53 protein-coding genes and 1 pseudogene (1 of these 54 running past the window's edge) are annotated in these 57,671 nt (G+C 63.2%); 19 read left to right on the forward strand and 35 right to left on the reverse strand.

What is annotated here, in order from left to right; all coding sequences use genetic code 11:
- Positions 1 to 94: 94 nt before the first annotated feature.
- The 13 genes from LPA36_RS21430 to LPA36_RS21490 form a co-directional block, all read right to left on the reverse strand.
- On the reverse strand, positions 95 to 1,285 hold the full coding sequence (locus LPA36_RS21430; protein ID WP_228881173.1) for a hypothetical protein: 1,191 nt from the start codon (positions 1,283 to 1,285) through the stop codon (positions 95 to 97).
- Between the two features lie 93 nt (positions 1,286 to 1,378).
- The gene (locus tag LPA36_RS21435) at positions 1,379 to 2,785 is read right to left on the reverse strand and encodes an amino acid permease (protein ID WP_228881175.1); all 1,407 of its coding nucleotides are present in this window, start codon (positions 2,783 to 2,785) and stop codon (positions 1,379 to 1,381) included.
- 93 nt (positions 2,786 to 2,878) lie between these two features.
- The gene (gene kynU, locus LPA36_RS21440) at positions 2,879 to 4,108 is read right to left on the reverse strand and encodes a kynureninase (RefSeq protein ID WP_228881177.1); all 1,230 of its coding nucleotides are present in this window, start codon (positions 4,106 to 4,108) and stop codon (positions 2,879 to 2,881) included.
- Between the two features lie 91 nt (positions 4,109 to 4,199).
- On the reverse strand, positions 4,200 to 5,213 hold the full coding sequence (locus LPA36_RS21445) for an amidohydrolase family protein (RefSeq protein WP_228881179.1): 1,014 nt from the start codon (positions 5,211 to 5,213) through the stop codon (positions 4,200 to 4,202).
- Positions 5,214 to 5,271: 58 nt separating this feature from the next.
- Positions 5,272 to 5,799 (reverse strand): 3-hydroxyanthranilate 3,4-dioxygenase, encoded by a 528-nt coding sequence (locus LPA36_RS21450; protein ID WP_228881181.1) that lies wholly within the window; start codon positions 5,797 to 5,799, stop codon positions 5,272 to 5,274.
- A gap of 43 nt (positions 5,800 to 5,842) precedes the next feature.
- On the reverse strand, positions 5,843 to 6,271 hold the full coding sequence (locus LPA36_RS21455; RefSeq protein ID WP_228881184.1) for a RidA family protein: 429 nt from the start codon (positions 6,269 to 6,271) through the stop codon (positions 5,843 to 5,845).
- Positions 6,268 to 7,041 (reverse strand): 2-keto-4-pentenoate hydratase, encoded by a 774-nt coding sequence (locus LPA36_RS21460; RefSeq protein WP_228881185.1) that lies wholly within the window; start codon positions 7,039 to 7,041, stop codon positions 6,268 to 6,270. Before LPA36_RS21460 ends, LPA36_RS21455 begins: the two co-directional genes overlap by 4 nt.
- The gene (gene dmpG, locus LPA36_RS21465; protein WP_228881187.1) at positions 7,038 to 8,078 is read right to left on the reverse strand and encodes a 4-hydroxy-2-oxovalerate aldolase; all 1,041 of its coding nucleotides are present in this window, start codon (positions 8,076 to 8,078) and stop codon (positions 7,038 to 7,040) included. The genes LPA36_RS21460 and dmpG overlap by 4 nt, the downstream gene beginning before the upstream one ends.
- A gap of 12 nt (positions 8,079 to 8,090) precedes the next feature.
- Positions 8,091 to 9,062, reverse strand: coding sequence for an acetaldehyde dehydrogenase (acetylating) (locus LPA36_RS21470; RefSeq protein WP_267478903.1), 972 nt, complete (start codon positions 9,060 to 9,062; stop codon positions 8,091 to 8,093).
- Positions 9,059 to 9,880, reverse strand: coding sequence for a 2-keto-4-pentenoate hydratase (locus LPA36_RS21475; protein ID WP_228881188.1), 822 nt, complete (start codon positions 9,878 to 9,880; stop codon positions 9,059 to 9,061). The genes LPA36_RS21470 and LPA36_RS21475 overlap by 4 nt, the downstream gene beginning before the upstream one ends.
- Positions 9,877 to 11,367 (reverse strand): 2-hydroxymuconic semialdehyde dehydrogenase, encoded by a 1,491-nt coding sequence (locus LPA36_RS21480; RefSeq protein ID WP_228881190.1) that lies wholly within the window; start codon positions 11,365 to 11,367, stop codon positions 9,877 to 9,879. Before LPA36_RS21480 ends, LPA36_RS21475 begins: the two co-directional genes overlap by 4 nt.
- Positions 11,368 to 11,525: 158 nt before the next feature.
- Positions 11,526 to 12,503, reverse strand: coding sequence for a LysR substrate-binding domain-containing protein (locus LPA36_RS21485; RefSeq protein WP_228881192.1), 978 nt, complete (start codon positions 12,501 to 12,503; stop codon positions 11,526 to 11,528).
- A gap of 114 nt (positions 12,504 to 12,617) precedes the next feature.
- Positions 12,618 to 13,502, reverse strand: coding sequence for a LysR family transcriptional regulator (locus tag LPA36_RS21490; RefSeq protein ID WP_228881194.1), 885 nt, complete (start codon positions 13,500 to 13,502; stop codon positions 12,618 to 12,620).
- Between the two features lie 136 nt (positions 13,503 to 13,638).
- On the opposite strand from LPA36_RS21490, the gene LPA36_RS21495 reads away from it, so the two are divergent.
- A complete protein-coding gene (locus tag LPA36_RS21495) occupies positions 13,639 to 14,073 on the forward strand; it encodes a VOC family protein (protein ID WP_228881196.1) in 435 nt (144 codons plus the stop codon).
- 58 nt (positions 14,074 to 14,131) lie between these two features.
- Here LPA36_RS21495 and LPA36_RS21500 read toward each other — a convergent pair whose 3' ends face one another.
- Positions 14,132 to 14,773: a LysE family translocator gene (locus LPA36_RS21500; protein ID WP_228881199.1), complete on the reverse strand. Its 642-nt coding sequence runs from the start codon at positions 14,771 to 14,773 to the stop codon at positions 14,132 to 14,134.
- A gap of 118 nt (positions 14,774 to 14,891) precedes the next feature.
- Positions 14,892 to 16,427 carry a DHA2 family efflux MFS transporter permease subunit gene (locus tag LPA36_RS21505; protein WP_228881202.1) on the reverse strand — a complete coding sequence of 512 codons (1,536 nt, stop codon included), beginning with the start codon at positions 16,425 to 16,427 and terminating at the stop codon, positions 14,892 to 14,894.
- Positions 16,428 to 16,559: 132 nt separating this feature from the next.
- On the opposite strand from LPA36_RS21505, the gene LPA36_RS21510 reads away from it, so the two are divergent.
- Positions 16,560 to 17,003 (forward strand): MarR family winged helix-turn-helix transcriptional regulator, encoded by a 444-nt coding sequence (locus LPA36_RS21510; RefSeq protein ID WP_228881203.1) that lies wholly within the window; start codon positions 16,560 to 16,562, stop codon positions 17,001 to 17,003.
- Positions 17,004 to 17,034: 31 nt separating this feature from the next.
- Here LPA36_RS21510 and LPA36_RS21515 read toward each other — a convergent pair whose 3' ends face one another.
- Positions 17,035 to 18,510: a sensor domain-containing diguanylate cyclase gene (locus LPA36_RS21515; protein ID WP_407674325.1), complete on the reverse strand. Its 1,476-nt coding sequence runs from the start codon at positions 18,508 to 18,510 to the stop codon at positions 17,035 to 17,037.
- 443 nt (positions 18,511 to 18,953) lie between these two features.
- Between LPA36_RS21515 and thrS the strand changes: the two genes are divergently transcribed.
- The 5 genes from thrS (at position 18,954) to LPA36_RS21540 (ending at position 25,968) form a co-directional block, all read left to right on the forward strand.
- A complete protein-coding gene (thrS, locus tag LPA36_RS21520) occupies positions 18,954 to 20,171 on the forward strand; it encodes a threonine--tRNA ligase (RefSeq protein ID WP_228881209.1) in 1,218 nt (405 codons plus the stop codon).
- 43 nt (positions 20,172 to 20,214) lie between these two features.
- Positions 20,215 to 21,384: an FUSC family protein gene (locus LPA36_RS21525; RefSeq protein WP_228881211.1), complete on the forward strand. Its 1,170-nt coding sequence runs from the start codon at positions 20,215 to 20,217 to the stop codon at positions 21,382 to 21,384.
- A gap of 147 nt (positions 21,385 to 21,531) precedes the next feature.
- A complete protein-coding gene (locus LPA36_RS21530) occupies positions 21,532 to 22,941 on the forward strand; it encodes an HdeD family acid-resistance protein (protein WP_228881213.1) in 1,410 nt (469 codons plus the stop codon).
- Positions 22,942 to 23,243: 302 nt separating this feature from the next.
- Positions 23,244 to 25,190 (forward strand): AI-2E family transporter, encoded by a 1,947-nt coding sequence (locus LPA36_RS21535; protein WP_228881214.1) that lies wholly within the window; start codon positions 23,244 to 23,246, stop codon positions 25,188 to 25,190.
- 181 nt (positions 25,191 to 25,371) lie between these two features.
- Positions 25,372 to 25,968, forward strand: coding sequence for an IMPACT family protein (locus LPA36_RS21540; protein WP_228881216.1), 597 nt, complete (start codon positions 25,372 to 25,374; stop codon positions 25,966 to 25,968).
- A 36-nt stretch (positions 25,969 to 26,004) separates the two neighbouring features.
- On the opposite strand, the gene catC is transcribed toward LPA36_RS21540, so the two are convergent.
- The 3 genes from catC to LPA36_RS21555 all read right to left on the reverse strand — a co-directional run bounded on the left by catC (position 26,005) and on the right by LPA36_RS21555 (position 28,536).
- Positions 26,005 to 26,295: a muconolactone Delta-isomerase gene (gene catC / locus LPA36_RS21545; protein ID WP_228881218.1), complete on the reverse strand. Its 291-nt coding sequence runs from the start codon at positions 26,293 to 26,295 to the stop codon at positions 26,005 to 26,007.
- 81 nt (positions 26,296 to 26,376) lie between these two features.
- Positions 26,377 to 27,285: a catechol 1,2-dioxygenase gene (catA, locus tag LPA36_RS21550; RefSeq protein ID WP_228881219.1), complete on the reverse strand. Its 909-nt coding sequence runs from the start codon at positions 27,283 to 27,285 to the stop codon at positions 26,377 to 26,379.
- Positions 27,286 to 27,402: 117 nt separating this feature from the next.
- The gene (locus LPA36_RS21555) at positions 27,403 to 28,536 is read right to left on the reverse strand and encodes a muconate/chloromuconate family cycloisomerase (RefSeq protein WP_228881221.1); all 1,134 of its coding nucleotides are present in this window, start codon (positions 28,534 to 28,536) and stop codon (positions 27,403 to 27,405) included.
- A 90-nt stretch (positions 28,537 to 28,626) separates the two neighbouring features.
- On the opposite strand from LPA36_RS21555, the gene LPA36_RS21560 reads away from it, so the two are divergent.
- Together LPA36_RS21560 and LPA36_RS21565 are read left to right on the forward strand one after the other, a co-directional pair.
- Positions 28,627 to 29,514: a LysR family transcriptional regulator gene (locus LPA36_RS21560; RefSeq protein ID WP_228881223.1), complete on the forward strand. Its 888-nt coding sequence runs from the start codon at positions 28,627 to 28,629 to the stop codon at positions 29,512 to 29,514.
- A 181-nt stretch (positions 29,515 to 29,695) separates the two neighbouring features.
- Positions 29,696 to 31,282, forward strand: a complete 1,587-nt coding sequence (locus LPA36_RS21565; protein WP_228881229.1) for an inorganic phosphate transporter — start codon at positions 29,696 to 29,698, stop codon at positions 31,280 to 31,282.
- Between the two features lie 80 nt (positions 31,283 to 31,362).
- Here LPA36_RS21565 and ppk2 read toward each other — a convergent pair whose 3' ends face one another.
- Positions 31,363 to 32,289 carry a polyphosphate kinase 2 gene (ppk2, locus tag LPA36_RS21570; RefSeq protein ID WP_228881230.1) on the reverse strand — a complete coding sequence of 309 codons (927 nt, stop codon included), beginning with the start codon at positions 32,287 to 32,289 and terminating at the stop codon, positions 31,363 to 31,365.
- A 250-nt stretch (positions 32,290 to 32,539) separates the two neighbouring features.
- A complete protein-coding gene (locus LPA36_RS21575; RefSeq protein ID WP_228881232.1) occupies positions 32,540 to 32,917 on the reverse strand; it encodes a VOC family protein in 378 nt (125 codons plus the stop codon).
- A 208-nt stretch (positions 32,918 to 33,125) separates the two neighbouring features.
- On the opposite strand from LPA36_RS21575, the gene LPA36_RS21580 reads away from it, so the two are divergent.
- Both LPA36_RS21580 and LPA36_RS21585 read left to right on the forward strand, forming a co-directional pair.
- The gene (locus tag LPA36_RS21580; protein WP_228881235.1) at positions 33,126 to 34,169 is read left to right on the forward strand and encodes a S1C family serine protease; all 1,044 of its coding nucleotides are present in this window, start codon (positions 33,126 to 33,128) and stop codon (positions 34,167 to 34,169) included.
- 62 nt (positions 34,170 to 34,231) lie between these two features.
- Complete coding sequence (locus tag LPA36_RS21585) at positions 34,232 to 34,522, forward strand: hypothetical protein (protein WP_228881237.1); 291 nt, start codon at positions 34,232 to 34,234, stop codon at positions 34,520 to 34,522.
- Positions 34,523 to 34,956: 434 nt separating this feature from the next.
- On the opposite strand, the gene ggt is transcribed toward LPA36_RS21585, so the two are convergent.
- From ggt to LPA36_RS21615, 6 genes are all read right to left on the reverse strand, one after another.
- The gene (gene ggt, locus LPA36_RS21590; RefSeq protein ID WP_228881239.1) at positions 34,957 to 36,690 is read right to left on the reverse strand and encodes a gamma-glutamyltransferase; all 1,734 of its coding nucleotides are present in this window, start codon (positions 36,688 to 36,690) and stop codon (positions 34,957 to 34,959) included.
- Between the two features lie 330 nt (positions 36,691 to 37,020).
- The gene (locus LPA36_RS21595; RefSeq protein ID WP_228881242.1) at positions 37,021 to 38,424 is read right to left on the reverse strand and encodes an MFS transporter; all 1,404 of its coding nucleotides are present in this window, start codon (positions 38,422 to 38,424) and stop codon (positions 37,021 to 37,023) included.
- A gap of 228 nt (positions 38,425 to 38,652) precedes the next feature.
- Positions 38,653 to 39,429 carry a phosphocholine cytidylyltransferase family protein gene (locus tag LPA36_RS21600; protein ID WP_228881245.1) on the reverse strand — a complete coding sequence of 259 codons (777 nt, stop codon included), beginning with the start codon at positions 39,427 to 39,429 and terminating at the stop codon, positions 38,653 to 38,655.
- A 23-nt stretch (positions 39,430 to 39,452) separates the two neighbouring features.
- A complete protein-coding gene (locus LPA36_RS21605) occupies positions 39,453 to 40,457 on the reverse strand; it encodes an HpnL family protein (RefSeq protein WP_228881248.1) in 1,005 nt (334 codons plus the stop codon).
- Entirely contained in the window at positions 40,454 to 41,248 is a 795-nt protein-coding gene (locus LPA36_RS21610) for a HalD/BesD family halogenase (protein WP_407674316.1), read from the reverse strand. The genes LPA36_RS21605 and LPA36_RS21610 overlap by 4 nt, the downstream gene beginning before the upstream one ends.
- 30 nt (positions 41,249 to 41,278) lie before the next feature.
- Positions 41,279 to 41,959 carry a CDP-alcohol phosphatidyltransferase family protein gene (locus LPA36_RS21615; RefSeq protein WP_228881252.1) on the reverse strand — a complete coding sequence of 227 codons (681 nt, stop codon included), beginning with the start codon at positions 41,957 to 41,959 and terminating at the stop codon, positions 41,279 to 41,281.
- A 211-nt stretch (positions 41,960 to 42,170) separates the two neighbouring features.
- Here LPA36_RS21615 and LPA36_RS21620 point away from each other — a divergent pair, with 211 nt between their 5' ends.
- Complete coding sequence (locus tag LPA36_RS21620; RefSeq protein WP_228881254.1) at positions 42,171 to 42,611, forward strand: hypothetical protein; 441 nt, start codon at positions 42,171 to 42,173, stop codon at positions 42,609 to 42,611.
- A 28-nt stretch (positions 42,612 to 42,639) separates the two neighbouring features.
- Here LPA36_RS21620 and LPA36_RS21625 read toward each other — a convergent pair whose 3' ends face one another.
- On the reverse strand, positions 42,640 to 43,164 hold the full coding sequence (locus LPA36_RS21625; protein WP_228881823.1) for a hypothetical protein: 525 nt from the start codon (positions 43,162 to 43,164) through the stop codon (positions 42,640 to 42,642).
- Positions 43,165 to 43,786: 622 nt separating this feature from the next.
- Here LPA36_RS21625 and LPA36_RS21630 point away from each other — a divergent pair.
- The 7 genes from LPA36_RS21630 (at position 43,787) to LPA36_RS21660 (ending at position 49,908) form a co-directional block, all read left to right on the forward strand.
- Positions 43,787 to 44,938: a porin gene (locus tag LPA36_RS21630; protein WP_228881257.1), complete on the forward strand. Its 1,152-nt coding sequence runs from the start codon at positions 43,787 to 43,789 to the stop codon at positions 44,936 to 44,938.
- A gap of 357 nt (positions 44,939 to 45,295) precedes the next feature.
- Entirely contained in the window at positions 45,296 to 45,640 is a 345-nt protein-coding gene (locus LPA36_RS21635) for a sugar ABC transporter ATPase (protein ID WP_228881259.1), read from the forward strand.
- 132 nt (positions 45,641 to 45,772) lie between these two features.
- Entirely contained in the window at positions 45,773 to 46,288 is a 516-nt protein-coding gene (locus LPA36_RS21640; RefSeq protein ID WP_228881261.1) for a metal-dependent hydrolase, read from the forward strand.
- Positions 46,289 to 46,382: 94 nt separating this feature from the next.
- Positions 46,383 to 47,918 carry a tyrosine-type recombinase/integrase gene (locus tag LPA36_RS21645; RefSeq protein WP_228881263.1) on the forward strand — a complete coding sequence of 512 codons (1,536 nt, stop codon included), beginning with the start codon at positions 46,383 to 46,385 and terminating at the stop codon, positions 47,916 to 47,918.
- Positions 47,919 to 47,972: 54 nt separating this feature from the next.
- Positions 47,973 to 48,158, forward strand: coding sequence for a hypothetical protein (locus LPA36_RS21650; RefSeq protein WP_228881266.1), 186 nt, complete (start codon positions 47,973 to 47,975; stop codon positions 48,156 to 48,158).
- A 59-nt stretch (positions 48,159 to 48,217) separates the two neighbouring features.
- A complete protein-coding gene (locus LPA36_RS21655) occupies positions 48,218 to 48,481 on the forward strand; it encodes a site-specific integrase (protein ID WP_228881269.1) in 264 nt (87 codons plus the stop codon).
- 77 nt (positions 48,482 to 48,558) lie between these two features.
- On the forward strand, positions 48,559 to 49,908 hold the full coding sequence (locus tag LPA36_RS21660; protein WP_228881272.1) for an IS5 family transposase: 1,350 nt from the start codon (positions 48,559 to 48,561) through the stop codon (positions 49,906 to 49,908).
- A gap of 110 nt (positions 49,909 to 50,018) precedes the next feature.
- Here LPA36_RS21660 and LPA36_RS21665 read toward each other — a convergent pair whose 3' ends face one another.
- The 7 genes and pseudogenes from LPA36_RS21665 to LPA36_RS21695 all read right to left on the reverse strand — a co-directional run.
- Complete coding sequence (locus LPA36_RS21665) at positions 50,019 to 50,282, reverse strand: hypothetical protein (protein ID WP_228881275.1); 264 nt, start codon at positions 50,280 to 50,282, stop codon at positions 50,019 to 50,021.
- Between the two features lie 261 nt (positions 50,283 to 50,543).
- Positions 50,544 to 52,343 (reverse strand): annotated as a pseudogene (locus LPA36_RS21670) (type VI secretion system Vgr family protein); the annotation flags it as partial.
- A 765-nt stretch (positions 52,344 to 53,108) separates the two neighbouring features.
- Positions 53,109 to 53,342 carry a DUF898 family protein gene (locus LPA36_RS21675; protein ID WP_324250962.1) on the reverse strand — a complete coding sequence of 78 codons (234 nt, stop codon included), beginning with the start codon at positions 53,340 to 53,342 and terminating at the stop codon, positions 53,109 to 53,111.
- Between the two features lie 114 nt (positions 53,343 to 53,456).
- On the reverse strand, positions 53,457 to 54,245 hold the full coding sequence (locus tag LPA36_RS21680) for a YfaP family protein (protein WP_228881281.1): 789 nt from the start codon (positions 54,243 to 54,245) through the stop codon (positions 53,457 to 53,459).
- A gap of 20 nt (positions 54,246 to 54,265) precedes the next feature.
- Positions 54,266 to 54,988 (reverse strand): YfaP family protein, encoded by a 723-nt coding sequence (locus LPA36_RS21685; protein WP_228881825.1) that lies wholly within the window; start codon positions 54,986 to 54,988, stop codon positions 54,266 to 54,268.
- A gap of 128 nt (positions 54,989 to 55,116) precedes the next feature.
- Complete coding sequence (locus tag LPA36_RS21690; RefSeq protein WP_407674317.1) at positions 55,117 to 56,880, reverse strand: DUF2300 domain-containing protein; 1,764 nt, start codon at positions 56,878 to 56,880, stop codon at positions 55,117 to 55,119.
- Between the two features lie 5 nt (positions 56,881 to 56,885).
- Positions 56,886 to 57,671, reverse strand: partial view of an alpha-2-macroglobulin family protein gene (locus tag LPA36_RS21695; protein WP_228881829.1) — the 3' portion only. The gene runs 3,924 nt beyond the window's last position; 786 of the gene's 4,710 nt are visible here — the last part of the coding sequence; its start codon lies off the right edge, out of view; its stop codon occupies positions 56,886 to 56,888.

The following is a 57,671-nucleotide window of genomic DNA, read 5'->3' on the forward strand; positions in this document are numbered from 1 at the left end:
CCGCTGAATGAGAGGGCAGGAGGATACCGGGATGCAACCGGTTTGTGTCAATCTGTATTGTGTTGTGTCAAACTATTTTGTCTCGTGTCGAACTCTATTGTTCGCTCACAGTATTTTCAGTGAACGCCGACCCGGCGCTGACCAGCGTCGTCGTATCGTCGACCTGCTTCATCACCGTCAGCGCGCTGCCGAACGCTATCGTCTGGTCACGCAACGTCATCGGCCCATAGTCCAGCGCGTAGTGGCCCCACGTCGGCTGCTTCGGGTTTTCCATCAGGCGGATCACCTTGCTCACCGTACCGTCGTTGCGGCGGTTCAGGAACGTCATTTCGAACGGACCTTCCACGAACGAATGCGTGCTGTTCAGCCAGCGGCCCGTCACGGTGAACGACTGGAACGGCAGCGGCTGCGACCCTTCGGCGCCAATCTGCCCGCGCAACGCAGCGGGCAGCATGTGTTCGTCGAGCGCTTCGTCGAGGTACGGATACGGACGTGCCAGCACGCCGTTCGTGATGCCGCCGAACTGCAGGCGGTCGTGCATCGTCACGATCAACCAGGTGGCCCGCGTGCGATCCGGCTCCTGCATGCTCCCGACCATTTCCGCCATGCCGGCCATCAGCTCGCAGCCCGTCGGATTCCTGGCAGCCCCGGTGACGGCTCCGGTCCCGGTCGCGTTCCAGCCGTGCCGCGCGAACATCTCCCCGCCGGCCTTTTCGATGGCGTTTTCCGTCGCGAGGAGTTCGGTCGTCGTGTAGGTTTCCATCTGGCTGGCAGGACGCCGGCCCTTCACCGCCGTGTCCAGCATTTCGCCCACCTGCTCGACGCCCGCCGGCGGCAGCGCCGCGACGAGTGCACCGAAGCCGGCAGCCCCGCCGCTCATCAACTGGCCGCACGACGCAGGCGGCGCCAGTGCGGCAAGCGCGCCGAAATGCTGCAGCACTGCGAGACGCGCGGCCGGCGACAGATTCAACTTGCCGAAGTCGAGACGGCGCGAGCTGGCGAGGCCGTTTTCGCCGATCACCGCCTTCCAGTCGGGATCGTCCCTGACCTTTGCAACCCACTTGATGAACACCTTGCCGCTTTCGCTGTCAGGATCGAGACCGGTCTTGATCGCGAGCGTGCGCAACGGATCGGATGCGACCCGCGGTTGTGTGGGCGCGGTGCTTTGCCCCGGCGGCGGAAATGACGCGTTCTGGCCGGGTTCCGGTGCGAACGCGAACGCGACCGGCGAAGTGACCAGCGAAACAGTGAACGCGAACTTTACACAGTGCTTGCGAAAAAACATGAGCTGATATCAGGGATTGAGTCATACCCGATATCGGCAGATTTTCAGCGTTTCTTGAGTTCGCCGCGCGCGCTGCGCCCGCGAACTCAGGCATCAGACACGCCCGGTGATTTCTCCGTTCGCGACCTGCGCGTTCTTCCGGTACCACACGAAATAGATCACCGATAACGCCACGATAAACGGCACACCGCATATCAGCGTCATCTTGAACTCGCGCGTGGCGTACGTGGTCAGTAGCGAGCCGATCATCAACGCGGCACCCAGCAGCGACGTCACAGGGAAACCCCACATGCGAAACGTCAGCGGCGTATTGCGATGACGCGCACGGAAGAACAGATGCGTGATGAAAATCATCAGCCAGGTGAACATTGCGCCGAACATCGACACCGACATCATCAGCACGAACGACGCATCCGGATAGATCACGTTCAGCACCGTCGCGAGCGCGATTCCGATCGTCGACAGCAGCAGCGCCGCGACCGGCACGCCGCGCGCGTTCAGTTCGCCGAAGCGGCGCGGCGCGTAGCCGGCACGCGAGAGGCTGAACATCATGCGCGTCGTAATGTACAGCTGGCTGTTCATCGCCGACAGCGCCGCGACCAGAATCACGAAGTTGATCACGCCCGCCGCGCCCGGCACGTGGGTCGCGGCCATCACCTTCACGAACGGGCTTTCGTCGGTGCCGGCCGCGTTCCACGGCACGATCGCGAGCATCAGCGCGAGCGTCAGCAGGTAGAAGAACACGAGCCGGAACATCGTCGCGCGAAATGCGCGCGTGATCGCCTTTTGCGGGTCACGTGCCTCGCCCGCGGCCACCGCGATCATTTCGATGCTCAGATAGCTGAAGATCGACACGATCACGGCGACCCACATGCCCCACACACCCTTCGGAAAAAAGCCGCCGTGCGACGTGTAGTTGGCAAAGCCGATACCCGAATCCGCTGGCGCGCCGAACACCACATACGCGCCCAGCAGAATAAAGCCGATGATCGCGACGATCTTCAGCATCGAGAAAACATACTCGACCGCGCCGAACACCTTCACGCTGACCGAATTGATCGCGATGAGGGCAGCAGAAAATCCGACGATCCAGTACCACCCCGGCACCGCCGGAAACCAGTATTTCATGTACACGGCAATCGCCGTGACCTCGGTGCCGACCGCGAACACGATCGAAGCCCAGTACGCGTAGCGCACGAGAAAACCGGCGAGCGGGCTGATGTAATGCTCGGCGTACGCGCCGAACGAACCCGAGGTCGGATGCGCGACCGTCATTTCGACGAGACAGCCCATCAGCAGCAGCGCGATCAGCGCGCCGATCGCGTAGCTCACCAGCACGCTCGGGCCCGCGAAGCCGATGGCAAATCCGCTGCCCAGAAAGAGGCCCGTTCCAATCGCGCCGCCGATGGCGATCATCGAAAGCTGCCCGGTCGATAAACCGCGGTGCAGTCCCTTTTCGCGCTCGACAATCGAGTCGAAGCCGCGCTGCTGTTGTGTCATCTCTGTCTCCTCAAGGTTGCGAGGCGTTCCTCGGAACGCTTCGCCGGCGATGTGTCGTTTTGTGGCCGGATGGATATGGCAAACGCGTATGCGTTACGTCACCGACTTGCGGGAGCGGAATTCCGCGGTGTCCCATGCGCGCGTCGCGATGATGTCTTTCAGCTGCGCGAGCGTGTCCCAGATGTCGACATAACGCACATAAAGCGGCGCGAAGCCGAAGCGCAGGATGTCCGGTGCGCGGAAGTCGCCAATCACGTTGCGGGCGATCAGCGCCTGCATGATCGCGTAGCCTTCCGCGTGCGCGAGCGACACCTGGCTGCCGCGCTCTGCCGCATCGCGCGGCGAAGCGAGCGTGCAGCCGAGCCCTTCGAGTTCCTGATCCGTCAGGTCGATGAAGAGGTTGCCGAGCGCGACGCTCTTTTCGCGCAGCACGTCGAGATCGACGCCTTCAAACGCTTCGAGCGCGCTTTCCAGTGCGATCACGCCGAGCTGCGGCGCGGTGCCGGTCAACATGCGGTCGATGCCCGGATGCGGCGCATAGTCGTGCGTGAAATCGAACGGCTTCGAATGCCCGTGCCAGCCTGTCAATGGCTGCCGCACGGCTTCGATATGACGGCTCGCGACGAACACGAACGCCGGCGCACCCGGGCCGCCGTTCAGATACTTGTAGCCGCAACCGACGGCGAAGTCCGCGTCGCAATGATTCAGGTTCACCGGCATCGCCCCAGCCGAGTGACACAGATCCCACACGATCAGCGCGCCTGCCTCGTGCGCCTGGCGCGTTACCGCTTCCATGTCGTAGCGCTTGCCCGTCTTGTAGTTCACGTGCGTGAGCGAAACGATCGCGACGCTGTCGTCGATGGCCGCGACGATGTCATCGGGGTCCACGCAGCGCAGTTCGCAGCCGGTCATCTCCGCGACGCTCGATGCGATATACACGTCAGTCGGGAAGTTCGTGCGCTCCGCCAGGATCACGCCGCGGCCGGGGCGCATGCGCGTGGCGGCGACCAGCACCTTGAAGAGATTCACCGACGTCGAATCGGCGACGATCACCTCGTCCTGCGCCGCGCCGATCAGCGTTGCGATCCTGTTGCCGGTGCGTTGCGGCGCCGGATACCAGTCGGCGTCGTTCCACGAGCGAATCAGGCCATGCGCCCATTCGTCTTTCAGCGCGCGTTCGATGCGCGAAGGCACGTTCGCAGGCATCGCGCCAAGCGAATTGCCGTCGAGGTAGATCGTATCTGCCGGCAGGGCGAAGCGTGTGCGGCAGTGGGCTAACGGATCGGCCGCGTCGAGCGCGGCGCAATGTTCGCGGGTGATCATCTGACTCATTTCCTGTATTCAATGCAATTGCAAAAGACAAACCACGGGCTGCGTCATCAAAACAACGCGGCATACTATTGGGGACATTCCCCTAACGGCTGAAGTCGGGCAGATCGAAGAAGCGCTGTGAATTCGCGCCGAGAATCTTTGCTTTCGCGGTGTCATCCAGATCCGGATGGTTCGCGACGAGATCGCCGATGCGCTGCTCGCCGAGCGGAAACGGATAGTCGGAACCGAGCAGCACGCGATCCTCGCCCATCGTATCGACCAGCAGCTTGAGCGCGCGCGGATCGAACACCGCGCTGTCCACATGAAAGCGGTCGAGATACGACACGGGCGCATGTGGACAGTCTTCGCGCACGATGTCGCGCTGTTCCCACGCGTTCTGCACGCGGCCCAGCAGAAACGCGAAACTGCCGCCGCCATGCGCGAAACAGAGTTTGAGCGATTTCGGAATCCGCTCGAACGCGCCCGAAAGAATCAGCGACACCATGCTCAACTGCGTCTCGGCCGGCATCGCGACAAGCCACGGCAGCATCCATTTCTTCATGCGGCCGTCGGTCATCATGTCCCACGGATGCACGAGCACGGGAATGCCGTCGTTCGCACAATGCGTGAGAAACGTGACGAGGTGTTCGTCGTCGAGATCGCGCGGTCCCAGGTGATTGCCGATCTGCACGCCGTGATGGCCCGACTGGTGCGCGCGCGTCGCTTCGCGGCAGGCAAGGTCGATATCCTGCAACGGCACCTGCGCGAGCGCCTTGAGCCGTTGCGGCGCGTACGCGCACAGCTCGAGCGCGTAGTCGTTCATGCGCGCGGCCCACGCGTGCGCGGCGGCAGCGTCGTAGCGATAGCCGAACATCACGGGCGTCGCGCACGTCAGCTGGATATCGACACCCAGCGCGTCCATTTCCTCAATGCGCGCCGCCGGGTCCCACAGCGCGCGATAGACCGGGCGAAACGTTTTGTCGCCGGTCATGATCATGCCGTGCTCGCCGTCCGCGTCGATCTTCAGCCACGGCGCGTGATCGGCGTCGAGGCGCGCGGCTTCTTCCCGCGTGACTCGCGGAAAGAAGTGGGAATGCATGTCGATTCGAAGTGTCATCGTGAGTGTGCTTGTTTCTGTTTCCTTAAACGCGCGCTGGCACGTCACTATCGTGCGGTTATCGCGTTGCCTTGCCCGGATGCACGTGGCCGCAGTGCATGCAGCGGCGTTTGTCTTCGGACGCGTAGAACGCGTTGAAGAGCGGCGGCAGATCGTTGACGATGCTCTTCAACTGCACCTCGACGCGATAGACGAGATGCCCGCACGCATCGCAATACCACTCGAAACCGTCGACTACACCTTCGGGCCGCTGGCGTTCGATCACAAGACACACGCTGCCCGCTTCCGGCCGCTGCGGCGAATGACGCACGTGCGGCGGCAGCAGGAACACGTCGCCTTCTTTCAGATCGACGCGCTCTTTCTTGCCATCGATCCACAGATCGAGCCACGCATTGCCGCGCAACTGATAGAAGAACTCTTCGAGCGGATCGTCGTGATAATCGCTGCGATGGTTCGGGCCGCCCACCACGGTGACGATGAAGTCGCTGTCCTGCCACACCTGCTGGTTGCCGACGGGCGGCTTCAGAAGATGCGCGTGTTCATCGATCCAGCGCTGGAAGTTGAACGGTTTGCCGTACGTGAGCATGTCTGTCTCTCTACTTTTTTGATCGCTGCGATGCCTGCTGTCGTTACTTTCGCGGCGCGTACGCAATCGCCTTCATCTCGATCAGCAGATGCGGATGCGGCAACTGATGCACCGCGACCGTCGTGCGCGTCGGGCCGGTTTCGTCGAAGTACTCGCCGTAGACCTCGTTATAGCCGCCGAAGTCGTTCATGCTGACGAGGAACGACGAAATCTCGACGAGGTTCGCGAGATCGGCCCCTTCGCTGCGAAGAATATCGCGAATGTTCTCGATCACCACGCGTGTCTGCTCGCGAATGTCGAGCGTCACGGTGCCGAGTTCATCGGCGCACGCGCCGGCAATGGTGTTGTCCGGCCGACGCGAGCTGGTGCCCGAGACGAACAGGAAATCGCCCGCCCGGGTCACATGCGGAAACCGTCCGCGCGGTTTGGCCTTGCCGGGCACGAGCCGGCCTTGAACGAGTGCTTCTGTCATGATGCCCGCCATGTAGTGAATTCAGTGCTGCCAAGCCCGCCGATCGCGCAATGCACATGCGCGCCGGGCGGCAATGCGTGGGCCGCGGTCGCCGCGCCCGCCATGATCAGCGAGCCTGCGGGCAACACGAGGCCGCTCTGCGAAATGAGCCGCGACGCCTGCACAACCGAGCGCAGCGGATCCCCGAGAATGGCGGCGGTCGACCCGGCCTGCACGACGCGGCCATCGAAGCGCATCGTGACACCCGCGTTGCGCAAGCCGTCGAAATTCCGCTTCCACGGGCCGATGACGAGACCGGCGGAAGAGCAGTTGTCCGCGACCACATCTTCCAGCGTGAACCGGAAGTCGCGATAGCGCGAATCGATGATTTCCATCGCCGGCGCAACAGCCTCGAGGTAACGCGACGCTTCGAGCGCGGTCAGCGGCCGGTCCATCTCGCGCGAGGTCAAATAGCACACCTCCGGTTCCACACGCGGGTGAATAAAGCGATCGAGCGCGACGCGGCCGCCGTCTTCCTCGAGCATCGTATCGGTGAGCCAGCCCCAGATCAGGCTGTCGACGCCCATCTGGATCATCTTCGCGCGGCTCGTGAAACCGAGCTTCACGCCAATCATGCTTTCGCCGCGATGGATGCGGCGCTCGATCGACGCGCGCTGGATTTCGTATGCGTCCTCAAGCGTGAACGATTCCGACGTGGTCAATTGCGCAACCGGTTCCGCAAGACGCGCGGCATCGTCGATACGCGTTGCGATAGCATCGAGGTCGATCATGCGGCCTCCTGCTGCACGGCTTTCGCCTTGAGCATATCGAGCGCGACGTCGACGATCATGTCTTCCTGGCCACCCACCATGCGACGCCGGCCGAGTTCGACCATGATGTCGAACGCGGAAAGACCGTACTTCGCGGCGGCGGCTTCCGTGTGCCGCAGGAAACTCGAATAGACGCCTGCGTAGCCGATTGCCAGCGTTTCGCGATCCACGCGCACCGGGCGTTCCTGCAGCGGCCGCACGATATCTTCTGCTGCGTCGATCAGCTTCTTCACGTCGCAGCCGTGATTGAGCTTCATGCGATCGACGGCCGCAATGAACACTTCGAGCGGCGCGTTGCCCGCACCCGCGCCCATGCCGGTCAGTGACGCATCGATCCGGTCGCAGCCGTGTTCCAGCGCAACGATCGAATTCGCGACGCCAAGCGACAGATTGTGATGCGCGTGCATGCCGGTCTTCGTCGCCGGATCGAGCACGGCTTTCATCGCATCGAAGCGTTCGGCCACGTCGCGCAGGTTCAGCGCGCCGCCCGAGTCGACCACATACACGCATTGCGCGCCGTAGCTTTCCATGAGCTTCGCCTGAACGGCGAGCGCGTCGGGCGTCGACATATGCGACATCATCAGAAAGCCGACCGTGTCCATACCGAGGCTGCGCGCGTATTCGATGTGCTGCCTTGAAATGTCCGCTTCGGTGCAATGCGTCGCGATGCGCACAATGCGCGCGCCGGCGTCATACGCGGCGCGCAGATCGTGTACGGTGCCGATGCCGGGAATCAGTAACGTCGCGACCTGCGCGCGCTTCACGACGCCGGCTACCGCTTCGATCCATTCGAGATCGGTGTGCGCGCCAAACCCGTAGTTGAAGCTCGAACCCGCAAGACCGTCGCCATGCGCGACCTCGATGCTGTCGACGCCTGCTTCGTCGAGCGCCTTCGCAATCGACATAACGTGATCCAGCGAATACTGATGACGGATCGCGTGCATGCCATCGCGCAGCGTCACGTCGGAGATATAGATTTTTTTCGTGCTATCGATCATTGCAGTTTCCTGTCACGCTGCGACGCGGCTGGCCGCGATCTGTTCGGCCGCAGCGAGCGCCGCCGAGGTCATGATGTCGAGATTGCCCGCGTACGACGGAAGATAGTGCGCCGCGCCTTCCACTTCCAGAAACACGCTGACCTTGATGCCCGCGCGGCGCTCGTTCGCGTGCAGCGCCAGCGGATCCGTCGCGGTGTAGCGGTCGAACTGCACCGCCTGCTTCAGCCGGTAGCCCGGCACGTAGCTCGCCACCGCGGCGACCATCGCGTGAACCGAGCGTTCGATCGCCTCGGTATCCGCGTCTTCGTCGGTCAGGCAATAGACGGTGTCGCGCATCATCAGCGGCGGCTCAGCCGGGTTCATCACGATGATCGCCTTGCCGCGCGCCGCGCCGCCCACCGTTTCGATGGCTTTCGACGTGGTTTCCGTGAACTCGTCGATGTTGGCGCGCGTGCCGGGTCCAGCGGAGCGGCTCGCAATCGACGCCACGATCTCCGCGTAGCGTACCGGCGCGACGCGCGATACGGCGTGCACGACGGGAATCGTCGCCTGGCCGCCGCACGTGACCATGTTGAGATTCGGCGCGTCGAGATGGGCGAAGAGATTCACCACCGGCACGACGAACGGGCCGATCGCGGCGGGCGTCAGGTCGATCACCTGCACGCCATGTTCGCGCAGCACGGCTGCGTGTCGGTGATGCGCGCCCGCCGACGTCGCATCGAACGCGATGCGGATATCGCGGAACTCCGGCAGCTTCACGAGGCCATCGATGCCTTCGGCCGTGGTGCGCACGCCAAGCCGGTCGGCGCGCGCGAGGCCGTCGGAGGTCGCGTCGATGCCGACCATCGCGCCCATTTTCAGATGCTTCGCGTTACGCATGACCTTGATCATCAGGTCGGTGCCGATATTGCCCGAGCCGATGATGGCGACGGACGTCTTTGCATTTGCGTTGTCGTTTACGTTGACAGGTTCGTTACGGTTCACGATGCGGATTCCGGATTAAAGGCGAATGAGGCGCTCACCGAACCGAGGCCTTCGATATGGGCGGTAAAGACGTCGCCCGCCGTGACGCCGACCATCGGTCCGAGCGCGCCCGTCAGCACGATGTCGCCGGCCTTGAGCGGTGCGCCAACGCGCGTCATCGTATTGGCGAGCCACAGCGCGGCGAGAAGCGGATTGCCGAGACACGCCGCACCGACACCCACGCTGACCTGGTCGCCACGTCGCTCCATCACCATGCCGCAGCCCATCACGTCGAACGCGTCGAGCTTCACCGGACGGTTGCCGAGCACGAAGAGACCGCTCGACGCGTTGTCGGCCACCGTATCGGTCAGGCGGATGTCCCAGTTCGCGATGCGGCTGCCGACGATCTCGATGGCCGGCAACGCATACGCGGTTGCATCGATCAGGTCCGCGATCGTGTGGCGTGCGTGCGGCAGATCGCGTTCGAGCACGAGCGCGATTTCCGCCTCTACCTTCGGCTGCTGCGTGCACGACAGCGCGATTTCCTCGCCGTCGGCGAGCGCCATGTCGTCGAACAACATGCCGAAATCCGGCTGATCGACGCCGAGTTGGGTCTGCACCGCCTTCGACGTCAGGCCGATCTTGCGCCCCACGAGACGCCGCCCCGCTGCGATCTGGCGTTCCGTGTTGATGCGCTGGACCGCGTAGGCCGCCGCGAGTGCGTCGCCGCCAAGATCCGCGATTGCGCTGCGCACCGGCGCGCACGGCGTGGCGGTTTGCTGCGCATGCCACAGCGCATCGGCGATAGTCTGTGCCGCTTTCAGGTCGATTGCGCTCATCCGATCCTCACGCATACGTTGGTCAGTTCCGAATAGAAATCGAGCGAATGTCGCCCGCCCTCGCGGCCGATGCCCGAGAGCTTCGTGCCGCCGAACGGGGTGCGCAGGTCGCGCACGAACCAGGCGTTCACCCACACGATGCCGGTTTCGATCTGGCGCGCGACGCGATGGCCGCGGGCGAGCTGCGTCGTCCAGACGCTCGCCGCGAGACCGTACGCGCTGTCGTTCACGCGGCCGATCACTTCGTCTTCGCTGTCGAACGGTGCGATATGGCACACCGGTCCGAAGATTTCTTCTTTCACGCAGCGTGCGGTGTCGGGCAGGCCGGTCCAGATCGTCGGCAGCACGAACGCGCCGTGATCGCGATGGTCGCCGAATTGCGGCACCTTGCCGCCGGTGACGACCGTCGCGCCCTCTTCCACCGCGAGCCGGAAATACGACAGCACCTTCTCGCGATGACCACGCGAAATCAGCGGACCCATCGTCGTGGAAGGATCGTCGGGCGCCCCAACCTGCAGTGCTTCAGCCTGCGTTTTCAGCGCCGCTACAAAGCGCTCGAAGATCGGGCGCTCGACATACACGCGCTCACTGCACAGGCACACCTGACCTGCATTCGTGAAGCTCGACTTGAGGACGCCCGCGACGGCCGCGTCAAAATCCGCGTCGGCGAATACGACCGCCGCATTCTTGCCGCCCAGTTCGAACGAGATGTCTTTCACGCCGTCGGCAACGGTTTTCATGATCGCGCTGCCGGTGCGCGATTCGCCGGTGAACGTGATCGCGTCGATGCCGGGATGACGGGTCAGGAATTCGCCCGCCGCGTTCGCCCCGTGACCGTGAACCAGGTTGAATACGCCGCGCGGCAGGCCGATCTCGTGCATGACTTCGGCAAGGAGCGTCGCGGAACCGGGCGTTTCCTCGGAAGGCTTCGCGACGACGCAGTTGCCCATCGCGAGCGCCGGTGCGACCTTCCACGTAAACAGCAGCAGCGGCAGGTTCCACGGCGAAATGATGCCGACAACGCCCAGCGGCTTGCGCGTCACATAGTTGATGAGCTCGCTGCCGTCGGCCGCATGCGTTTCGAAGAATTCGCTGTGCGCGGTGCGGACCAGATCCGCGAACGTGCGAACGTTCGCGATACCGCGTGCGATGTCGAGCGTGCGGGCCTGCGTGACAGGACGGCCGGTATCGGCCACTTCGGCGGCAACGAAGTCGTCGAAACGCGCTTCGATGCCGTTCGCGATGCGCTGCAGCCAGTCGGCGCGCTGCGCCGGTGTCGTGCTGCGCCAGCCGGCTTCCTGCGCGGCGCGTGCCGCACGCACGGCGCGATCGATCGCGACTTCATCGGCCTCGCAGACCTGCGCGATTTCAGTGCCGTCAACGGGGCTCAGATTCGGGAACGTCGTTGCACCTGCAACGAATTCGCCATCGATGTAATGGCGTAACAGCCGTGGAGCGCGCGAAGCGGCAGCCGGTTCGAAAGTCACAACGTCTCCTGCATGAATAAGGTGTTTGCAGGAGTCTATGGGAGCCGCGCGCTGAACAACAATCAAACATCCGGCGTTCAATATGCCAAACCGGAATACCAGACGAAAGCGCGCCCCGCCTCGGGTTCAGGCGCGCTACCGCTCCGACGCGCGTGCGTTCAGACCGCCGCGGCCGCGCCGGGCCGCGCGAGTTCGACCGCCTCTTTCAGGCATTCGATGAACGCCTGGCACGCGGTGCTCTGCTCCTTGTTCGAGCGCACCGAGAAACCGACCGTGCCGAACGCACCGGTCTCCGGCAGGTCGACGATGCGCAGCAAGCCCGCGTCGGCGAACTGCTGGGCGGCGACACGCGGCATCAGTGCGATACGCGGCGTCTCCAGCAGGAGGCCGATGTTCGTCAGGATCGACAGCGATTCGACGATGTCCGTGGGTAGCGCGAGTCCGGCCGCGCGGAACAGATGCTCCGCCGAAAGACGGGCCGGCGAATCGGGCGTGGGCAAAATCCACGGCGAGTCGACGAGCTCGGCGAGGCTCGCGACGGGCGCCGCCTGAAGACCATAGCCCTTGCCGACCACCACGCACAGCGACTCTTCGAAAAGCGCCTCGTGCGTGAGAGGGAACGCGCTCGCAATCGGCAGTTCGCGTTCCGGCAGACGGCCCACCACGATGTCGAGGTCGCCCGTCGCGAGCGCGGGAAAGAGATGCGCGGTCGTGCCTTCGCGCACGGTGACGAGCACGTTGGGCGTGCGCGCCTTCAGCATCGCGATGGCCGCGGGCAACAGCCGCGCCGATGCGGAAATGAGCGTGCCGACAATCACGTGTCCACTGGTGCCGAGCCGGAAATCGTTCAGCTCGTCGGTCATGTAGCGCAGTTCGGCCATCAGCGATTTCACGCGCCGCCCGAGCAGCAGACCGAGATCCGTCGGCACGACGCCGCGGTTCGAACGCGCGAAAAGCGCGCCGTCGAAACACGATTCGAGTTCGTGGATGACCTTCGTGACGGCCGGCTGCGTCAGGCGCATTTCGTTCGCGGCCCGCACAACGGAACGTGTTTCGAGCACACGTTCGAAGATCATCAGCTGGTTCAGTTTCAGCCTGCGAATCAGCGAAATCTCGCTAAGCGGATTGTTTTGCATGGCAACTTCGAAAACGGAAAAGGCCGCTACGGGCGATGCGCGATGTTATCAGCACCACAACGCCAACCGTTACGTTTGAATGCTCGACACGCCGGATGTGCGCACCGGATCGCTTCACGCACGCCCTTTCGCCAGCGCCGCACTTTCGATCACGCAACCGGCAAGGCGCTCGGCCGCAGGCTGCGAATCGCGACGCGCGCGGCGCACGAGTCCCACCTCGCGAAAGAACGTGTCGTCGCCCAATGGCAGCACGGTCACGCCTTCGGGCCACGCGCCGAGTCCGGCAGCCTCAGGCAGGAGCGCGACGCCCATGCCACGCGCAACGAGTTCGACGATCGCCTGCAGTTCATCGCACTCGATCGCATCGCGCACTTCGATCCGCGTGCGCCGCAGGAAACGCTCGACCTGCCGCCCGCCGAACGATCGGCGGTCGTAGCGGATAAACGGTTCGGCGCCGATCACGTCGCGCCAGTGCCTGCGTGCATGCGCTTTCGGCGCAAGCAGCACGAACGGCTCGGTCACGAGCGGATGCCACTTCAATTCGGACGACAGCGCAAACGGCGGCCGGATGATCACCGCGCTATCGAGTTCATCGGAATCGACCTGCGCGAGCAGGTTCAACGAGACGCCCGGCACAACGCGGATGCGCCACGCGGGAAAGTCATGCCGGAACAACGCGAGCGCCTCCGGCAACAGCGAGACCTGCGCGGAAGCGATTGCGCCGATGTTCAACAGCCCGCTCTGCCCGGCGATGTCGCCCTGCTCGCCCAGGCGCGCGTACATCGAAAGCAGGTCGTGTGCAAGCGCGAGCGTGCGCTTGCCGGCGGCGTTCAACGTGGCTGAACGTCCAGTCCGGTCAAAGAGCGCAAATCCCAGGTGTTCTTCGAGCCGCTGGATCTGCGCGCTCACCGCCGATTGTGTGAGCCCCATGTGCTCGCCCGCGCCCGCGAATGTGCCGTGCTGCGCCACTGCGACAAGGGTCTGGAGTTCCCGGATCATCGCGACTCATCAATTTATATGGATGTCAGACCAAGAATATATCGTTTTTCAACGATTATTTGAATGAATAAACTGGGTTGCATCCGGCGTGCGGACATCGCGCGCGATATCCCTTCCCGAACCTGGAGCCATTGCCGTGAGCGTCACCGAATTCGCCATGCCACCGTTTCACCTCGCCTTCCCCGTTCACAGCCTTGCGGCCGCGCGGGCGTTTTATGGCGAGTTGCTGGGTTGTCCCGAGGGCCGCGCGTCCGACGAATGGGTCGACTTCAATTTCTATGGCCACCAGATCGTCGCGCATCTGGCGCCGCAGGAAACCGGCCATCGTTCGACGAGCGCCGTCGACGGCCATGCCGTGCCGGTACGTCACTTCGGTGTGGTGCTGTCAGTGCCGCAATGGGAAGTGCTCGCGGACAAGCTGAAACGCGCGGGAACGAAGTTCATCATCGAGCCGCACATCCGCTTCAAGGGCGAACCTGGCGAACAGGCGACGATGTTTTTCCTCGACCCGTCGGGCAACGCGGTCGAAATCAAGGCATTTGCCGATATGGCGTCGCTGTTCGCGAAGTAACCAGGTGGACGGCGCCGGCGTGGCGGTCAGGTGTGAAAACCGGCCGGCGCGCCGGCGCTCAGCGATGTTGCGTCGCGACGCGCAGCCCGAGCGAAATGAAGATCGTGCCGATGATCTTGCCCTGCCAGCGGCTCAACCATGACAGACGTTTCACGAACCGGCCGAGCGGCCGGATGGTGAGCACGATCGCCGTCGTATAGGCCGCGCTCAGACCCACGAAAATCAACCCGAGCACGGTGAACTGCACGAACGTCGAACCGTGCTCCGGATGAACGAACTGCGGCAGAAACGCGAGGAAGAAGAGCGCGGTCTTCGGGTTCAGCACTTCGGCGGGAATCGCCTGAAAAAACGCGCGCGACGGCGTGACGGCGGCCATTTTCGACGGCGACGCTTCAGGCAGCGTCGGATCCGACGGCTTTTCCATCAAGGCGCGCACACCGAGATACACGAGGTATGCGGCGCCCACGAGCTTGACGACATTGAACGCGAGCGCCGACGTCATCAGCAGCGCGGACAGTCCAACCGAAGCGCACAGCGTATGAATGAAGTCGCCGCTTGCGATGCCAAGCCCGGTCAGAATGCCCGTCTTGCGGCCGCCCTGCACGGTGCGCGTCAATACCAGCAGCACGGCCGGCCCGGGAATCAGGAAAAGACCCAGCACCACCGCTACGAACGTGCTGAGGGTCGTCAGATCGAACATGATGTCTCCTTGCTGGATGGCGTTTCATGCGCGCCGGCGCGTGAAGGCCGCGCGCAACCGCGCTCAATATACCCGGACTGCGCGACGCATGCTGAACGTCATCGCGAATCGTGCGGGCTCAATCCATCGCCGCGTGCGCAATCGCGCCGGGCACCACTTTCGCCGGACGGATCAGCAGGATCAGCGGCAGGACGAGCAGCGTTGCAACGAACATCAGCTTGAAGTCGTTCAGATACGCGATCATGGAGGCCTGCTGGTTGATCGCCTGATCGAGGACCGCCATGTTGAGGCTCGCGCCGTCCTGCAGCATCGGCCGGATCGCAGGGTTGAACACCGTGACGTTGGCCGCGAGTCCCGCATGCGCGATCTGCGTGTTGCGCGTGACAAGCGTCTGCACGATCGAAATGCCGATACTGCTGCCGATATTGCGGGCAAGGCTGTAGGTGGCGGTTCCATCGGCGCGCAGGCCGGGCGTGAGCGTGGAAAACGTGAGCGCGCTCAGCGGCACGAACACGAGACCCAGGCCAAAGCCCTGAATCACGCCCGGCCAGACGATGTCCGACGCTGACAACACGATCGTGTACTGCATCATCTGCCACAACGCGAACGCCGAAATCAGGAAGCCGGCAAGCAGAAGCACGCGCGCATCCACGCGTTTCAGCAGCCTTCCGGCAAACAGCATCGCGACCATCGTGCCGGCACCGCTCGGCGCGGTGACGAGCCCCGTCGTCGCGACGGGATAGTTCATCAGGTTCTGCAGCATCGGCGGCAGCAATGCGCGCGTCGCATACATCACCGCGCCGATCACGAAGATGAAACACGTGCCCGTGGCGAAGTTTCGATCCTTCAGCAACTCATAGCGGAAGAACGACTTCGCGCCCGCAGTTGCGGTGTGCACGAGAAAGAATGCGAAAGCGAGGACGGAGAGGAGCGCCTCGATACGGATTTCCAGCGAGCCGAACCAGTCGAGCTGCTCCCCACGATCGAGCATCGCCTGCAACGCGCCGATCGCAAGGCTCAAGGTCGCGAAGCCGAAGGCGTCGAATTTCGCATCGTGTTTTGCGGGGCGCGAAGGCAGGAACGTCAGAACGCCGAAGAGCGCGAACGCGCCGATCGGCACGTTAATGAAGAACACCCAGCGCCAGTTGTAGCTGTCGGTAAGCCAGCCGCCGAGCGTCGGGCCGAGAATCGGGCCCACCATCACGCCCATGCCCCACACCGCCATCGCCTGACCCTGCTTCTCGCGCGGATTGATGTCGAGCAGGATCGACTGCGACAGCGGCACAAGCGAAGCGCCAAAAATGCCCTGCAACAGGCGCGATGCCACGATCTGCGTCAGCGTTTCAGACAGCCCGCATAACGCCGAAGCGACCGTGAAGCCGCCGATTGCGAACGCGAGCAGCCGCTTCACGCTCAGTCGATCCGACAGCCAGCCCGTCAGCGGCGTGGCAATCGCTGCCGCGACGATGTACGACGTCAACACCCACGTGATTTCGTCCTGCGACGCGGAGAGCGTGCCCTGCATATGCGGCAGCGCGACGTTCGCGATCGTGCTGTCGAGCGTCTGGATGAGCGTCGCAAGCATGATCGAGACGGTGATCATGGGCCGGTTGAGCGATGCAGCAGCGCTGTCCGGGCGTGTATCAGATGACATGAAGGGCGTTCACGAGAAGCGTCGCAAGATAATAAGCATGCTTATTATATAGACTGGTTCCTGCAGCGCAATCGGTATAGTCGATAGCGCGGCGCCCTGCTTTCAATGCACAAGCTTTCGTATAATCGGCCGATGAAAACCCCATTTGAACAGCGCTTCGGCTTTCTGGTGTCGGACGTCGGACGCCTGTGCGGCAAGCGTTTCGACGATCTCGCCAAATCGTCGCTCGATCTCACGCGCGCGCAATGCCGCGCGCTCGCCTACCTGTCGCATTACGGCGACGTCAACCAGGCGCGCCTCGCCGATCTGCTCGAAGTGGCGCCGATTTCAGCGGGCCGGCTGCTCGACCGCATGGCCGAAGGCGGCTGGATCGAGCGCTCGATGAATCCACAGGACCGTCGCGAACGACAGATCCGTATGACCGAGAAAGCCGAACAGACGCTCGGCAAGGCGCGCATCGTCGGCGATGAAGTTGCGGCCGAGGCGCTCAACGGCTTTAGCGAAGAAGAGACGCAGCAACTGATTTCACTGCTGCAACGGGTGCGCAATAACCTGAGTACGCTCGTCGACAGTTAGCAGACAACGCAGAGAAGGCCGGCGGCTGGCTTCAAGCCAGCACGGTGGCGGAGATCGTATTGCGGCCCGCGGCTTTCGCGGTGTAGAGCGCCTCGTCGGCGGCCTTGATCACGTGATCGACGGTGTCGGTCTTCTCGCCCTGCCACGTCGCGACGCCGATACTCACCGTGAGACGGCCCTGCTGGCTCGTCGCGTGTTCGATACCGAGCGCCGCCACTTTCATGCGGATCGTTTCTGCCACGCCCACCGCGCCGGGTCCGGCTGTATCCGGCAGCACGATCACGAACTCCTCGCCGCCGTAGCGCGCCGCGTTGTCGCCGGGGCGCCGGATATTGGCCGAGATGCAGCGCGCGACCGCCGCGAGCGCATCGTCGCCGGCCTGGTGACCGTAGGCATCGTTGTACGCCTTGAAGTGGTCGACATCGACAAAGAGGATCGACAGCGATTCCTTCGAGCGCCGCGCGCGTTGCCACTCGCGGGCGAGCAGATCGTCGAGCGCGCGGCGGTTGTTCAGGCCGGTCAGGCTGTCGGTGCGCGAGAGCATCGTGAGCATCAGTTCGGCCTGCGCCCGTCTTGCCAGCGAGCGCGCCAGCAGCACGGACAACCCGATGAACGTCAGGCTGAAAACCAGCATCAGGATCGCGATGCGCGCGGCCCGCTCTTCCCACGCCCGATAGATATCGATCTCGGCCGGCGCGACTTCCATGATCAGCGGCAGGCCCGTCAGGCGTTTGTAGGTATAGACGCGACGGATGCCGTCAATCGACGCCTTCTCGGTGAACTGCCCTTCCGGCTGCGACAGCATCCGCTCGAACGGCCCCGTGCCGTTCAGATTGCGTCCGATGATCTTCGCGTCGTAAGGCGCGCGCATGATCAGCTCGCCGTTCGCATGAATGAGCGCCATCGTGCCGTGCGGGCCGAGTTGCAGGCCCGACAGCAGCTGGCGGAAATATTCGAGCCGCACTGCGCCGAGCACGACGCCGCCAAACGTTCCATCCGGATTGTTGATGCGGCGGCTCAACGCGATACTCGGATCGCCCGAGCGCAGCCGCGACGCGAACGGCGGACTCAGATAAAGGCCGACGTGGGGATTGTCGCGATGGACAGTGAAATAGCTGCGATCGGCAAAGTTGCCGTGGCGCGGAATCGCCGAGCCTGAATCGATGATGACGTTGCCCGCGCTGTCGAGCACGAGCATCGAGCCGAGGTATTTTGCGGTGGCGGCACGATCGAACAGCACCTCATTGCGCAGTTGCTGGGGCAGCGACATGACATCGGGCTGACGCACGTTGTCCACGACTTCCTGTAACGAGAGATCGTAAAGCTCGACACTGCGCGTGATGTCGCGCTCGATGATGAGGAGCGTGTTGCGTGAGGATTCGGTGGCGTGCGCGAGCGCATCCTGACGGCCTTCGTATAGCAGCACGGCACAGATGGCGAGCATGCCAAGAGCGGTCATCACGCCGCCTGCGATCACCATCCACGGCGAACCGGTAAGCGTCTGCAGACGATGGAATAAATGACTGATCCGCATCAGGCGCGATTCGCGTTCTTATGAAGATTCAAGGCGTGATTTGCAAAACATCTCCGGTAACGAGAATAACAGATGCACCTTTCGGCATCGACCGGTTTCAGTGTCCGTTGAGTACAGGAGAGCGGGCGGGAAATGCGCGAGACCTGCAGGCAACGGAAATTCGCGCGGCCTGCCGAAGATGAAACCTGGTGTTGACGGGCCGCCTCGAACTCAACTATCGTAGTCACCATGAACCCGTCCCTGTTCGCCCTCATTGCCGCGACCACCACGACGACCACGCTTTCTGGCGGGTCGTCCGGAGTTCGCGCGCTGTAGGCAGACATACCACGCAAAATTCCCAGGCCCCGCCGGTAACGGACGGGGCCTTTTACGTTAACAGCGCTCCGTTTGCGGCATTTATCGAAACGGAGAACGCAGTGAACGATATCGATCATCGACAGCTCGGCAGCAGGCTCGACCTCTTTCACCAGCAGGAGGAAGGCCCGGGCATGGTCTTCTGGCATCCGCGCGGATGGGCGCTCTATCGCGTCGTCGAAGACTACATTCGACACCGGATGCGACAGGCCGGCTTCCGCGAAATCAGGACGCCGCAACTCCTCGCACGCTCGCTGTGGGAGCAGAGCGGACACTGGGACAAGTTTCAGGCAAACATGTATTCGCTCGGCGACAGGGAAGCGCATCGCGCGTATTGCCTGAAGCCGATGAGCTGTCCGTGTCACGTGCAGGTTTTCAGTCAGCGCGTGCGCTCCTGGCGCGAACTGCCGCTGCGCTACAGCGAGTTCGGCGCGTGTCATCGTGACGAGCCTTCAGGCTCGCTCGAAGGCCTGAAGCGTACGCGCGCCTTTACGCAGGACGACGCGCACGTCTTCTGCGCGGAAGATCAGATCGAAGTAGAAGTGGCCCGCTTCTGCGACCTGCTGCGCGTGGTGTACGCGGATCTCGGCTTCGCGAGCTTCGAGGTCCAGCTCGCCACGCGCCCCGTGCTGCGCGCCGGCAGCGACGCGGTATGGGATCGTGCGGAAGCATCGCTCGCCGCCGCGGCGCAGTCGGCGGGTCTGACGTTCGAAGTGCGGCCTGGCGAAGGTGCGTTTTATGGTCCGAAGCTGGAGTTTCACCTGACGGACAGCCGCGCGCGAAGCTGGCAATGTGGCACGATCCAGCTGGACTTCGTGCTGCCCGAACGACTTGACGCGACGTTCGTGAACGCCGATAACGAACACGTGCGCCCGGTCATGATTCATCATGCCGTGCTCGGCAGCATGGAGCGTTTCATCGCGATGCTGCTCGAACACGACGACGGCTGGCTACCCGCGTGGCTCGCGCCCGATCAGGTTGCGCTCGCAACGGTATCGGATGCAAGCCGCGCTTACGGCCGGCGCATCATGAACCTGTTCGACGATGCGGGCCTGCGCGCGGTATTCGATGACCGGCCGGAACGGCTGGAGCGCAAGGTCGTCGATGCGCGTGAGCAGCGCATTCCGCTCTTCGTGACGGTCGGTCCGCGCGACGAAGCGGCAGAAACGCTGTCGGTGCGGTTGCGCGACGGCACGCGGCATACGTGGCCGATGATCGAAGGCGTCGGGCGTCTGCGCGAAATCGCGCAGACGCCATTCAGGGTGCGCGGCGATCGATAGCGATCGCCCCGGTGCACCGTTTATGGAGAGCCGGATGAAAGGCATGAGCACCCTGCTTCAGATCGTCCGCGAGGCCGTGTTCGCGCTTGGGCGCGAACTCGTCGCGTGGAAGCCCTCCAGCGCACGCGCGCTGTTCGGACTCGAAGCAATGCTTTCCGTGGCGCTTGCCGTCGTGTTCGCCAATGCCCTCCACCTGTCGAACACGTGGTGGGCCGCGATCAGCGGCTTCGCGGTCATGCAGACCCGCTTTAGCGGTTCGATCCAGCGCGCGATACATCGCATCCTTGGCACCGTGCTCGGCGCGCTGCTTGCCACGCTGCTCGGTCCGATGATCGGCGACCGTCCATGGCTCTTCGTGCCGGTGCTCGGCCTGATGGGCGCCGGGGCGATCTACTTCGCAAACGCCTCGAAAGTGTCGTATGCGTGGATACTCGGCGGCATCACCGCGCTGATGACGATGTACGAGGCGCACATACTCATTACGTTCAAGGCGACCGCAGGGTTCGCGACGTTGCGGGTCGCGGAGGTTGTCGCTGGCACGCTCGCGTGTGTGATCGTGGCGAGTGCGTTTCATTTCGCACCGCAGTGGCACGCGCGCGTCTTTCCGGCGGGCGAGACCTCTGGCGACGCGCCACCGGACGTCACGCCGCCCTCGCCCCCGCCCGCTATCGAGCCTTCGGCTGCTTCGCTGCGTCCGGTGCGCGCGCTGCTTGCCGTTCAATGTGGCATTGCGATCGTGATCCTGGCGTCGCTCACCTATCTGCTGAAGCTGCCAGGGTTCGCGCAGGCCATGGTCACCTGCGTTGCCGTGCTGCTGTTGCCGGCCAGTGCGCTGGCGCATCTCGTCGAGCGGCCGGTGGTGGTCAGAATGGTTCATCGGGTGACGGGCTGCCTGATCGCAGGCGTGCTCGCCATCGTCCTGCTGCCGCTCACGCAGGGTAATGCGTGGCTGTGCATGCTGGCGCTCTCCATCGGCGTGTGGCTCGGATGTCACGTGCAGACAGGCAACGAAGGCGCAAGCTACGTCGGCCGCCAGTTCACGATCGCATTCCTCATGGTCTTCGTGCAGGACCATCAATGGTCGGCGAACCCGGTGCCCGCGCTGATGCGGCTTTCCGGCATCCTGACCGGCATCGTCGTGCTCGCGTTCGTCATCCTTGCAACGAGCCGGTGGCGTGCCGCCACGCAGGTTCCCATGGACGCAGCCGGCTGATTCGCCACGCGCCGTTTGTTGCGCCTCGACCGAGGCATTACTATCTGACAGCGGCGTGATCCCGCGCCCGTTCGTCGAACATGACCTGGGCGCGAGGCATGCCGTCACGCGCTACCTCACGATTGAAGCGGCTTCCGGAGGACTGCAATGGTTCGACTTGTGATGATCCTGCTCGGTGTCGACTATCTGCGCGCGCGCTGGCGGCCATTGATGACGGTGGGCTGGATCAGCGTGATCGTCGGCATCGGCATCTTCATCGATGCGCTCGACAACGCGCTCTATTTCCCGATCACGCCATTTGCGCTGCTGCTCCTCGCGGAAGGTCTCGCGACGCTTGCCGTCGCGTGGACAGGGATGGGCGGCCAGCGCACGCTGCGCTACGTGAAAGGCGCGGCGTTCAGCACGGCCGCGCTCCTGATTCTCGCCGGACATCACCACGGCAACTTCATTCTCTCGCTGATTTTCGGCACGCTCTTTCTCGCTGACGGCCTGCTGCAGATCGTCTCCGCGAAGGTCGTGCGCTTTCGCACGTGGCGCCTCGCGATGGCGGGCGGCATCGTCGAAATCGCGCTCGCGATCTTTTTCTACCAGCCGTTTCCCACCTGGTATGTGGGCACCGTGCCGTACTGTCTCGGGCTCGGGTTGATGTTCGGCGGCTGGAACATGATCCTGCTCGCCGCGCGCGTGCGGCGGCTCGCCGCGAACCCGGCCGTGGAACGCGAGGCCGCCGCGCAGGTGGCGAGCGCAACGCCGCGCGCGCGGCAAAGACACGGCAACGTCGAATGGGACGGCCCGCCCGCGGCCGACGAACCCGCGCTGACGGTTCACGTGTGGACGCCGGTCGGTTCGTCGAAATCGGAAGCGCGGCGCCAGCTGATCGTCGACCGTTATATTGCCGCCGTCGATCGCAACGGCGTGATCTCGACGGGTCACGCCGCGCTCGAATCGCCGGAAGGCATCTATATCAGCCTGTATCCGGGCGTGGAGATCGACCGTTCGCCCGACGACTTCACGCGCTTGCTGCGCGCCACGCCGGAGAACGACGTGCCCGGCGTGTTTCAGCCCGACTACGCGACGGAATCGAAGGCGTGGTGTCCATCGACGGTTCAGGTGCGTATCCGCAACTACGATCCCGAGCGGCTGCGCCGGTTCTGGGAAGCGTACCGCCAGGACGCCACCTACAACCTGACGCACCGGAACTGCTCGAGTACGGTTTCGCGCGCGCTGGAGGCCGCTATCGAAGGCGCATCGGCGCGGGTCTGGCAGCGCATGGGCGGCTGGCGGCCGTTCGTGCGGGTGCTGACCACACCTGAACTCTGGGTCGCCGCGCAGATCCGCAAGCGCGCCACGACGATGGCGTGGACGCCCGGTCTTACGCTCGACTACGCCCGCGCGCTCAGCATGCTGGCCGATCCGCGTCCTTCCGGCTGGGTCAAGATGGCGAGGCTTGCGCTCAAGCGAATGTATCGATCGCGGCAACGCTGGCGCGAGGAAGAAAAGGCCGCCGCGGAAGGACGCAATCCCGAACCGGCAGACACGGCCGGCAACGAGGTTTAAGGCCGACGCACGCCGGAGGCTAAAGAATTACCCAGGCGTAACCCTCCAGCGTCGCAACGCGCATGCACTCCATCCCGCGAAAGCGCGAGACGCAGCGCGCAGGCGGGGGCAAAACGCTGGCCTCGTCCCGCCCGACAGCGCATACTCAAACGACGCACTGACCGCACCGACCGTTCTGCCGGCGCCGGTGTTCCGGCCGCGCTGGCGCAACGCCATCGGGCACGCGGATTGCTAAAGCACTTTCCCTGAAGCTGAAGCCGCCTTCGCTCGGCAAGGCGCACTGTCACCCGGAACCTTGACACATGAAACTCCCGTTGCCACCGCACGGAAGGCCCAATCGCGTGTACCCGCCGCACACGCCGACACTCCATGGACTCGCGTCGGTGGTCACCGGGGTCGTGGTGGTCTGCGGGCTGTACTTCGGGCGCGCCGTTCTGATTCCGATCATCCTGTCGGTGCTGCTGAGCTTCCTGCTCGCGCCGCTCGTCACGACACTGCGGCGCCTGCATATGGGCCAGTTGCCGTCGATCTTCATCGCGGTGTTCTTCGCGCTCGCCGTGCTGCTCGGCACGGGCGCGCTGATCGGCGCGCAGATCGTCCAGCTCGCCGCCGACCTGCCACAGTACCAGGCAGCCATCGAGCGCAAGATCGAAACGGTGCAGGAGAAGACCGTCGGTCGCGCCGATGTCCTGCTGAGCCGCGCCGCCAGTACGCTGCAACGGGTCGCGCCTTCGCGGCCCGCGCCGCGCGTCACCGGCCGCCCGGCACGCGGTACGCCCGCCGTGCCGATGCCGGTCGAGGTTCACGAGCCGGTGCCGACGCCACTCGAACTTGCGCAGCGCGCGTTCTCCCCCGCCATCGCGCCGATCGAGACAACGTTCATCGTGCTCGTCGTCACGATCTTCATCCTGCTGCAGCGTGAAGATCTGCGCGACCGCCTGATCAGCCTGTTCGGATCGAGCGACCTGCATCGCACCACCACCGCGATCGACGATGCCGCCGTGCGCCTCTCCCGTTACTTCGTCGCGCAACTCGGGCTGAATGTCGGCGTGGGCGCGGTCCTGGCACTCGGGCTTGCGCTGCTCGGCGTACCGGGCGCGCTGCTCTTCGGCGTGATTGCCGCGCTGCTTCGCTTCGTGCCGTATATCGGGATCTGGATTGCGGCCGTCATGGCCGTGTGTCTGGCCGCCGCCATCCAGCCGCAATGGACAATGGCCGTGTGGACGCTGGTGCTCTTCATCGTCGTCGATGTGGTGGCCGGGCAGGTCGTCGAGCCGCTGCTGTATGGCCATCGATCGGGGTTATCGCCGCTTGCGGTGATCGTCTCGGCGATTTTCTGGAGCTGGCTCTGGGGGCCCGTCGGTCTCGTGCTCTCGACACCGCTCACGCTGTGCGTCGTCACGCTCGGCCGCTACGCCGACCGCCTCAACTTCCTGACGGTGCTGCTGGGCGACCAGCCCGCGCTGACGCCCGCGCAGAATTTCTATCAGCGGCTGCTCGCGAACGATCTGCATGAGGCGATCGTGCAGGCCGAGCGGCTGCTGGGCGAAATGTCGATCGTCGACTACTACGATCAGGTCGTGCTCGAAGGCTTGCGTCTCGCGCGCAACGATGCGTTGCGCGGTGTGCTGCACACCGAGCAGCTTGCGCGGATCAACGAGGCGCTCGTCGACATCGTCGAAAACCTCGAAGCCGTGGAAGGCACGGCCGATGCACTCGCGCTGCCAGCACCGGTTCCGGTCACATCGGCAGACGCCAGCTACGCGTCCACACGTGAAGCGTCCACAACAACGACCGAACCGGTGCTATGCGTATCCGGACGCGGTGCCTTCGACGAAGTCGCCACGGCGATTGCCGTGCAGTTGCTGACGCGCTACCGGATCGCGTGCGTCGCGACGACGTACGAACACTTCCGTCGTGGCGATGTGGCATCGGTCGACGTGAATCGCGTACCGGTGATGTGTGTGATTTCGCTGGATACCGCCGAGTCGCCGCCGTATCTGCGCAATCTCGTGCGGCGTGTGCGCGCGCAGGAAACGCCCACGCGGCTCATTCTTGGCTTTGGCGCGCCGGCCGGCGAGGAGTCCGAGGTGTCCGCCACTTCAGCCACGCTGCCTCCGGACACGCTCGGCATCACGACGTTTCGTGGACTGATCGAAGAATCCCGCGTCGCCGCGAGCGCGAGGGAAGAAGGAGAGATGACGGACCGGCCGGGTGAGGAACCCGGTTTCGCCCCAGCCGGGAGCTAGATCCGTCAGACCCGCATTATGCGGGCGGCCCTGGATGGCGTCATTACGCGTTCGCGCAAGAAACCATTGCTGAATCCGTGGTGCGCGTCTGGCCAGCCATGGGTCGAAACCTGCGATCCGTTACCATGACGCCTGCGCCGTCACGTGCGGCGCATTCCTTTTCTTCGCAGAACGCCTCGCCTTGCCGACTTACACGCTTCCCGCCGCCCTCACCGCCGAACTCGAGATCCGCAAGAGCCGCTTTATCGCGTATGCGATTCCCGTCGAGGATCGCGATGCGGCGATGGCGGCGTTGCGCCGTCTGCGCGACGAACATCCAGGCGCGACGCACGTGTGCTGGGCGCTGCTCGCGGGCGGCCAGTCCGGCATGTCGGACGACGGCGAGCCTTCGGGCACCGCAGGCCGACCGATCCTTGAAGTGCTGCGGCATCACGATCTCGACGGCGTGCTGGCCGCGGTGGTCCGCTATTACGGCGGCGTCAAACTCGGCGCGGGCGGCCTCGTGCGCGCCTACACCGATGCGATCGCGACTGCACTTCAGGATGCGCCGCGCGTCGAGCGCATTGCGCAGGCGTCGCTGACTGTCGAAGTCGGCTACGCGGACGAAGCGCGCGTGCGACGCTGGATCGAGCAGGAAAATCATGCGCTCGCGGAAAGCGCGTACGGCATGGCCGTGGTGCTGACGATCCGCATGCCCGCGACCGTGGTCGACGCAGCACGCGAAGCGCTGCGGGACATGACACAGGGCCGCGCGATCTTTCCCGAAACGGCTGACTGACGTCCGGCGTATCGCGCGCGCGCCTGGCCAGCGAGCCTAGCGGTCGTCGTCGTGAATCGAAGAAGCATGCCGGCACAGCGCGCGCACTTCGATCTGCATGAACGGAAAGAGCGGCAACTGGCTCAGCACGTCGTGCAGATGCGCCGGGCTCTCGACATCGAAAATACTGATGTTCGCGTACTGGCCGGCGATACGCCACAGGTGCCGCCACACGCCTTCGCGCTGCAGCCGTTGCGACATGGCCTTTTCGTCCGCCTTCAGACGCTCGGCGCGCTCCGCGTCCATGTCGTGCGGAAAACAGACCTTCATTTCTACGTGAAACAGCATGCGGGACTCCTTGATGGAAAAGACCCGGAGGGCAACGCGCCGCGCTCCGGGCCAGGCAACGTCCTGATATGACGGCCGGAATCAGGCTTCGGCGCGAATGCGCTCGACTTCTGCGGACGGCAGGTTCGCACGGTCCTTCAGCAGCGTGAAGTCGAAGTCGATCAGCGAGAAGTTGCCTTCCACGCCATACGGCTTGCCTTCGGCACCTTCGGCTTTCTTCACTGCGGGCACGAGGCCGTCGCGCGTGGCGAACGCGAAGTCATCCCACAGGTACGGATCGCCATCGATATTGATCTGCGTCGTGAGCTTGCGATGCCCCGGCGCCGACACGAAAAAGTGAATGTGTGCCGGACGATGTCCGTGGCGGCCGAGCTGATCGAGCAGCTGTTGCGTCTTGCCCTGCGGCGGCACGCTGTAGCCGACCGGCACCACGCTGCGGAAGCTGTAGTTGCCGTTGGCATCGGCGCGAATCGAGCGGCGCAGGTTGAACGCGGGTTGCGACTTGTCGAAGTACGAGTAGTTACCCAGGTGGTTCGCGTGCCACACCTCGACGAGCGCGCCGGCGAGCGGCTTGCCGTCTTCGCCCGTCACACGGCCGCGCATCACGAGCGTGCCGCCCGGCTCGTTGCCGTTGTCCAGACGCGCATGGCCTTCGGACAGCGGGGCACCCGCCACGTACAGCGGACCTTCGATGGTGCGTGGCGTGCCGCCTTCGATGCCGGCCTTCGCTTCGGCTTCGTCGAGACGCACGTCGAGGAAATGCTCGAAGCCGAGGCCCGCCGCCAGCAGACCGAGCTCACCGCTCTGTCCTGCTTCGGCGAGATAGTTGAGCGCGGTCCAGAATTCGTCGGGCGTCACGTCGAGGTCTTCGATCGTGTAGAACAGATCCTGCACGATGCGGTTCACGATCGTCTTCGTACGCGGGTTGCCTTCGCTCGTGGCGCTCGCGTTGATCTTGCCGAGCAGAGCGTCGATGGCTTGCCTGTTCATGGGGTATCTCCTTCGTTTGATATAGGGGGTGGCTATCGTTTGAGCCGGTCTTTCAGTCATGCATGCACCCGTTTCCAGCAACGGTCGGGCGCGTGTCTTTCGTCGGGCGCTTTTCCGTTACCGCCGGTCGCGCCTCAGGTGCTCGATCCTGTCCCAGTCGAGCGCGATGCCAAGCCCTGCGCCTTGCGGCAGATGCAGTGCGAAGTTTTCATAGCGCAGCGGTTCGGTGAGGATTTCCTCGGTCAGCAGCAGCGGTCCGAAAAGCTCGGTGCCCCACTTCAGGTCGCTGAACGTGCTGAAAAGTTGCGCCGACGCGATCGTGCCGACCGCGCCTTCGAGCATCGTGCCGCCGTACAGATCGATGTTCGCAGCCAGTGCAATCGCCGCGACGCTCGCCGCGCCGGTCAGCCCGCCCGACTGCGCGATCTTCACCGCGAAGACGTCGGCGGCACGCGCACTCGCAATCGCGAACGCGTCGGCGGGACCGTGGAGCACTTCGTCTGCCATGATCGGCACACGGGCGAGCCGGGTCAAACGCCTGAGGCCAGCGCGGTTCTCCGCGGCGATCGGCTGCTCGATCAGACTAATGCCCGCATCGGCGAAGCGCGACGACGCCCAGATCGCTTCGGATTCGGTCCATGCCTGGTTCACGTCGACGCGCACTTCGCCGCGTCCGTCCAGCGCCTTCTTGATCGCGACCACGTGCGCGACGTCGTCCGCCACGGCGCGCGAGCCGATTTTCAGCTTGAACACGCGATGCCGGCGGGCTTCCAGCACGCGTTCGGCCTCGTCGATATCGCGGTTCGTGTCGCCGCTCGCGAGCGTCCACGCCACTTCGACGGAATCGCGCACGCGGCCGCCGAACAGCTCGGAGAGCGGCACGCCAAGACGTTGCGCCTGCGCGTCGAACAGCGCCGTTTCAACCGCCGACTTCGCGAAACGGTTGCCCTGGAACAGCTCGCGCAGCTTCGCCATCGCCGCGCCGGGGCGCGTCGCATCCATACCTTTCAGTAATGGTGCGAAATAGGTGTCGATGTTCGTCTTGATGCTTTCCGGGCTTTCCTCGCCATACGCGAGGCCGCCGATCGTCGTGCCTTCGCCGGTGCCGGAGATGCCGTCGGCACACCGGATGCGCACCAGTACGAGCGTCTGGCAATTCATGGTGGCGACCGACAGACGGTGCGGACGAATGGTCGGCACATCGACGAGGATCGTCTCCACGGCTTCGATTTTTACGGGTGTTGCTATCATGCTTTCCCTCCTGACAGATCACATGTTAGAAACAAACCCACGAAGCAGTCCAACACCCATTCCGACTACTTCCATACTCTGAAGGTATGCATGGAACTGCGCCAACTTCGCTATTTCGTCGCGGTCGCCGAGGAAATGAACATCACGCGTGCCGCCGACCGCCTGCACATGACGCAGCCGCCGCTTTCGCGCCAGATCCAGCAGATCGAGGAAGACGTCGGCCTGCCGCTCTTCGAGCGCGGTTCACGGCCGTTAAGGCTGACGGAAGCGGGCCGCATCTTCTATACGCAGGCCAAACGCCTGATCGACGAAGCCGACGAACTGGCGCCGCTCACCCGGCGCCTCGCCCAGCTGGCGGAGCGCGTCGTGATCGGCTTCGTGCCGTCCACACTGTATGGTGCGCTGCCCGCCGTGATCCGCGCGTTTCGCGAAGCGGCGCCGCAGATCGAGCTTTCCCTGATCGAAATGTTCACGCTCGAGCAGCTGGGCGCGCTCAAGGGCGGCCGGATCGACGTCGGTTTCGGACGCCTGCGTTTCGACGATGCGCAACTCGCACGCGAAGTGCTCGTCGAGGAACGCATGATTGCTGCACTGCCGCAGGATCATCCGCTCGCAAACGGCGATGAACCGCTGACCCTGGCGGCGATTGCCCGCGAAACGCTGATCGTCTACCCGAGCCATCCGCGCCCGAGTTACGCGGACCAGCAGCTTTCCGCGCTGCGCGATCACGCACTGGAGCCCAAAGCCGTGCACGAAGTCCGCGAACTGCAGACTGCGCTCGGGCTCGTCGCCGCGCAGGTAGGCGTGTGTCTCGTACCGGAGAGCGTCGAGGGGCTGCGCGCGCACGGCGTGGTGTACCGGGAGATTCCGGACGCCCGTATTGCATCGCCGATCATCATGAGCCGGCGTCTGCAGGACGAATCGCCGACCACGGCGCTCCTGTGCCAGCTCGCCCGCGATCTGTTCCGCCCTGCCTGATACGCCCACCCCGACGCCCATCCACCGCCCGCTCCCCACCCGCCCTACGCGCCGGAACACGCGTGCAGGAACCGGGAGCCTGCTTTAAGGGGGCATAACTGACACGGTTCCGTCATCAGCCTGACACACGCACCCTGCAGGATCGAAAGTCCCGCCAACCGATCCTATTCAGGGCAAGGCCATGCCAGAACTCTCCTATCCGCAACCGGAAGTAGCAGCTGGACGAGGCCGGAGCGCGAGCCTCATCGTCTTCCTGCTCGTCATTGCCGCCGGCGCGTTTTATGTCGTCACGCATCTGGTCGACGATCTGCAGCCGCTTCGCCCCAATGCATTCCTGCCGTATTTCCTGCTCGGCATCGCGTTGCTGATCGCACTTGGCTTTGAGTTCGTCAACGGCTTTCACGACACGGCCAACGCCGTCGCAACCGTCATCTATACGCATTCGCTGACGCCGAACCTTGCCGTCGTCTGGTCGGGCACCTGGAATTTCCTCGGCGTGCTCACGTCGAGCGGCGCAGTCGCGTTCGGCATCCTGCAACTGCTGCCGGTCGAGCTGATCCTGCAGGTTGGCAGCAGTGCCGGCTTCGCGATGGTGTTCGCGCTGCTGATTGCCGCGATCATCTGGAATCTGGGCACGTGGTATTTCGGGCTGCCGTCATCGAGCTCGCATACGCTGATCGGCTCGATCATCGGCGTCGGTCTGATGAACCAGCTGATCCACGGCGCGTCGGGCACGAGCGGCGTGGACTGGAACCAGGCGCTCGGCGTCGGCAAGTCGCTGCTCTTCTCGCCGCTGATCGGGTTCCTGGCCGCGGCCCTGCTGCTGCGCGTGCTGAAAGCCGTTGTGCGCGTTCCCGCGCTCTACGCTGAGCCGAAGGGCAAGAAGCCGCCGCCGTTCTGGATTCGCAGCCTGCTGATCCTCACGTGCACGGGCGTTTCGTTTGCGCACGGTTCCAACGACGGCCAGAAAGGCATGGGCCTCATCATGCTGATCCTGATCGGCACGGTGCCCGCCTCGTTCGCGCTGAACAAGGCCGTGACTGCGTCCGAAACGCAGACGTACCTCGCGGTCTCGCAACAGGCTTCGGCCACGTTCGCGAAGTACACGAACGGCGCGCCGCCCTCGGCGAATCCGCGCGCAGACGTCGAAGCCTACGTGCAGACGCGCCACCTCACGCCCGCGACGCTGCCCGCGTTACAGCAGCTGATCGGGCAGATCGGCCAGCAGGTCGGATCGTCGGGTGCGATGGCCAATGTGCCGACCGACCTGGTCGACAACGTGCGCAACAACATGTACGTCGCGTCCGAAGCAATCCGTCTGATGGAGAAAGCGAAGCAGCCCGCGTTCGCGCCCGACGACCTCAAGGCCATCGACAACTTCAAGGCGCAGACGGACCACGCCACCAAGTTCATTCCGACGTGGGTGAAGGTGGCCGTCGCCATCGCGCTGGGGCTGGGCACGATGGTCGGCTGGAAGCGTATCGTCGTGACCGTCGGCGAGAAAATCGGCAAGCAGCATCTGACGTACGGCCAAGGCGCTTCGGCGGAACTGGTCGCGATGCTGACGATCGGCGCCGCCGACGTCTACGGCCTGCCGGTTTCGACGACGCACGTACTCTCGTCGGGCGTCGCCGGAACGATGGCCGCGAACGGCTCGGGCCTGCAATGGAACACCGTGCGCAGCCTCGTGATGGCATGGGTGCTGACGCTGCCGGTTTCGATCGCGCTCGCGGGCGGGCTGTACTGGGCGTTCCGCCACGTGTTCTAAAGCAGCCACGCAGCGTGCAGATGTGAAAACGGCGAGCAGTTCACTGCACGCCGTTTTTTATTGCCCCCGCGAGGACCGGATCAGTAGATTTCCGGCACGATCATCGAAGCCGGCACCGGCTGACGGATGTATTCCGTGTTGTACACGCGGTCAGGCAGCGCGACCGGCGGATGGTCGATCTCGTGATACGGCACCTGGCTTAGCAAATGGTGAATGCAGTTCAGACGCGCGCGCTTCTTGTCGACCGCCTGCACAACCCACCACGGCGCTTCGGGAATATGCGAGCGATGCAGCATCACTTCTTTCGCCTGCGTATAGGCTTCCCAGCGGCGGCGGCTTTCCAGATCCATCGGGCTCAGTTTCCACTGCTTGAGCGGATCGAGAATGCGGTTCTGGAAGCGGATTTCCTGTTCTTCATCGGTGATCGAGAACCAGTATTTGACGATCTGGATGCCGCTTCTCGCGAGCATCTTTTCGAATTCCGGCACGGAGCGGAAGAACTCTTCGTACTCTGCATCCGAGCAGAAATTCATCACACGTTCGACGCCCGCGCGGTTGTACCAGCTGCGGTCGAACAGCACCATTTCGCCGCCCGCCGGCAGATGCTGCGTGTAGCGCTGGAAATACCATTGCGTGCGTTCACGGTTGTTCGGCGCAGGCAGCGCAGCCACGCGGCACACGCGCGGATTCAGGCGTTGCGTGATGCGCTTGATCGCGCCGCCCTTGCCCGCCGCATCGCGGCCCTCGAAGATCACGACGAGCCGGTGTCCCGTGTGCACGATCCAGTCCTGCAGCTTGACGAGCTCGCCCTGCAGACGGAACAGCTCGCGGAAATAGTGCTTGCGCGCTTCGCGGGCTTCGGCCGTGAGACCGTCCGCACCGTCGATGATGCGGTCGTCCACTTCCATTTCGAGTTCCTCGTCGTATGCATCGATGAGGTCTTCTTCGAAACGGCGCTGGCGTTCGGCGAACGCTGCGGCGTCGAGGGCCAGGTCATGTTCTTTCATCGTCTTTCTCCAGTGCGACGGAAACGGGCTGCCCGCACGATGCGGCAGCGTCGACGATCCGATTATCGAAGCGCGAAGTGTCAATCTTGTTACCTGGGCGTGGCTGTCACAACCGGCGACGGGCCGGGCGAGGCCGTCGGCGGAGTCGCCCGGGCAGGCAAAAAGGCATAGAAAGACATCATATGACGACTGGGCCGGTACGGTTCGCGTCAGTCAAAAAGCGCGTAACGGACGCGCGGAGGACGGCACGTTACGCCTCTTTGGCGCCGGGAAGCGGCCGGGCAAAGCTCAGCTCGTGCCCATCCGGGTCGACGATATGGAAGTAGCGCTCGCCCCACGGCGCATCCGATGGCGCGAACTCCGGGGTCAATCCGGCGGCCTGCGCCTTGCGATACATGCCGTCGACATCGGATACATAGATGATCACGCGCCCCCACCAGCTGATCGGGCCCCGCGTGTCGGCGATCACGTTGAGGAACGACGAACCCAGCGCGAATGATGTAAACGCCTCGTCGGGGCCGCCGTAGCGGCGCGGAAAACCCAGCGCTTCGTAGAACGCCACCGCGCGGGCCATGTCATGCGTCGCAAGCGTGATCGCGCTCAGCGATTCGACGGCGGGCTCGTTCATGGTGTCGTGCTCCTTTCGCGCGGGTTGTACTGCCTCGCGGCCGTTCCGATCGCGAGGCGCGTCGATGAAACGGTAGCGGCGGCAAGGCGGATGTCAGGGAAGTGTCTCACAGCGCCTCCGCTTCGCGCGTATCCGCGTCGACGCCGCGACACTTGAAAAACAACTGCGCGACCCCGCATCTGCGGATCCAAATATCTGGAGCTTCATCATGGGAAGCCGTCCCCGTTTCATCGATGATCTGTCGCAAGGCGCGCCCGCCGAACCCGCCGCGCCTCACCCGCTCGCCACCGACGACGCGCTGCTCGACGCCTACTCCCGCACCGTGATCGGCGCGCTCGAACGGGTGCAGCAGGCGGTCGCGTTCATTTCCGTCGAACGACGCCTGCCTGGCGACACCCGCGGGCCAGGCGGCCGCGGCGCGCGCGGCGGCACGGGTTCGGGCTTTCTCTTCACGCCCGACGGCTATCTGCTGACCAACAGCCACGTCGTGCACGGCGCCACGCATATCGGCGTAACGCTCGCCGATGGCAGCCGTTTCGACGCCGATCTCGTCGGCGACGACCCGGACAGCGATCTTGCCGTGCTGCGGATCGGCTCGCCCGAACCGTTGCCGCACGTCGAGCTGGGCGAATCAGGCAAGCTGCGCGTCGGGCAGATCGCGATTGCGGTCGGCAATCCGCTCGGCCTCGCGCAGACGGTCACGACCGGCGTGGTGTCCGCGCTCGGCCGCTCGTTGCGCGCGAACTCGGGACGCATGATCTACGACGTGATCCAGACCGATGCCGCGCTGAATCCCGGCAACTCGGGCGGGCCGCTGATCAATTCCGCGGGACAGGTGATCGGCGTGAACACGGCGATCATCCCCGGCGCGCAGGCGATCTGTTTCGCGACGGCCATCGATACGGCGAAGTGGGTGATCATGCAGCTCTTCGCCTACGGGCGCGTGCGGCGCGCCTACATTGGCGTGGCCGGCACGACGACGCCAATGTCGCGACGCGTGCAGCGGTATTTCGGGTTGTCGGCGGAAAGCGGCGTGCGCGTGATGGAAGTGGTCAAGGGCAGCCCCGCCGCCACGGCAGGGGTGCGAACCGACGACACGATCGTGGGCATCGATGGCGTCGAGGTGGATAGCGTCGACGGATTGCAGCGGGTGCTCGACGCTTCGCGGATCGATCGTGTGGTTTCGGTGAGCGTTTTGCGTGGGACGCGAAAGCTCGAATTGGACCTGACGCCGGTTGAGCAGGCCAGTTAGCCGCGTGGTTGCCGATTCGTTGCCTATACTGGGGAGATCGATCTGCTGCTGAGGAGAGCGACTTGGCCAGTGACTACCAGGTGAAAGTTGCGCGAGATATCGCTGGATATGATGATTTCGGTGTGCCGAGGGTCAGGCGTGGACCCGCGCGGGTGGTGGTTGTTGCGGCGCAGCGTGAATTGGTGTTTGGCGATCGTGAAGCGCTCGAGAGGTTTGTTTTTGCCTGCCGGCAGGCTGGGATTGAGGCGTTTTCTTCTTCTTCCTCTGCTTCCTCCTCTGCTTCTTTGTCTTCTCAGGATGATGCCCATGCCGATGCCTGGTGTCGGTTTTTTGAGCGGATTTTGAAGTTGTAGTGTTTTATTTCTGGTTCGCTTTTGTTGTTGGCCTTTCCTTGTATTCATGTCGGTCTATTGGCGTCGCCCCTGTGCGGGGCGGCACCTACTTTTCTTTGTCCTTGCCAAAGAAAAGTAGGCAAAAGAAAGGCGCTTCGATAACTCATCTTTTCCCGGTGCGTCATCGCCGGGGAATGGCCAACCATGAAGTGTCACCCTCGCACTTCACCCCGCGTTGGTCCGCGCACGATCTGATCTCTCGCACAGTTTTTGCCCGTGGCACAGCAGTCATTCATCCGGCTTCGCACTTCGTGCGCGCCCGTGAGGTTTCGGTGTTTCTTTTGCCTGGTCTGGATTGCTAAGTACCCTGGGTGTACAGATCGTGCCGCCTCGCCACCATGAAAAACGGGCATCGAATTTTCGATGCCCGTTTTCACTTCCTTCCCACAAATCTGTTACTGGATCACCCGCGAGATCCCGCGCCCGCGCGGATCGGATACCGCCTCCGGTGTATCCCCATTGATCTTGATCGCCTGGATGTCGCCGCTGAAATCCTGCCCCTTCAGCACGTATCCCTTCGCCTCGATCTCCTTCGCGAGATCACCCTCAATCGGCTTGTACGGCTCCCAGAAAATCGTGTTCGGCGGCAACAGCTGATGGTGGAAGCGCATCGCGCCCACGGCGTCCGGCAACGGCATGTTGAAGTCGTACACGTTGTTGATCACCTGGAAAATCGACGTGAAAATGCGCGAGCCACCCGGCGTGCCAATCACCAGCGATACCTTGCCATCCTTCGTCAGGATCGTCGGTGACATCGACGACAACGGTCGCTTCTTCGGCTCAATCGAATTCGCGTCGCTCCCCACCACGCCAAACATGTTCGGCACGCCAGGCTTCGAAGCAAAATCGTCCATCTCGTCGTTCAGCACGATTCCGGTACCTTCCGCCACCACGCCCGAGCCAAAGTAACCATTGATGGTGTACGTGTTCGACACGGCATTGCCCCACTTGTCGACCACCGAGAAATGCGTCGTCTCCGCCTTCTCCGGCATCGACGTGCCAAGCCCCGGCTGCACGCTCTTCGTGTCAGACGGCGTCGTCGGATTCACCTCGGAAGCGCGCTTCGCAATGTACGCGTCATCGGTCAACTGCTCGATCGGCACCTTGTAGAAGTCAGGGTCGCCCAGGTATTGCGCACGATCCGCAAATACACGCTTCTCGATCTCGGCAATCAGATGTACGTATTGCGCTGAATTTAACGTCACGCCCTTGAAGTCGGACGCGAGATCCGCCTTCATCTTCAACAGCTGCACGAGGCCAATGCCGCCCGAACTCGGCGGCGGTGCTGTGATCACGTGATAGCCGTTCCAGTCGGCTTCGATCGGCTTGCGCCACACGGCACGGTAATCCTGCAGATCACGCTTCGTGATCGCGCCATGGCCGCGCATCGATGCCGCAATCAGGTCCGCCGTCTTGCCGTTGTAGAAGTCCTTGGGGCCATCATGCGCAATCCGCGTCAGCACTGCGGCGAGATCAGGCTGCTTGAAGTTGACGCCCTGCTTCAGGTTGCCAAAATATGTATCGAAGTTCGTCTTGCCGGCGAAATCCTTCGAAGCGGCTTCGCGGCGCTTGTCGAGCTGCTCGTCGACTTCGAAGCCGTCGGTAGCGTACTTGATCGCAGGGGCAAGGACCTGCTTCCACTTGAGCCGCCCAAAGCGGTGCTGCGCTTCCCACATGCCCGCCACCGTGCCCGGCACGCCCACGGCGTAGTAGCCGAACAGGCTCTTGCCCTTGATCACGTTACCCTGATCATCGAGGTACATGTTGCGGGTCGCCGCAAGCGGCGCACGCTCGCGATAGTCGATGAAATACGGCTTGCCGTTCACGTACAGCGACATGAACCCGCCGCCACCGATGTTGCCCGCTTCCGGATACGTCACGGCAAGCGTGAAGGCAATCGCGACGGCGGCGTCGACGGCATTGCCGCCTTCCTTGAAAATCTGCTCCGCAGCATCGGCGCTGTACTTGTCCGCAACCGCAATCGCGGATGCACTCAGTACGGGCTGCTGCGCCCTGACGACGCCCTTCGCAACGGCTGGCGTGGTCTCGAGAAACGCGGTCGAGGTAGTCACCAGCGCGACCAGCGCAAACCCCGTTGCCGACGACTTCACAGTGTTGAACAGCTTCATTGCGTGTCCCCCATATCAACTCCTCATGCAGCGATGAAAAAGTCTGTTCTGGGCTTATATCACGCGAGTCCGGGGTTTGCGAAGCGCCCCAAAGCGCATGGGCGATGGTGCGGCACGCAAAAGTCGTCTGGGGAAGGCAGATATATCAATGCGCCCGCGCAATCACGCAGGGTTCACCCCGCAAGGAACGACGTGCGATCGTGCTGGCATCGTCGATCAAAGTGGATTGCATTCGCTGCAATTACGCCGCGAACGGGCGTTCGATGACACGATGCGAATGAGCGCGCGCAGCGCAACACCCCGCGCCGGCAGCCCGTGATGTTGCGTGCGTTACGTGCTGCCTCGCCCGCCGCGTGCGATTTCGTCGCCACTCCCGGCAGGCATTCGCGCCGTGACGGGAATCGACGCAAACGAGAACAGACCGACGAAGAGAAACGCCGGCCAGAAATCGGTCCAGACGATCGTCGCGTGGCCCTGCAGATCGTGTGAAATCTGCAGCACGAGGCCGGCGATTGTCACGCCAAGCCCAAGCGAAATCTGCTGGATCACGCTCGCCACACTCGTCGCGCGGCCGATGTCGCGGCTCGGAATGTCGGCGTACGCGAGCGAATTCAGGCTCGTGAACTGCAACGACGGAAACACGCCGCCCACCAGCACAACGCACCAGATCAGCCAGTGCGGCGTGCCCGGCACGAAGAGCCCGTAAATGGCGATCACAAGGCCCGAGATTGCCGCGTTGACCATCAGCACGTGGCGAAAGCCGAAGCGCGCCAGCACGCCCGATGCAAACGTCTTCATGAAGATCGAGCCGAACGCGGACGCGCACGTAATCGCGCCCGCAGCGAACGCAGTCATCCCGAGGCCTTCCTGCAACGCAAGCGGCAACAGAAACGGCACCGCGCCCAGCCCGATCCGGAACAGCGACCCACCCACCACGCTCGCGTGAAAACTCGGAATCCGCAAGAACCGCAGGTCGAGTACGGGCAATTCGACGCGTCGCGCATAAAACCAGTAGAAGAGGAGCAGCAACGCGCCCACCACGCACATGAGGGTCGACGTGGTGCCCGACACCAGTTCGCCGCCGACGAGCGACAGGCCAAGCATCAGAAGCGACGCACCGCCGGCCGAGAGCACAAAACCTGTCCAGTCGAGGCGCCCGGGATGTTCCTCACGCACGTTCGCGATATGCCGGTTCGCCAGCCAGATACCGAAGATGCCGATCGGGATATTGATAAAGAAGATCAGCCGCCAGTGCAGATACGTCGTGATGAAGCCGCCGAGCGGCGGCCCGACCACCGGCCCGAGCAGCGCGGGCACAGTCAGATAGTTGACCGCGCGGATGAAGTCCGACTTCGGCACCGAACGGAAGATGATGATCCGCCCGACCGGCACCATCATCGCACCGCCGATGCCCTGCACGAAGCGCGCGACGACGAACATCGGCAGTGAGGTCGAAGCGGCGCTGATCAGCGAGCCGACGATGAAAATGCCGATCGCCGTGCGAAACACCGTGCGCGAACCGAAGCGGTCGGCCACCCAGCCGCAGATTGGAATGAACACGCCGAGACCAATCACGTACGCGGTGATCGCGAGCTTGAGGGTAATGGGATCGTGACCGAGGTCGCGCGCGAGGGCGGGAAGCGATGTCACGATGACCGTGGCATCGACGTTCTCCATGAACATCGCACACGCGACGATCAGGGGAACGATGAACGTGCCTAGAGCAAGAGGCATTGGCAGGTAGACGATCGGCGTGGAAGCCGCAGACGTAAAGCCGCGATTATCGCATCGCTCGCTTGCGCAATGCTGTCAATCGCGCACCTGAACCCGGTTGCACAGGCTGACGAGCCTCGCAGAGCCCGGGTTTGCGCGTCGCTGCCGCCATGGCCATCGCCAGCAAAATGGCGCAGGCGGCAGACGCACGGCACGGAGCGCAACCATGCGCCCTGTGCCCTTCGACGATCAGGACGTGGTCTGACGCGCCAGGCTGATGAACGGACGCAGTTGCGTGAGGATCTCGCTCGCTGCACGCGCAACGTCGTTCGGGAAGTCGATCTCGATCCACGGCGCGCCCGTCACGTCGGCTGTGTCGAACACATGGCTGCGCTCGAGCAGCAGGTCACGCACCGCTTCTTCATGCGGCATGTTCGCGCGGCCGCTGTCGATGTAACCCGCGACGATGTCCGCGAAGCGGCGCGCGGTTTCCTCGCGGAAGCGGAAGAAGCCGACCGATTCGCCGATCGTGTCGTATTGCAGGCCAACGGCCAGCTGCTTGCGCAGCTCGACCGGCACGCCGCCTTGCAGACACAGCTTGACGGGCTCGTCGCCCGTTTCGAAGTCGCGGTCGATCAGCAGACGGTTGACGGTTTCGCCCGCCACCAGCGCGCTCAGGATGCGCTCGTCGTACAGCACGTCGGCATCCATCACGAGGACGTCGCCGCCGCGCGTGATCGCATCGGCGACGGTATGCACGGTCAGCACGCTGCCGAGGTCGAAGCGCGGATTCAGCACGATCTCGACCTTATGCGGCCAGTTGATGCGCTTCAACTCTGCCTCGACGAGTTCCGGCTGGAAGCCGAGCGCGAGCACAACATCATGAACGCCGGCGGCGTCGAGCATCTGCAGATGACGCTCGAGTAGCGTTACGCCGTCGAATTGCAACAGGCACTTCGGAAACTGATCGCCAGCAGGTTGCTGGAGACGCAGGCCAAGACCTGCAGCAAGGATGATCGCGCGCATGGGCGGCCCTTTCTAAAAGACGGTTAGTCGGCGACAGGCACGCGCGTCGCACGACGGCGTTGCCATTTTCGTTCGCTGAAATGCAGATACAACAGGCCCGGCAAACCGAGCAGGAGTTCGCGTGCGCGTTTGGTGAGCGAGAGCGCCAGCGCCGCATCGGGCGGCAGACCGACGAGCGGCGCGAGCAGGAGGTAGCCGCCCTCCTGCACACCGAGCGAGCCGGGAATCGCAAACGCCGCACCACGGATCGCCTGACCAATACTCTCAAGAAGCATTGCATCGACCCAGTCGACCGGATGGCCAAGGAAGCGCAACGCGAGCCACACTTCGACCGTGCCCACCAGCCAGCCGACGAAGCTCAGCACAAAGCTCGCAGCCGCACGCCCGCGCTCCTGATAAAGCGAATGGACGGCGGCATCGATCGAATCGGCGCTGTCGGTGAGCGCCGACCAGTCGCGCTTGCCGAACACCTTCGATACGGTGCGCAGAAGACGGCCGAACAGCCCACGCCGTTGCGCGAAATAGAACATCACGACCATGCCGCCGAGCACGCCCGTGCCGATGAACGTCGCGGTGCGCAGTTCGCGCAGCGGACCGTGCGTGGCATACGCACTGAACATCAGGAGGCCGACGACCGCGAAGACGATCTGCGCGAGTGCCTGCAACGTCGTGCTCACGGTGACGGCCGCCGCGGCATCGCGCATGCGCATGCCGCGTTGCGAGAGCTGGCGCACCATCACGACGGGGCCGCCGATCTGGCCAGCCGGCAACAGGCTGTTCACCGATTCGCCGATCCAGCGCGCAAACACGGCGTCGCGATGCGTCACGAGATCCTGACGCGGCTTGAAGAGGACGGAGATGGCGCCGGCGTCGAGCACGAGCGGCAATACATGGAACGCAGCAACGAGCGCGAGACCCCAGCCCGCCGCGAGCAGCGTCGAGGCGACCGAGCCGAAGCCCTGCCATGCGAGCAACGCGACGAACAGCGCAGTGCCGATCGTCAGCAGGATCATGGCAGCGCGCGTCACGCGGCGTCTCCGTTCTTCTTCATCAGTTGCCTGAAGACCTGACGGAAACCGAAGTACGCGATCGCGTCCTTCATGTTCGAAATGACGCGCTTCCACGGCCGCATGTTCGGATCGGTGACGTATTCGAACGTCAGCGAGACGCGCATTTCGTTTTCGCCCATCGGCGAGATGCGGTGACGCAGCTTGTCGCCGTCGAAGAACACGAGGCCGCCCGGCGGGATCTGCACGGAACCGGGTTCGTCTGGTTTGCTGTCGTCGCGGGTGTGCAGTTCGTAGTCGAGACGGCACGTCGATTCGTCGATCACCCCGAGCAGCAGCGTGTAACGACGGCCGTCGTAGTACGACGTGTCGTAATGCCAGCCGATATGGTCGCCGGAGCGCGTGTAGTAATAGAGCGCGTACGCGTGCGGATCGTCGGCGGGCGACACCATCAGCTTGTCGCCGGACAGCTGCTCGAGCCAGCCGATCAGTTCCTCCGACCGGTACAGCTCGGCGATGAACGGCGCAAGGCGATCGATCGTATGGCGGCTCACGCTGCCACCCTGCTTGTGACCCGGCAGATAGTTGCGGTTGACCTCACCGAGCAGCCCGCGGGCGCTCGCGACGAGTTGCGCCGTCACTTCCGGCGCGAGGAAATCGTCGAGATACAGAAACGCGCCCTGATCGGCGAAGTCCTTGCGCAGGCGCGCGTTGTCGAAACCGTGCGTACGGTTCGCGACGGCGTGATCGGCGTCAGGGATCGCGCGCTGCGCGCCCTTCGCCTGTGTATCGTCCAACGTGACGGAATCCATCACGTCGTTTCCAGCATTCGAATTCATCTGCTAACCCATAACCCGGCCGGTTTGCGCTGCGGGCTCTACCCGGCGCGACACGCGGCGGTAATCAATCATCACCCACACGGCAAAGAGCGGCGCACCGATCGATGCGGCGATGATGAACAACGATATGCCGGACGTCAGCGTGACGAGCGGCAACAGATACAGCACATCTTCGGTCTCGAAGCCGCCAGCGGACGCCTGCTTCGTGCCGGCCTTGCCCGCCATTTCCTCGATCCGCATGCGCAGGAAGAAAATCACGGCCACCGACACACCCGCAATGCCGCCCAGCCACGCCGGCGGAACGATCAGGCCGTGGCCGTGGCCCCCGGCCGCGTTCATGCCGATGCCCATGCCGAGGAACAGCATGACCGTCACGAGCGCGTCGCTCGCGAGGTCGTAAAAATGACCGATCCGGCTCGTCTTGCCGCTGATGCGGGCAAGTTCGCCGTCGGTGTGATCGACGAAATTCGACAGCACGATCAGAAACGCACCCACGTTCGATGCGGCAAATCCCCCACGAGCGAGGCACAGTGCGCCTGCAACGCCAATCAGGAGGCGCAGCGTGGTGAGATGATTGGGGGTGACGCGGGTATCGATGAGAGGCGTGACAAGCCGGCGTGCGAGCCGCGCGTCCCATGTGCGAGGCGCGGGAACGTTCGGGCGGATGGGGGGTCGTCGATTCATAACCCGGAAATATATACGGGATCAGAATTCCTTGCTCTCTACGTCACTGTTTCGTTGCGCAAAATCGTCGATTCGGCGTAGTCCTGGGAGCGCGTTTTCGAGATTCCTGGTAGAGTGCGGTACCTGTTGCGCCACCATGGTTCTCATGGCCGTTGCGCAACCTCCGCCGCGAATCTCGCCGGCGGATTGCGAACGCACCATCCGGATACTCATGAAACGTTTCATCCCCGCCTTTTTTACCGTTTTTGCCCTTTTGCTCGCTGCGGTACCTACGATTTCACACGCGTCCGACCTCGACGCGGCGCTCGCCTGCAACACCACCGCCCACAGTTTTTTCGCCGATCTCGCTGGCCAGCAACTGATCGATCCGAAGCCCATGCGCGTCGAGAGCAACTCGATCAACGCGTTCTGGCCCTCACGCGGCGCGAAACTCACGGCGTTCGGCTTTCCTGTGTTCGCGATAGTCGGCTTTGAAAAAGACGACCCGATGTTCCGCAACGGCGACGGCGAGCCGCTCGCAAAGTCAGCGTACGGCGTCGTCGTGTTCGGCAGCGACACGAAAGTGCAGGCGGTCGTCGACGGCCTGGGCGGCACGGCGATCGTGCACCACGCCGGGCCGCATCTGACTGCCATTTTCTGCAAGCGCAGCTAGAACGCGCCGCGCCCGCGCCAGGCTGCATTCAGCCCGGCCGGCGGAAATCGTTCTCGACCCACGTTGCCGCACTCGCCTTCGTCAGCTTGAAGTTCGGTGCGACCTTGACCTGCGCGAGCTGCTCGCCGTACGGATCGAGCGCCGTGAGCAACGCGTAGGGATCGTCTTCCGAAGGCACGATGTCGAGCGTGATTTCCAGTTCGTCATCGCCGGATGCCGATGCGACGTTCACGCTCTTGTGAAGCAGCGCATGCAGCTGCTGCTCGTGGCGCCGCAATACCTCCGATGCCGTTTTCACCAGCGTGTTGAACGCCGAGGTATCGAGCGGCTTCGGGTTCTTCTTGTCGCGGCCCATCGTCCACGGGCCAACGAGCGCGGGTTCGGGCTCGCCGTCCTTGATCATCTGCACCGCCCAGCCGTCATCGTCCTCGTTCTTGATGACGCGCGCCGTCCAGCCGCCGTCGCGCCACAGACGCGGGTCCTGCTGAACCTCGGGCACGGCGGTTTCGTCTTCGGCGGTGGGGTCGGATGAGGGAAGCGAATTTTCGGGCATGACAGTTTTACTCACGTTCGGGGACATTCCAGCAGACAAGCGCCGGATTTTACCCGCATCGCGGCCCGCGAAGTCCTCACCCGGCCAGACGGACAAGACGTCCGCGAAATACCCGGCGTGGCGGAACAGTGAATTGCGTATATCGCATTAATTAATTTATATTACTGGCGATTTTAAAATTAACGCGACCTTGAAATCTCGTTAAAAGCAGGAAGACAAATCCCGCGCACAGAAGAACTGCCAGTTAGAAAACGCTGTCGCCCGATGGCGAATCATCAGGATGCGCAACAATATATTGCAAGAAAAATATCTGAACTTTCTTGTCGGATTAATAATGCACCCGTAGACAGTGCCGGCCGCACATCCCGGTCCGTGGCGGCTCCGCAACGAATAATCACCTGAAATACGGCGCATTTTTATATTCCATCGCAAAAATCCTTTTGTATATCGGTAGTTACGGCGATTTATTTCGTCATTACCATTTTCGAAAATCATTATTGCGTCGATCGGGACAAAAATCTGTCAACAGACGAATACACTTCGCTGCGAATCGCCAACAGACCGGCTCTATCAGCATGGAACTGGACGCGATTCCCCATGCACTGTCCCGGAGTTAAAAAGCATGAAAAAAACCCTCATCGTTGCGGGTATTCTCGGCGCGTTCGCCGCCTCGGCAGAAGCGCAAAGCAGCGTCACGCTGTACGGCACACTCGACGCCGGCCTCATCTACACGAACAACCAGGCGGGTCACAGCAACTGGCAGCAAGGCAGCGGCTCGGTCTCGAACACGTACTTCGGCCTGCGCGGCAGCGAAGACCTGGGTGCCGGTCTGCATGCCATCTTCACCCTCGAAAGCGGCTTTAATCTGAACAACGGCGCGTTTTCCGAGAACAACACGATGTTCAATCGCCAGGCCTACGTGGGCCTGAAGAGCGATCAATACGGCGCGCTGACGCTCGGCCGCCAGTACGATTCCGTGGTCGACTACCTTGCGCCGCTGTCGGCTGCGGGCTCGGGCTACGGCAACAACCTGGCGGGTCACCCGTTCGACAACGACAACCTCGACAACTCGTTCTCCGTCAAGAACGCGGTCAAGTACACGAGCGCGAACTACGCCGGTCTGCAGTTCGGCGGCCTGTACGGCTTCAGCAACGCCGCCGGCCAGTTCGCGAACAACCGCGCGTACAGCGTCGGTGCATCGTATGCGAACGGCCCGCTGAGCGTCGCGGCTGCGTACCTGCAACTGAACAATGCGGGCAGCAACAACACGGGCGGCGCAGTATCGAGCGGCGACGGTAGCGCGAATCTCGCTGCCGAACTGCAACGCACCTATGGCGTGGGCGCGAACTACGCGTTCGGCCCGGCAACGGTCGGCCTCCTGTGGACGCACACGCAGCTCGACAACCTGCAAAGCGCGAACGTCGGCGGCACGTTCATCGGCGGTCTCGCCGGCACGAACCTGCATATGGACAACTACGAAGTGAACGGCAAGTACTCGTTCACGCCGGCGTTGAGCCTCGCGGCTGCCTACACGTTCACGAACGGCAAGGTGTCGGGTTCGAACGGCTCGGGGGACCCGAAGTGGCATACGGTGTCGCTGCAGGGCGACTATGCGCTGAGCAAGCGGACCGACGTCTACCTCGAAGGCGTGTACCAGCACGCATCGGGCGAACTCGGCAACTTCGGCGCCAACGTGGCCTCGATCAATACGCTGACGCCGTCGTCGACGGCGAACCAGACGGCGGTAGCAGTCGGCCTGCGTCACCGCTTCTGATGCTGCATGCGGACCGGGCGTTGAGCCTCGTCCGGCGAAACGCGCGCGTGCTCCCGCCACGCGCGCGTTTTTTATGGGCGCGTTTTGTACGCACGCGTTTTCGTGTGAGCGGCGTCGTGCACGCGTTCTAGTCAGCGCGCGGGGCGGCAGATGGGTCGATTCATTCGATAACGGCGCGTATACTTTGTGATAGCCGCCTTCCTGTTCTGCGTCCCATTGCGTTGCATCGCGCGCGGTGCGTGCGTCCGAAGAACGACGGCCTTCGTCGCGGAGTGTTGTGAATTTCCACTGCACGTATCGCGCTCCGCCCGCGCCCCATGTTCCCGCGCATTAACGGGGACGCCGACGACTGGACTCATGAAAAGACTTCTTTTGCTGCTTCCTGTTGCTGTTCTCGCCGCGTGCGGCTCGTCCGGCAGCACGCCAAAGACGAGCTCCGCCGACCCGATGTTGTACGTCTCGTCGCAACGTTCAACCGTCGATATCGCAAGCTGCCTCGTGAGCCGTCTTTCGCGTGTCGAGACGTCCCGCGTCAACGGCTCGACGGAACTGACGGTGGGTTCCAGTTCGCACAGTTCGTATTTCGTCACGCTGACGCCGTCAGCCCACGGCTCGGTGATCAAGGTGCTGCGCCCCGACGACTCGCCGGAAGATCCGCCAGAACCGGAGTTGCGTTTCGATATCGCGCGCTGCGCGGTCTGATACCGCGCGTCACTCTTTCGACGCGATGCGCGTTTCGATACACGCGCGTTCAAATGAGCGCGTGAACGCTTCCGTTTGGCGCGCGCATCTGCGAACATGGCCGCCCTTCTTTCTCACGCGGCGCGGATAACGATGGCATCAAGCAAGGCACATCATGCGACCGGCTGGGCTGCCGGCCTCATCGCCGCGGCGCTCGTCGCGCACGCGCATGCAAGCGGTCCGTATCATCTGTGGACGCTCTTCGCGTTCATCGGCGGCGTGGCGGGCGGCACCGCGCCGGACTGGCTCGAAGTGGCATGGTGGTCGCGCTCGCGACGTCTCTGGATCACACATCGCACGGTGACACACTGGGGCATCGGCTGGCTCGCGCTGCTCGCGTGGTCGTATCACCTGCTCGGTCATCGCACGTTCGCAGCGCCGCTATTCGGCTTCGCGTGCGGCGGACTGATGCATCTGCTCGCGGACTGGCCCAATCCGCTCGGCGTGCCATGGATCGCCGGACGCCATTCGCTCAACTGGTGGAACAGCGGACGTTGCGATCTGCTGGTTGTCGGCGCGGCGTGGGTGGCGGCGTGGTTCGTCGCCGGACACGTATGGTGGCACGGCGGTCATGCGATGGCGATGTTGCCGCATTTGCGGCTGGGGTAGCGGCGAGGTTATCCCCACATTTTGTTCGCAGGTCTGTGTAGAAATTTCATTGCGGTGCAGCGTGTGAAAATACGTATTATCCGTCATGAAATCAATGGCTTATCAGTCTCGTCACAGCGGACGCGATCCGCTACAATCGTCTCAGGTCCACCCGTTTACGGGGAACGCCGTGGGGGAACAAACCAGTCAGTCCATCACCGAAGTCACGCTGTCGCGCCTCGGTGCCGCCGATGACAACCGCACGCTGCGCGACGGCTCGGGCCTGTCAGGCAAGGTGCATGTCACGCGCGACGGCACGGTGTCGGTCCACTTCCGCTACCGCTTCGACGGCCAGTCCCGTGAAGCGACGCTCGGCGCGTGGCCGCGCGACAGCCTGGACGCCATCCGCGAGCGCTTCGAGGAAACCACGTTGCGTGTCTCGCGCGGCACCGATCCGGCAGGCCAGAAAAAAGCGGTCGCCGCGAAGCTCAGGCTGGAACAGGCCAGCATCGAGCAGCAGCGCGAGCAGCGGCTGACGATGCAGGCCATGTACGATGCGTGGCACCCCGAGGCGCTTGCCGATTACACACCCAAATCGCGCCGGGGCATCGAGCGCATGTTCGAACTGCATTTCCTGCCCTCGACTGCCAGCATCTGTGTAACCGATATCAGCGACCTGCATGTGCGTAATGCGCTGAAAACGCTGGTCGCGGCGGGAAAGTCCGCGACTGCGGTCAACCTGCGCACCTGGCTGGCCACCCTGTTCGCGTGGGGGCAGCGGCGCAAACCCTGGCGCGGGCTGATCGAGGTCAACCCCGTCGATTCCGTCAACCTCGACCGGCTGCTGCCTCCCGACTTCATGGGCTACTGCGACCGCGCGCTATCCGAAGACGAAGTTTGCGAACTGCGCGGGCGCTTCCAGGCCATCCGCACCGCCTTCGATTTCTGCACCGGCTCCCGGCGGGGTCTGGCGACACCGTTGCCACGCGAACATGAGCTGGCGGTCTGGCTGATGCTGTCAACCCTGGTGCGGATCAACGAAATCTGCGCAGCCCCGTGGACGAACGTCAAGTTCGCGCAGGCAACCTGGTTTATTCCTGCAGAAAGGGCCAAGGGCCGACGCGCGCTGACGATTCACCTGTCCAGCTTTTCAGTACGCCTGCTGCGTGAGCTGCACGCACTCACCGGACACACGCCGTGGCTGCTGCCTGGAGGCAAGAACCGGCCGGTCGCAACTTCCGTGATACAGAACGCCATCGGTTATCGCCAGAGCATCGACCGCAACTGGGGGCGAAAGACCCTCATATCCGAAGTCAGCGGCCGCTCGCTGGTCCTGCCGGGCGGTCCGTGGAGCGCGCATGATCTGCGCCGCACCGGAGCGACGTTCATGCTCGCATGCGGCGTCGCGGATGATGTGGTCGAGCGCTGCCTGAATCATGCAGTCACTACCAAGGCACGGATGAAACGGCTCAACCCGGCGCTGCTGCGGACCTATCATCAATACACCTACGAACCTGAAATGCGTGACGCGTGGCACCGGCTTGGACAGTATCTTGAACAGCTTGACACACCGGCCGCCCCGCGCATCGCAGGCGCTGATACGGTTGCCGTCAACGATGCCCCGCAAGCGGGACTGCTCGACGCGGCGTGACTATAGTGCGTACCACCGGCAACGGTGGTCCAGCAATACGGGAACGCGACATCCGTGGCTCACTACGATATCGAGGTGCAGCAGTCGAAGCGCATCAGTATCCATGTCATCAAGTTCCCGCTGAACATCAACCATATGCTCAGGATGCAGCAGTATCGCTGCTGGCAACGCATCCTCGTGGTCCATCATGAAGCGCTCAATACCATTCTCGATGAAGGCCACCGGACCACAACTGAATAACCCGATCATGTAAATCAACCCTGTGATTTTTACGGACCGCCTGCACGAGTGCAATGTAGATGCAGGCGCTCGGCGTGATGCCCATCGTGATCGAGCGGTGCCTGAATCATGTGTCGTCGCTCGACCAGTCGGAGAAGCAGCTCAACCGCCAGCTCATGCGGCACTATCATCAGTGCCGCTATGAGCGGGAAATGCGCGCCGCCTGGCAGGAACTCGGGGCATTCCTGGAAAAAACCTGCAGGGGCGAGATACCGCAACTGCCGAACCCCGAGTACGAAGTCGAGCCTGAACAATTCGGAGAGCCTCGCACGGCGGAGCTTTGAGGCCGAAATGGTGTTGTGAGATTTGCAGGAACCTGGCACATTACCGCAAGATTCCTGCATTTTTCGACGAGGTGCAGATGGGTCCGAAGACGCCTGTGCCGGAGGGAGATTTCTTCCGGCAACCGCTGCGCGAACAGATCAACCTGAAGCATCCGCTGGTACGCCTGACTGACCTGATCAACTGGGAGCGGCTGGGCGCATTGATGAGCGGGAGCTTCGTGTCGGGCAAAGGTCGACCAGCGAGCTCGCCGCGGCTGATTGCGGGGCTGCTGTATTTGCAGCACGCGTTCGATCTGTCCGACGAAGAGGTCGTCTGGCAATGGGTTGAAAACCCGTACTGGCAGGTCTTTACGGGCGAGACGTACCTGCAGACGGAGCCGCCGATCGACCCGTCGAGCCTGACGCGCTGGAGGAAGCGTCTGGGCGAAGCCGCCGTTAAAGAGTTGCTGGCCGAGACGATCGAGGCGGCAAAACGTGCCGGCGTGATCAAGGCCACGAGCGTGAAGCGGGTGATCGTCGACACGACGGTGATGGAAAAAGCGATCGCCCATCCAACCGATTCACGCCTGCTCGAGCGGTGTCGCGAACATCTGGTGAAGGCGGCCGCGCGGCACGGCCTGAAGCTGCGGCAGAACTACAACCGCGAGGCGCCGCGTCTGGGGCTGCAGATTGGCCGCTACGCTCATGCGAAGCAGTACAAACGCATGAGGAAAGCACTGCGCACGCTGCGTTCACGCGTTGGACGGGTGATCCCCCAAGGGGACTTCCTTCGGGGCGTGCGCGATGTGGAGCGACAGGTCGCTCAGGTGACAGACCCAGGCCGTGCGGCATTAATGGACCTGATTGGCCGCACGAAGCGCATCCTGGCGCAGAAGCCGAAAGACAAGAACAAGCTTTATGCGCTACACGCGCCTGAAGTCGAGTGTCTAGCCAAAGGCAAAGCCCGCATACCCTACGAATTCGGTGTGAAAGTGTCGACCACGACGACTCACAAGGAAGGATTGATAGTTGGTATGCGCTCGATGCCAGGCAATCCGTACGACGGTCATACGCTGGCTGAAGCGCTGGAGCAGGCGGCAATCCTGTGCGACGCCACGCCGGAAGTGGCCATCGTCGACCGTGGCTACAAGGGTGTCACGCTCGACGGCGTGAAGATCTACCACCCGGGGTTGCGCCGGGGTATCACACGCGGACTACGCGCAATGATCCGACGGCGCAGCGCGATCGAGCCAGCCATCGGTCACATGAAGACAGACGGAAAACTTGATCGCAACTGGCTCAAAGGTGCGCTCGGCGACGCGATGCACGCGGTACTGTGCGGTGCCGGCCACAACCTGCGGATGATCCTGAGGAAGCTGCGGCTTTTTTGCGTCTTCGTTCTGGCTGCTTTGCTCAACCGCTGCATTGCCGCCGACGTGATGGTATGACGTCCGCGGCCCGGGAAATGAATTGTTCAGGGTCGACTACGTACGGGCTTCGGCCAACGCCCGAGGACGCGCCTGCTCTGCCCGAAGCGGCGTGAATGGCCATCAAAACGTCAGACTGACGCGATGACCTCATCCGCCTGAACGAAGTGCCATTGCCTGAACTCCGGGTCATAAAGCGCGAACTGGTCAAAACCAGGTTTTGCGCGAGCCGTTTCCATCGTCGGCGCGTCCCGCCACGCCTGATGCGCCAGCACCCGCAGATCGCGTTCACTCCAGTCCGAGAAGGTATTCGCTGTTTCCTTCCACGCAAACAGCCCCACCTGCTCATGGATTTCGTCAACCAGACGCAGCAACCCGCCCGGCAGTTCGCGCACGGTATCCCCCGACTCCAGTTCGGGCGAGGAGCACAGCACAGCCTCCGGCATGCCATCCGGGCGGATCAGCAGCTTGCCGGAACTCGCCCGCCACGCGACATGAACGCGGACGATTACAGACCGGTAGCCTGGCCCCTTCCCGCTTCCGGCCGCAACGCACTGAGCGGCTGAATTGAGATCGATTGTCCCGGCTCGACAACGCCTGCGGGATTGCGTGAGATATCAAGCAGCGCGTCGAACGGCGACGGATAGCAGCGCACAGCCACCCGCGACGATGCCCGCCGAGGCAGGCGTACTCATCAGCAGTCCCGGCTTCTTCAGGCCGTCGAAATCCTCCTTCATCTGCTGCTGTGCGTCGGTATCGGCAGGCTCGGCCTTGGCGCTGCTGGCGGATGCGGCCAGCGCCTTCGCGGTCGCCAGCGCGTTTTCGAGCTGGGCAATGGTCTCCTGCATGTCGAGCTGGTGCCCCGTCGCGCCGGGGCGGTCATAGGTCGTGACCATCACGCCCTTGCCCGCGCGCAGCGCGCCCCAGCCCGAAGTCCTCTGCTCGTAGCCTTCGCCTCGGTATTCGAGCTTGCTGTTGACCAGGTAACCGAGATTCAGTTGCGACTTGCCCGAATGCTCCGTGCTGAGCTTGATGCCTTCCTGGCCCGCCCAGTCCTCCATGCGCAGCTTGTTGTTCTTCTGCGTGCGGATCACGTTGCGCGAGAGCCAGCGACGGTCGTTCGTCACCAGGTCGCGTGCCTGGCTGTGGTGATGGAAGGCCGTGATTTCCGGCTTGTCGGGATCGCCGTCCCGGAAGGAAATCACGGCCTCGTCATTGTCCAGCGCGACAAAGTGCATGCCGGTCTGCAGCTTGCCCGCAAACGGCTTCGCCAGACGCAGCGGCACGCTCTCGCCGCCATTGGGCCAGGTGCCGAAGTCGGCATCCAGACGGACGATGTAATAGCCGACGGAATTCAGGAATCCATAGGTATATTTGTCCGGGCTACAGATGCGGCCGGAGAGCGTGCCGGAAATGCGAGCCCAATTTTCCGGTTCGAGCTGGAGCCGGAAACGCCGGTCGGCGGGAATCGCCTTGAAGCTGTTTGAATAGGAGGCATCGCGTGCACCGCTGTGCGTGATCTCCACAATCACCTGGCCTTTCGGCGCATCGGGCAGGACAATATCCGTTTCCAGCACGCGCGCACATTGCAACGCGAGGACATTGCTCTCGCCCTCGTACATGACCTGTCGCGCAATCGCGGCTTCGTGCCGGAGTTGCGCCTCCCATTTCGCGCCCGCCTGGTCGAGGTGATGCGTACCGTAGATGTAGGGCTGGCCGTAGGTTGTCTCGTCCTGCGGTGCGATATTGGCCTCGTCCCTGAATCGCTCCCACGCCTGCTCGGGGTTGTAATCCGCGACCGTGAACGACTGCGGCACCGTCTCCATGTGGGTCTTCAGTGTGGTTACCGCCTCCACGCCACCCGCTTCGAGACCCGCGACCTCACGGTACGGCACGATCCGTTGCGGATCATCATAGAGATAGTGGTCGATATCATCACCGAACACGACCTGGTCGCCGTACTCCGTCTCAAGGATATAGCAGTAGATACCCGATTTTTGCATCAGCATCTGGACATAGGCCATGTCCGTCATCTGGTACTGGTAGCGCCACAAATGGACCGGATACTGGCGGCGCAGCCGGAACAACATCTGGTGTTCCCGGATGCCGTGTCTGCGCAGGATCGTCTGGATGATCTGCGGTGTCGTGAGGTGCTGATAGGGCTGACTGTTCGTGACGGCCTGGAGCCGTCCGAAATGCGATTTCAGGACGACCCGGTGTCTCGTGAAATCCTTCGTCGTCTGGACTATCGAGAAACGTTCGATGTACCCTGATAACTTCTTTGGTGCGCCATCCTCCGGCACGATGGAAAACGTGGCATCGCGGTTCAGGTAGTCGCCGCGCGCAAGCTGCTGAGGGTGGGTCAGCTCTATGCACACCTCGGTGGCTGCTCCCATCTTTTCGGTTGCCGTGAACGACACGACCGAGAGCGCCGCCGCACTGTCGGTGCCGGGCACATCTAGAAAATACGCCTGGCGTCCCGTGACGCCCTGCCGTAAGATCAAACTCTGCCACTCCCTGCTCCCTGAAAAAGAACCAGCGACGCAGCGTCAGCTGCCAAACCCGTTAATTGATCATTTAGAAACCATCAGGTTAACGGAACTAATATGAGATAGGCGTGTTTTGACAATGCTTGACGAAAATCCAATGCACTTGATTCATGACGCATCAATACGGCTTCTATGGACACCGTCGGACAAGTGACTTGTCTTTTCCCGCCGTCTCCCGGCAAGAATCGCGACAGCCAGAACGGCACAGATCAGCACAACGCAACCCAGCGCCACGCAGAGATAAAGTACTGACGGATCGTCCATAGGAGTCCTCTATTTTTTAGATAAAAAAAATCCGTCCGGCTGGACAGCTCCTAGTGAACGCTGAGTGATGTCATGAATAGCCACGGATGGCCCATGCTGTCCTCACCGGGTCCGGCAGACCGACGCAATGCACTGACTGCCGCCAGCGAACCGATGTGCGTGCTCACCTCAGCCTCGCATTCTTCGCTGAATATCTGGAGCGTGGCCGCGAGCAGGGCGCGATCCCTCTCCCGCCCTTCATTCAGTGTCAATGCGTGTGCCATTTGAGTAACGCGAGCAAGAACCTCAGCCTGACGACGCGCAAACTCCGCACTCTTTTCAAGCAGGACATGCAGTGCAGATTTTCATGCGCAAGCTGGAGACTGGTTTCGGCGAGTTCAGCGAAGGTGGTGGAGATTTCTTTCTTGTTCACGGCGTCCTGTTCCTGCCGGTATATTCGAAACGCGTTCCCTGAAATCGCATCGACGACCACACGTAGCGGTGCGTATTCGTGGTCGCCCAGAAACGATAGATGCCGAGTGTGAGAACAGTTAGTACAAAATTCCTGATGAAGATGCCGTACAACGCGCCTGTACTTCCGTCATAGGTCAACAACGGGTTCCTGCCCGTAACCAGATTCATTTTAATCCCCCCGAAGTTCATTGGATTTTTTTGGCAATGCGACCAGGACGCTCACATCACTTGCCTGCGCACAACGTTTTTGCAGCTCCTGCGATCCCGCCTGTTTCCCTTTCGTGCACCCAGCGCAACCGTCACCTAAGGTATCGAAAACGTCTTCACGAGCGTCAGCTCTCCTGCCTTGCGCATCGGTACGCGGACCGTTTCGCTCTTTTCGTCTGGCGTGTTCTCATTGGAGATGATCGTGATCTGCGCGACGGTCATGTCGCCCGCATGATCGCCACTGCCGTAATAATTCACGTACACGAGCCAGGTGCCGGGCGGCGGCGCCGCGGATGAATAAATCTCGGGCCCGTAACCGGTGGTCACATCGACGTCGAGCGCGCCGCCGTTCGGCGCGACACGGTCGCCGTAAAACGTGTGCGCGCCATCCGGTGAAACGACGTGCAGATCAAGGTCGGTTCCATCCGTGTCCCACGCCAGCACGATGCGCAGCCGGGGACGCGTTTTGCCGGTGTACGCGTCGTAGAACTGGACACGCTTGCTGGTTCCGTCGGCGGCGCGCATCTCCACGCTATTGCTGCCGCCGGCAAACGCATAGGGCCGCGAAAAACTGCCGTCCTCCTCGACGCGTTGCGGTAACGGCGTTCCGTTCACCACCATCGTCGCCACCGAGGTCCCGTTCTTCGACTGTGTCTTCGGCGCGTTCCTGATGTGGCCGGCGATCATGGCGTTCACCGACTGCCCTTCGGGCGTCGCCACCGACACCGCCGGATAGTGGACGTCCTGCGTATAACGCGCGCTGTCGCCGCTGGTGTTGCGCCAGCCATTCGTGGGCGCGATGAAGTCGATGCCGGTTGCGCAGGCGACGTTGGCACACAGGAGGAAAACGGCCGTGGCGGCCGGATGTGTCGTCGTGTGTTTCATGGTCGCGCTCGTATCCCGGGTTAGAGTCGTTCGCTCTTGATGAGCATCAGATCGCCAATCTTGCGCAACGGCACCGTCATTGTTTCGCGCTTCTCGTCCGGCGTGTTCTCGTTGAAGACCAGGGTAAGTTGCGCCGTAATGACTTCGCGCTCGTGCGCATTCGAGTCGAAGTTGTAACCAGTCGCATCGAAGTTGCCCCAGTAGTTCAGAAAGAACAGCCACGTGCCGTGCCCCGGTGCCGCGGATGAAAATATACCCGGACCGGCGCCATCGACGGAATCGACGTCAAAACCGCTGCCATCCTCAAAGGCAGGATTCGCCCAGAATGCGTGCAGCCCTTCGGGCGTAATGACGTGCAGGTCGACTTGCGCCTTCGGATCGTTCCACGTCACGATCGCGCGCAGCTTCGCCGCCGGCCGGTTGCGATCCGCCTCGAAGAACTGCATGCGCTGACGATGCCGCCCGTCGGGCGACACAATCTCAATGCTGTTAGAGCCGGGACCGAATGCCCACGGACGCGCGAACGCACCTTCGTCGTCGGTATAAAGCGGCGTGGCATTGCCGTTGACAACCAGCGTCGGCGGCTTGCGGTCCGCTTTGTTGATCTGCTTGAGCCGCCCTTCGATCAGCGTGCGAAAACGTTGCGCACCACGATCGACGGGCGGCCGGGGATAGGCCGCGACAAAACGCTCGCCTTCGTTTGTCAGTCCGCTATGGCGCCATCCATTGAATGCGCCTGTCATGTCGGCAAGTGCATCGTCGCGATTCGCGGCATAGGCGGGTGCGTACGCCGCGCCGGCAACGACCGCGACGATCGCGATAAAAAGGACCGTTTTACGGCACATCCCGCGCCACCTGTGTGTGTACTGTTTCATTGACTCATGCCGTCAGAGCGGATCAGGGCCCGCGCGGTGCGTTCGATGAACGCCTCGTCCTGTCCGCGCGGATGATGCTGAAATGCAAGGTGTACGTACTCGTGCGCGAGCGCGATGCGATCGTCCTCTGTCTTCAACTGGTGGATGTAAAGCCGGTTACGCTGAGCATCAGCGTACGGGCGGCCCTCACGAACGGCGCACACCGCGGGCAGATCCGGCGTCTCATAACCCGCCTCGGTATCGAGGCGTTGCGCCCATACTTTCGCGTTGCGATCGAGCCAGGCACCCGCGCCGGCAACCGTCTGGCAATCCTCCGACAGCGGGCTCAGAAACGATGTCAGCGTTGCCTGAGGCCAGGTCTTCGCAAGAATCGCGTCAAACGTGAGGCCGCGCTGTGCAGCCGCTTTCGCATCGAGCCAGCTCATCTGTCCGGGCGCAACCCTGTCGTGATGGTACTGAACCGCTACGCCCGTCAGCACGAGTCCATCGGTCAGATCGGACGCACGCCGCGCCGCTGGCCGCGCGGCGTGCGACAGCACACGCTGCGTGCGGCTGCTGTCGTCGATGCGAAAACACCCGCGATCGCGCCGCGCCTGTTGCACGAGATACGTACGCGCGGCGACTGCGAGCGCCCGCGCCGCTTCCGGCTCGTCCGCGTCACCTTCCCGCTCGACCACGCGCGCGACGTAGTCGTTCAGCCCCAAACGCCCGACGATATGCGGCACGCCACCCGCGTCGTTGTCGAGCATCAGTTCGTCGCGGCTCTCGATTCGCAACCAGTTGCCGTTCGCGAACCCGACGCGATACGCGCCGTCCAGCGGTCCTGGCCGCGCGATCTTCGAGGTCCCCTTCCGGTCAGCCGAAGCGTCGAGTACCTCGCGAACCGGATACCGTGCGAAAAAATCGACCACCACGCACGCACCGTCATCCGGCACATCGACCTGCGACAGCAATGGCCCCACCGCCGGCGCCGCCGCGGCCAGCACGCGCGCGCTGCCGCCCGCGCCGCCCAGCCACACCGGCGTTCCATCCGCGAGCCAGCCTGCCGCGCCGCCGATCGATGCGCCGGCGCGCGCGGGATCGGGCATCGTCCACGTTTTCGCGCGCAGCATGCTGCCGTACAGCGAGACGGTGCCTTCGCCACGGCCGCTTGTCAGCACCGATACGAGCGTGTTCGCCGTATCCACGCGGGCACGCGCCTGCATCGACTGCAACGCGGCGAGCAGATCGACGACGCTCACCCGCTGCCCGGGTTTCATCGAATGCAGGTCGCGCAACCACGCGGGCGCCTGCGCCGCGCTCCAGTATTGCCGCCAGCCGGCCGGATCGAGATGCAGGCGCGCAGGCGCGAAATACGGACCGCACGATTGCACGAGCGCATGTTCGCGGTCGACGCTCCCACCCGTCATGCAGCAATAGACTTCTTCGGGATCGCCCCCGGTACAGGTGTAGTCCGGCGACGCAATGCCCCGGTCGACGAGGTAGCCATAGACGAACAGTTTCCACACGCTGCCTAGCGGGGTTTCAACCGCCGGCGGCAACGGCTCCGCGGACCGGGCGGACAGCGGCATTGCAGATGCCTCGTGCGCATCGAACTGCCACCATTCGGCCCGACCATCGTGCAACCACGCAAAGCGCAGCAGACCCGCTGATGGCGATGGCGATGGCGAGGGCACAGCGGCGAGCGATGCCATCGCACCAGCCGCCAACCCGGCCAGCACGATCAGGGAGATTGCGCGCAGCATCCGCATCATCGCCATTTCGCTCACTCGATCCGCAGCGTGACCAGCCTGTCGCTCCTGCCGCCTTCAAAGGCTTTCGCGTCAGGCTGATACATCCGGAAGAAACGGGCCGGCGGCACGACGAACGTGCCCGGCAGCGCAAAACGCACGAGTTGCCGCAGCGTCACCGGGCGATCGAGTAACGGCACCGGCTGGTGGTACGCCATTTCGCCCATTTCAAAAGTCGCCGCACGCTGGAACGGCTGCGGCCCGCTGCCACCCTCGCCCGGACCGGGCAGACCGTCGATGCTCATACCCCAGCTGGTCGGCTCCACGGAGCCGCCCGGCGGCAACGGCACGTCGAGCAGACCATAATGGAATGCACCATCTTTCTTCGGCGTGAGCCGGACTTCGTCGACGTAGAGCGCGTTGCTGTCGATGGAATCGCCCGGCCTGACAGCTTTCGCCGAGAACGTGGAGCGGCCCGGCTCCTCCGGTTTGTCCTTGTGGCCGGCTGCGGCGACGGAGACGAGCCGGTACAGCGTGCGTTCGATCGTGATGGGCAGGCGGCTGGAATCGGCCACATGACTTCGGAAAGAAACCAGCGCGGTGACGTCGGGCCTGACCGCACTGACATCGAGTGCGGCGGGCGACGCGGCGCCGGTCCAGTTCCACACCGCAGCGCCGGTCGGCGTAACGGACTTCGTCCAGCCCTGACCCTGCACCGACGGCAACGACGCGTCGACGACGTCGCCGTCCAGCGATCTGCGCAGCCACAGCAACGTCAACGCGCGATCGAGCGTCGGATAGCCGGCGCTGCTTTTTTCAAG

The sequence above is a fragment of the Paraburkholderia saeva genome (assembly GCF_907164555.1).
GTDB lineage: Bacteria > Pseudomonadota > Gammaproteobacteria > Burkholderiales > Burkholderiaceae > Paraburkholderia > Paraburkholderia saeva.

Coding starts and splice junctions, on each gene's coding strand:
- LPA36_RS21580 (WP_228881235.1), top strand. CDS start 33,126: ATGGGAAGCCGTCCCCGTTTCATCGATGATCTGTCGCAAGGCGCGCCC.
- LPA36_RS21575 (WP_228881232.1), bottom strand. CDS start 32,917: ATGAACGAGCCCGCCGTCGAATCGCTGAGCGCGATCACGCTTGCGACG.
- LPA36_RS21555 (WP_228881221.1), bottom strand. CDS start 28,536: ATGATAGCAACACCCGTAAAAATCGAAGCCGTGGAGACGATCCTCGTC.
- LPA36_RS21525 (WP_228881211.1), top strand. CDS start 20,215: ATGAGCACCCTGCTTCAGATCGTCCGCGAGGCCGTGTTCGCGCTTGGG.
- LPA36_RS21660 (WP_228881272.1), top strand. CDS start 48,559: ATGGGTCCGAAGACGCCTGTGCCGGAGGGAGATTTCTTCCGGCAACCG.
- LPA36_RS21475 (WP_228881188.1), bottom strand. CDS start 9,880: ATGAGCGCAATCGACCTGAAAGCGGCACAGACTATCGCCGATGCGCTG.
- LPA36_RS21430 (WP_228881173.1), bottom strand. CDS start 1,285: ATGTTTTTTCGCAAGCACTGTGTAAAGTTCGCGTTCACTGTTTCGCTG.
- LPA36_RS21640 (WP_228881261.1), top strand. CDS start 45,773: ATGGCATCAAGCAAGGCACATCATGCGACCGGCTGGGCTGCCGGCCTC.
- kynU (WP_228881177.1), bottom strand. CDS start 4,108: ATGATCACCCGCGAACATTGCGCCGCGCTCGACGCGGCCGATCCGTTA.
- LPA36_RS21655 (WP_228881269.1), top strand. CDS start 48,218: ATGCAGGCGCTCGGCGTGATGCCCATCGTGATCGAGCGGTGCCTGAAT.
- LPA36_RS21455 (WP_228881184.1), bottom strand. CDS start 6,271: ATGACAGAAGCACTCGTTCAAGGCCGGCTCGTGCCCGGCAAGGCCAAA.
- LPA36_RS21690 (WP_407674317.1), bottom strand. CDS start 56,880: ATGGCGATGATGCGGATGCTGCGCGCAATCTCCCTGATCGTGCTGGCC.
- ggt (WP_228881239.1), bottom strand. CDS start 36,690: ATGAAGCTGTTCAACACTGTGAAGTCGTCGGCAACGGGGTTTGCGCTG.
- LPA36_RS21630 (WP_228881257.1), top strand. CDS start 43,787: ATGAAAAAAACCCTCATCGTTGCGGGTATTCTCGGCGCGTTCGCCGCC.
- LPA36_RS21445 (WP_228881179.1), bottom strand. CDS start 5,213: ATGACACTTCGAATCGACATGCATTCCCACTTCTTTCCGCGAGTCACG.
- catC (WP_228881218.1), bottom strand. CDS start 26,295: ATGCTGTTTCACGTAGAAATGAAGGTCTGTTTTCCGCACGACATGGAC.
- LPA36_RS21435 (WP_228881175.1), bottom strand. CDS start 2,785: ATGACACAACAGCAGCGCGGCTTCGACTCGATTGTCGAGCGCGAAAAG.
- LPA36_RS21460 (WP_228881185.1), bottom strand. CDS start 7,041: ATGATCGACCTCGATGCTATCGCAACGCGTATCGACGATGCCGCGCGT.
- LPA36_RS21675 (WP_324250962.1), bottom strand. CDS start 53,342: ATGAACTTCGGGGGGATTAAAATGAATCTGGTTACGGGCAGGAACCCG.
- LPA36_RS21505 (WP_228881202.1), bottom strand. CDS start 16,427: ATGTCATCTGATACACGCCCGGACAGCGCTGCTGCATCGCTCAACCGG.
- LPA36_RS21595 (WP_228881242.1), bottom strand. CDS start 38,424: ATGCCTCTTGCTCTAGGCACGTTCATCGTTCCCCTGATCGTCGCGTGT.
- LPA36_RS21610 (WP_407674316.1), bottom strand. CDS start 41,248: ATGGATTCCGTCACGTTGGACGATACACAGGCGAAGGGCGCGCAGCGC.
- LPA36_RS21510 (WP_228881203.1), top strand. CDS start 16,560: ATGAAAACCCCATTTGAACAGCGCTTCGGCTTTCTGGTGTCGGACGTC.
- LPA36_RS21625 (WP_228881823.1), bottom strand. CDS start 43,164: ATGCCCGAAAATTCGCTTCCCTCATCCGACCCCACCGCCGAAGACGAA.
- LPA36_RS21535 (WP_228881214.1), top strand. CDS start 23,244: ATGAAACTCCCGTTGCCACCGCACGGAAGGCCCAATCGCGTGTACCCG.
- LPA36_RS21565 (WP_228881229.1), top strand. CDS start 29,696: ATGCCAGAACTCTCCTATCCGCAACCGGAAGTAGCAGCTGGACGAGGC.
- catA (WP_228881219.1), bottom strand. CDS start 27,285: ATGAACAGGCAAGCCATCGACGCTCTGCTCGGCAAGATCAACGCGAGC.
- ppk2 (WP_228881230.1), bottom strand. CDS start 32,289: ATGAAAGAACATGACCTGGCCCTCGACGCCGCAGCGTTCGCCGAACGC.
- LPA36_RS21485 (WP_228881192.1), bottom strand. CDS start 12,503: ATGCAAAACAATCCGCTTAGCGAGATTTCGCTGATTCGCAGGCTGAAA.
- LPA36_RS21490 (WP_228881194.1), bottom strand. CDS start 13,502: ATGATCCGGGAACTCCAGACCCTTGTCGCAGTGGCGCAGCACGGCACA.
- LPA36_RS21645 (WP_228881263.1), top strand. CDS start 46,383: ATGGCTTATCAGTCTCGTCACAGCGGACGCGATCCGCTACAATCGTCT.
- LPA36_RS21600 (WP_228881245.1), bottom strand. CDS start 39,429: ATGCGCGCGATCATCCTTGCTGCAGGTCTTGGCCTGCGTCTCCAGCAA.
- LPA36_RS21450 (WP_228881181.1), bottom strand. CDS start 5,799: ATGCTCACGTACGGCAAACCGTTCAACTTCCAGCGCTGGATCGATGAA.
- LPA36_RS21615 (WP_228881252.1), bottom strand. CDS start 41,959: ATGAATCGACGACCCCCCATCCGCCCGAACGTTCCCGCGCCTCGCACA.
- LPA36_RS21560 (WP_228881223.1), top strand. CDS start 28,627: ATGGAACTGCGCCAACTTCGCTATTTCGTCGCGGTCGCCGAGGAAATG.
- LPA36_RS21685 (WP_228881825.1), bottom strand. CDS start 54,988: ATGACAGGCGCATTCAATGGATGGCGCCATAGCGGACTGACAAACGAA.
- LPA36_RS21680 (WP_228881281.1), bottom strand. CDS start 54,245: ATGAAACACACGACGACACATCCGGCCGCCACGGCCGTTTTCCTCCTG.
- LPA36_RS21530 (WP_228881213.1), top strand. CDS start 21,532: ATGGTTCGACTTGTGATGATCCTGCTCGGTGTCGACTATCTGCGCGCG.
- LPA36_RS21635 (WP_228881259.1), top strand. CDS start 45,296: ATGAAAAGACTTCTTTTGCTGCTTCCTGTTGCTGTTCTCGCCGCGTGC.
- LPA36_RS21500 (WP_228881199.1), bottom strand. CDS start 14,773: ATGTTCGATCTGACGACCCTCAGCACGTTCGTAGCGGTGGTGCTGGGT.
- dmpG (WP_228881187.1), bottom strand. CDS start 8,078: ATGATCGATAGCACGAAAAAAATCTATATCTCCGACGTGACGCTGCGC.
- LPA36_RS21620 (WP_228881254.1), top strand. CDS start 42,171: ATGAAACGTTTCATCCCCGCCTTTTTTACCGTTTTTGCCCTTTTGCTC.